The following is a 50,768-nucleotide window of genomic DNA, read 5'->3' as shown; positions in this document are numbered from 1 at the left end:
TCTTGTCAATCGTCCGAACGTAACGCATCATTTGGTGTAGTTACAAGCTGCATCCGCTTGTCGGTGCAGTAATTGACGCTTCCTATACCACTTCCTTTGTTCCTAGTTCTCCTGAAGTTTCCAGCCCAACCTTCGATCCTGAAACAGGAAGACAGTTTGAAGTTGGGGTGAAGGCAGATGTAGCCAAGCAACTTAGTGCTACTTTTGCTGCTTTCGATCTACGTAAACAAAATGTCTTGACAGAAGATCCAGACAATCCTCTTCTCTCAGTACAAACAGGAGAATTAGCCAGTCGTGGAATTGAATTGAATTTAGACGGGGAAATCTTACCTGGTTGGAATATTACTGCTGGCTATACCTATCTCGATGCTTTTGTCAGTGAAGATAATACCATTCCTGTTGGCAACGATCTAGCGAATGTACCCGATAACCAGTTTACTCTCTGGACGACTTATGAACTGCAACAAGGAAATCTAGAAGGCTTGGGATTTGGTTTGGGATTTTTGTATTTAAGCGATCGCTCTGGAGATTTAGATAATACTTATACTTTACCTGGTTATTTCCGTACCGATGCTGCTCTGTTTTACGAACGTAACAATTGGCGCACTCAATTAAACATTGAAAACCTGTTTAATATTGACTATTTCTCCTCATCACCGTTTAGTAATTCTGGTTCTCGGTTGAGTGTAGATCCAGGTGCGCCTTTTACTATTTCAGGAACAATTGCAGTGGAGTTTTAAATTAGAAATTTACTGAAATATTACCCAGTAACGTAAACGGATCACCTGGTGTAATTTCTTCGCGACCAGATCCTTCAAAATAGCTGACATCAAAAAGGTTTTTAAAGTTGAGTGTTGCTTTAAAGTTAGCTCTTTCGTAGTAAAGCGCAGCATCCACGCGAGTATATTCATCAAGAAAGAAAGAATTGTCTAAATCTCCTGGGCTTTCGCTGAGATAAAAAATGCCTGCGCCAAATCCCAACCCCGCTAAACTACCTTTTGGGATGGTGTAGGCTGTCCATAAATTAAAATCATGCTCTGGCGCACTTTCTAAACGATTTCCTACAGGAACAGTATTGTCTTCAGTAACTTTGGCATCAGTATAGGCGTAACCTGCAAAAATACTCCAGCCAGGCAAAATTTCCCCAGCAATATCTAATTCGATTCCTTGGCTGTTTTGCTCTCCTGTTTGTATTTCAAATAAATTATTTCCCGGATCGGTAGTCAGAACATTAGTCAGGGTTGTATCGTAGAAAGCTAAGGTGGAAGATAGACGATTTTTGATAATTTCCGTTTTAACCCCAATCTCGTAACCCGTACCTCGCTGAGGATCGAAAGGTTCGTTATTAGCACTCCTACCACTTGCAGGAGTAAACGATCGCGTATAACTAGCATAAAGAGAAATTGGTTCAATGGGTTGGTAAACTAAACCAACGCGAGGCGAAAAGGCATCGGCTTCCGTTTCGGTAATTTCGCCGTCAACACTACTTTCTAAGTTATAAGTATCAAACCGTCCACCGACAACCAGTTTAAGATTTTTTAGGAGGCTAATTTGATCTTGTAAATAAACGCCAAAAGAATTTTCGCGATCTTCAAACAATCCAAAAGATTCAAATGGAGCGGGAAAGTTAAAATCAGTTGAAGGATTGAAAATATCAATCGTATCTCCCCCTCTAAATCCTCCTTCAAAGGTGTTGAAACCACGATAGTATTCCAAACCAAACAAAACTTGATGCTCTACTGAACCAGTCTTAAACTTACCAATTAAATCATTTTGGAAAGTAAAGGTTTCATAGAATTGATAACCGCTATTAGTTGAGACGGGAAAATTGCGATCGTCTTGTGATGGCCCATCAATCTGTACTGTAGCACCTGGCCCATCTTCTGTAGAGACAGCATAACGTAAGGCAGAACGCAGAGATAAATTCCGATTAAAACGATGATCGAGATAGAGTTCGGTTCTGGTTTCGTCATAGAATCATATTATGAGCGATCGCGCTAATGGTAAATTCCCCGATGACAAATAACTTACAGTATTGATTTACGCAAACGGGTAGTGGTATTTGTTCGACCAGATGGTTCTAAAGCAGAAGCGTCAAGAAAATACGAGGTAAGTATTAAGTATATGTGTGTAAATGATTGGTGTAACAGAAGTGATTTGACTCCCAAAATTGTCAAATCAATTTTTTAGGAGCAGACAAAAATCTATTTAAAAGGAGGAGAATATATTAAGCCACCATCAGTCCAAAGGGCATTTTGACCCCTTTCTAAATCAAAAGGTAGTCCAATATTACGCTCATAAACCTCGTCATAATTGCCCACGTGCTTGATAATTCTCTGGACAAAATCATTCGATAATCCCATATCTTCGCCAAAAGTTCCTTCGAGGCCCAAGAAACGCCTAATTTGAGGATCTTTGGTACGTGCAAAGCTGGTTACGTTTTGTGAATTGATCTCCAACTCTTCCGCTTCAATCATGGCATAAATTACCCATTTGACGACATCAAACCACTGGGAATCGCCATCTAATACTACAGGTCCTAAAGGTTCTTTTGACAATACCACCTCTAACACTTGATGATCATCAGGTTTATTTAATCCCGCACGACCAACAGTTAATTGAGAGCGATCGCTGGTGGCAGCTTCACAACGTCCCTCTTGGTAAGCTGTAAATAACATATTAGCATCTTGTAGCACTACAGGCGCATAATTCAACCCTAATTGGCGCATATTATCGGCTAGATTCTGCTGGTTGGTTGTTCCTGCTAGTACACAGACTGATTTTCCGTCTAAGTCCTCTAGTTCTTCAATTTCGCTGTCGGTTGTGACTAATATTCCTTGACCATCATAAAAAGTTGTCGGTGCAAATTCCATCCCCCCTGAAGTATCGCGACTTAATGTCCAGGTAGTATTGCGACTCAACAAATCTATTTCTCCTGACTGCACCGCTAGAAAACGCGCCTCTGTATCAAGTTCTTTATACTCTACCTTGCTAGGGTAATCAAAAATGGCTGCTGCTACTGCACGACATAGATCTACGTCCATGCCTGAATATTCACCCTTTTCATTAACAGAACTAAATCCAGGTAGCTGTCCATTAACGCCACAAATTAGTTTCCCCCTACTTTTGACTATATTTAAGCGGCTTTTAATCATGCCAGTTTCTTGGGGAGGCTCTATTGTTTCTTCTGTCTGTGCCGTATTATCTTGAGCCTGGCTATTTTCAGCTGTCTTGTTGCTACAACTACCAATTAGTAAAAGTACAATGATGGCTATAGAAATTAGCTTTAAATTTATTTGCGTCAACATAACTACTTTATTACTTTTTTCCACAAAACTCTTAATAAGACTCAGAACCAGGTTAGCGGAAAGGGGAAGAATACATCAAGCCACCATTTTGCCACAGGACATTTATACCTCGTTTTAAATCAAAAAAGAAACCTATTTGACTAAGTCAAAGATAGTTGCATAAAATAGCATTTTGGGGGAGGTGATCGCTGCCAGTCAGTCTTTAAAAAAGATAAGATAGACAGGTATATACAACTCATTTATAAAAATTTTAATTATTAAACTTCTTCTCTAAAACTAGAAATATATAAATATATATGCGGATAACTGTAACCAAAACCAAGCTACTTTTGGGAATATCCTTAAGCATATTGCTACCTACTCAGGTTTTGGCATCTGAACAGCCAACATCAAGCAAACCTAGGCAACAATTTGAGTTTTTAACAAATAAACACCTGAACGCTAAGGTTCATTCCCCTTGGCACTCTGTTACTACCAATAATAACTTTGAGCAAAATCCTCTATTATTGGACAGCCTACTCCCCATAACTATCCAACTACAGGACAGCAATTCTAGATTACCAGACTTTGATAACTATGATTCTGCTCAAGATTCGTCTTTTAAAGCAGGAGTTGCTTCATGGCAAAGTCAAACCAAATTAGGTTTAATGAAGCTAGACGGTAATTTTAATTCCTCGGCGCACTTGACTAAAGGAAAAGCCTCTGTGTCAACTACTACTGCTCTTGGTTTAGTTGATTTATCAATCAATCTAGATCATCAGATTAAACCAATTCAAGCTACTACTACTTGGCAAGCCAATACTCCTTTAGGCTCTCTAGCTGTTAAGGGAAATTTTAATGACAAGATAGCTTTTAATGGTGGAAATGCAACATGGAATGCTCAAACGAGTTTGGGTGCTATGACTGTCCGAGGAAATTTTGATCGCGAGACTAACTTTACGGGGGGAAATGCAGCGTGGAATGCTCATACATCAGTTGCTTCATTAGCAGTAAAAGGTAACTTTGATCGCGAGACTAACTTTACGGGTGGTAACGTCAAAATTAATTCCCAAGCCTTAATTGGTTCTTTTCAAGCCAATATCAAACTCGATCGCGAAACCAAATTTAATGGCGTTGATGCCTCCTGGGATGCCAATCTTTTGTTTGGCTCAAATATTGGAGTGAGCGGTCAGTTCGATCAAACCAATACCTTTACAGGAGGTAGTATTAAGCTAGGCGCAAAATCATCTTTAGGTCTGATGGGAGTCAAAGCAAATCTTGATGAGGATACTCAATTTACCAGTGGGAGTGCCTTTTGGAAAGCTAAAACTAGACTGGGTTCAATTGGTTTAGATGCCGATCTTAACAAAGACGGTAATTTTTCCTCTAAGCTGGGTTGGGAATTGCCACTATAAATGGTATTGGATTACGTGCGAACGTTAAGACATTTCTTAAAACTCGTTACTTGTCACTTGTTTAGACGATTCCTTTATTTATAACTGCGTTGAGTTAATTCAACATTGTCAAATGTCAGCTTTTCTTGGTGTAATACAGGAGTTTGCTCATCTCCTTGATATTGCCATGCTGCAACATAAGCATAATGCTCATCATTACGCAGGGCTTCTCCTTCTGAGGTTTGACATTCTTCGCGAAAATGTGCGCCACAGGATTCATCTCGATCCAAAGCATCCCGCGCCATTAGTTCTCCCAATTCTAAGAAATCAGCAACCCTCCCCGCAAATTCTAGGTGTTTATTAAAAGTATGCTGATCTTGAGGAATCGTGACATTTTGCCAGTATTCCTGTCTTAATTCGCTTATTTGGGCGATCGCATTTTCTAACCCTGCTCGATCCCTTGACATTCCTACATAATTCCAAAGAATATGACCTAATTGACGATGAAACTCTGTTACCGTCTTGTTTCCCTTAATACTTAACAGTTTATTAACTTTAGTATTAACCGTCGCTTCTGCCTCTTCAAAAGCAGGATGAGTTAACTCTACAGGAGGAAGATCCGTCGTCGCGATGTAGTTACCTAAAGTGTAGGGAATCACAAAATAGCCATCAGATAATCCTTGCATTAAGGCACTTGCACCAAGACGATTTGCTCCGTGATCGGAAAAATTTGCCTCGCCTAAAACGTGCAAACCAGGGATAGTACTCATTAGGTTATAATCTACCCACAACCCACCCATAATGTAGTGAACGGCGGGATAGATGCGCATCGGGACTTCGTAAGGATTTTCTCCCGTGATACGTTGGTACATATCAAAGAGATTGCCATAACGTTCGGCAATTAACTCCTTGCCTAATTTAGCGATCGCATCTCGAAAGTCTAAATATACTGCCAATCCAGTTTCGCCAACGCCTCTGCCTTCATCTGTAACTTGTTTGGCGTTGCGGGAAGCTACATCACGGGGGACAAGATTACCAAAGCTAGGATAACGAGTTTCTAGATAATAATCTCTTTCTGCTTCAGGAATTTGACTGGGATTGCGCCGATCTCCTGGCTGTTTTGGCACCCATACCCGCCCATCATTGCGTAACCCTTCACTCATTAAAGTGAGCTTAGATTGATAAGAACCCGATACAGGAATACAGGTAGGATGAATCTGGGTATAGCAAGGATTAGCAAATAAAGCCCCTCGTTTGTAGCATCGCCAAGCAGCAGTTACGTTTGAGTTACGGGCATTAGTCGAAAGATAATAGACATTACTGTAACCTCCAGTACATAGCAGTACCGCATCTCCTGCGTAGCGTTCTATTGCTCCTGTAACCAGGTTGCGAACAATAATGCCCCTGGCTTTGCCCTCAACTAAGACCAAATCAAGCATTTCTCGACGAGGAAACATTTCGATCTTCTCTTCAGAAATTTGGCGTGACATGGCGCTATATGCCCCTAATAAAAGTTGTTGTCCCGTTTGTCCTTGAGCATAAAAAGTACGGGATACCTGCGCCCCACCAAAAGAGCGATTGGCTAACAGTCCACCATATTCTCTCGCAAAAGGAACACCCTGCGCCACACACTGATCGATGATCTGATTACTAATCTGTGCCAAGCGATATACATTCGCCTCGCGGGAACGATAGTCACCCCCTTTAATGGTGTCGTAAAACAATCGCCAGACGGTATCCCCATCATTAGGATAGTTTTTCGCGCCGTTAATGCCCCCTTGGGCTGCAATACTATGGGCGCGACGGGGAGAATCTTGAATACAAAAGCTTTTGACGTTGTAACCCAGTTCCGCCAGGGTGGCAGCAGCAGAAGCTCCAGCCAAACCAGTTCCTACAATTAAGATGGTATGCTTTTTCTTGTTAGCAGGACTAACTAACTTGCAATGATCTTTATAGTAGTCCCATTTGTCTTGTAGTCTACCAGTAGGAATTTTCGGATCGAGCATTTTTAATAAAGATGAGGGATGAAGAATGAGGAATAGAGAGGTCTGCAAAAATCCTTATAAAAGGATACTAGTTGGAGATCAACAGCTAAAGCTAAATTTCAAGTTTGTCAAATAATCATCAATATAACATCAGCTTTTTTTATATTTCTAGGCGATCGCCAAATATGCTGAAGATACTTGAAGAAATACGAGCTATTGCTCAACTTTATCTTCTTGGGACGTATTTAGTACTTTTTACTACATACCATCAGTCTAATGGTGAGATTAGATAAATAACAGTTCACTCTTGTTCTATAGCCAATATAGTCAAGACTTTTCAAGACAGCAAATAGAGTAAAGTATGCACGATTCGTTTAAGCGTATTCTGACGGGAACAATTATTTTTGTTCTCACCCTGATCACGGCAGTAATTGGCTACACACTTTTTGGCTGGACGCTATTAGACTCTATTTACATGGTAGTGATTACCATTTTTGGTGTGGGCTATGGAGAAGTGCATCCTTTAGAAACCCCGCCAGAAAAGATTTTTACCATGATGGTAATTATCGCTGGCACAACATCAGCAGTGTATATCGTAGGAGGTTTTGTACAGATGGTTGCAGAAGGAGAAATCAATAAGGCTTTGGATACTCATCGTCTGGATAGAGAGATCAAAGGTTTAGAAAATCACGCCATTATCTGTGGTTTTGGGCGGATGGGGCAAATTATGGTGCAACAACTGGTCAAAGATCGCCAAAAGTTTGTGATTATTGATCGAGAAAGCGATCGCGTTGCTAAAGCTGAACAGTTGGGTTACCTAGCTACAATGGGCAATGCTACTGACGAAAACTTGTTAATATCTGTTGGAATTAAAAAAGCTAGAGTTTTAGCTACAGTCTTGCCAGATGATGCTGCCAATGTCTTTATTACCTTAACAGCCCGTGGCTTGAATCAAAACTTAATCATTCTCTCACGAGGAGAGTTACCCAGCACAGAAAAGAAATTGAAGCTAGCAGGAGCAGATCGAGTAGTTTTACCCGCTATTATTGGCGGTATGCGGATGGCAAATTTAATTACTCGTCCCACCTCGACGGATTTTCTCAAAAGTAAAAGCGATCGCCATTATCTGGATGAACTATTGAGTCAAATTAATATTCAAATTGATGAATTAGTGATTCAGAAAAGTTCGGCTTTAGCTAATAAAAGCGTTGGTCATATAGAGGTTCGAGGCAAAGGTACTTTTATTATTGTTGCTATTCGTCGCGAGGATAAAACCGTAATTAAAAATCCCGATCGCAGCGTTATGCTAAGACCAGGAGATACCGTTATTGTTATGGGACATCATGGTGATATTCCTCAATTCGCTCAATTTAATGAGCTGAAAAGCAAAATGCGCTATCGAGGTTCGAGCATTGGCTAATTTTGCGAAAATTATAGCTTTTGGTAGATTAGCTGCAAATAAGAGTTGTTTACGATCACAAGAGTAAATATTAAGTTTTTCCAGGAATACTAATTATGAGTACTGAAGACAAATCAAAAAAAATGGCTGACGAATATGGCAAAAAAGCTAAGGAAGCTATGGATCGAGTTACCGACGATCAACCTCCTGAAGTCAAAGAAAGAGTAGATAAAGTGCAAAATGCCGTAGAAAAAACCATAGATTCAACAAAAGACGCTGTTAGCTAACAGACAATGTTAGCTTAGTAAGCAGGATGCAACAACTTCAAAACTGCTTACTTACTTTGCATACATTTAAGCTAGTGTTTTAACTACTGTTATTGCCTTAACTATAGTCATTTCAAATAGAAAACACAGGTTGATTAGTACTAGTTTTCATCATTCATTATTCATCTCTCATCGTTTTGTTCTTGAGGATGAAAGAAACCCACTCTAGGTTATTACTTAAATCAGCAACGCCTTTTTCTGGCTTGGATTAAAAATTTCTTGGTGGCTGCTTCTAGACAAAAAGGTAAAACCATAATATTTATCTATATGACATCCAGATTGATGTGAAGTTAAGATGAAGCTTGATATTTGAACTTTATTATTAATTATTGGTAGTGTTAGAAGTGCTATGAGTAAAAAGAATATTAGCGGACGAAGAGCTTTTCTATTTGCTTTAGGGAGTTTAGGTGGCTTGGGCGCAGCCAACTTACTACATAAATTTAACTGTGACTTAGTATCTGCCCAACAGGACAGTAAGTATTTGAATAATAAAGCTAGCAATAAAGATAATGGTGCAGAAAGCTTACGTAAAATAGCTGCTAGTAAAGGTATCTTGTATGGCGGATTTCATCAAAGATCTCATACTGATTTCCCTCTGGATCTAAAATTTCAGCGTACATTTCTTGAAGATTATGGTTTGATCGTAGGGGGTTTTTTTGGCGTTACAGTAGGGCCATTTGGTTCAAATAATTACAATTTTAGTCAAATAGATCCTTTCTTTAATTTTGCTCAACAAAATGGTCTGGCTTTTCGCGGTCATCCCATGATTTGGAATCAGTATAATTCCCCTTGGTTAGTAGAAAAGTTTAAGTCTCCTAATACTACTAATGCAGAGATTGAGCAAATTTTTACTAATCACATTACTACTTTAGGCAAAAAATATGCAGGTAAAGTCAATTCATGGGATGTGGTGAATGAAGTAATTAATGTTGAAGACGGGAGAGCAGATGGTCTAAGAGATACGATGGTGAGCGGTTTTAATGGTGAAAACTATCCTACTTGGCTAAAGTTTTTAGGAGCAGACTATATTCAACGAGCTTTTGAACTTGCCCATGCAGCAGATCCTGGTGCCAAGCTGGTTTTAAATGAAACTAGTCTAGATTATAGCGATGCTTCGGGCAATAGCTATTGGGAAAAGCGTCGGCGTGCTTTACTAACTTTACTAACTAACTTAAAAGCTAAAGGTACGCCAATTCATGCCCTGGGCATTCAAAGCCATTTATTAGCTCGATTTAACAAGGATTTTGATGGTAATAAGTTCCGTAAGTTTTTGAGTGAAGTTGCCAGCCTAGGGTTAAAAATTATTGTTTCTGAGTTGGATGTAAGCGATACAGAATTGCCAAAAAGTATTGAGGTGCGCGATCGCATTGTGGCAGAATCATACTATGAATACCTTTCTGTAGTGTTAGATGAGCCAGCAGTTACCACTGTGATTAATTGGGGGTTAACAGATCGCTATACTTGGTTGAGCGATTTTGCTCCTCGAAGTGATGGTGCAGAAGTACGTCCCCTGCTACGCGATCGCCAATACAACCGCAAGCCAGCCTGGCAAGCAGTGGCCAGAGCATTAAAAGAAGCTCCTGTGAGGTAAAACTGAACTTCTTAATTAGTTACACAGTTATTGTCATCACACACATAAGTAGTTAAATAAGTTAAGTAAAGGGTTTGATTAGCTTACGCAAGATAGCCAAATCCAAAATCAAACGAGCGATCGCAAAACAGACAATACTTTGCAAAACTAAACCACCTAAAGATAATAGCTCAGATAAAACTAAGTTTGTTTCCACCAAAGCCAATCCTCTAACCAAACCAAAAGCTAATACTGCACCATCTTTTAAATGAGAATTGCGATCGCTCCGAATCACATAACGATAGGTTACGCCAAATAAAAAACCGCTAACTACACCAATTGCTATTTCAATCGCTAATTCAATTCTCCAGATCCCGTTCATAACTCCAGCATTAAAATGCAATGCTGGGATAAAACTTGCGCTCAAGTCTTGAGCTGCTAAAAACAACAACTTAGCCAGGGTAAATGCTCCCGCGCCGATGAGTCCCGCTTTAACAGATTCGATTCTTTCCGTAACTAAACTAGGCACAATTTCCTCTAATAATTTACTCGAACCATGAATACTAGTATCTCTTGTGGTTAATGATTAAATTTCATGGGCTAACTCTTGGAAAAGTAATTTAACAGTTTTAGTAGCAACGTCGCAACTATTATCCTTACTAGTTTTACAGGTTTTCGGCTTGCCTTTTGGCGATCAAAATAATCGGCGTGGTCTAAATTAATTATCAATTGCTTAAATAAGTAAATAAATTTAACACCTAGCTTAATTTCTGATTAATTTATCAGTGTAATTACGTAAATTATTTATTATCAAGGTATGCTCAAGATAGTAGATATCTCAGTGCCATGTCCGTTAATCTTCATCAGCTAGATCAAATCAAAGAATACTCTCAGGCGATCGCTGTCCTAGGAGAATTTGTCAAAGAATTGGTGATTGAATTTAGCGACTCCATTGAAGGTACAACCTATTTGCAGACTTATCTCTCGATGACAGAGTATGTAGGTAGTTGGATCGATCATTTGCTTTATTTTGGTTATGTTTATGAATCAGTAACTTTACCTCAGATGGGGATGAGTAATGTGGAGGTGATTGTTACTCAGATTTTTCCTCAGAAGATTTCTTTGCTCGATCCCGCAGAAGCTAATATGGCAATTCCTGAATTGATTGCTTTCTGGCAGTTTCTCAAACGAGAATATCAACATCCCCAGGCACACAAAATTATTAAGCTTCTAAAACAGGTTAAGTCTAAGTTCCCCAGCATCATGAACGATCAGCGTAATTTTGACCTAGCTAAATTGTCCTTGACGAGGACAGCAAAATTTGAATTGACTAACGAAGCAAAGTTAAATAAGTTACAACACTATCAAAAATCAACCCCAATCAACTTCAGTGCTACCTCACCCAAAACCAATACTTCATTTAATGACTTTGCCGTCGATCAAGAATTACTCCCAGGCTGGACAGAATTAGAACAGGTATTGCAGGAGTTAGGCAAGGAACTATTAACAGAATTTCCCCAAGAAGTGCCTTCCGCTCAAGAATTTCAGCAGCATCTAGCAAATATGACCCGAAAGCAAGTTCAGCCAATACCCGATATGTCTCAACCAGCGATCCCGCAGGGTAGGCCGAGCCTAATCGCTATTCTGCAACAGCAAGAAATTACTCAAACCACTCCAGGAAGTATATTACAAGACTTCCAAACACTCCTGGATTTTATTGGTCAAGAGGGAATAACTGTGGGAGGTAAACGTAATTTGATTCCCCAAAAATCCCTGGCTCAAATTAATCAGCAGTTAGTTGAACCAATTCAAACCGATCTCCAGCGTCCCCAACAAAAGTCTTATCCGACCATTAACGGGCTATATTTATTGCTAAGGGCGACAGGGATGGGCAAGTTGCAACAGGGTAAAAAAACGCAGCTGGTTTTAGACCCCGTACTGCTTAATGATTGGCAACAGATGAATTTGACCGAGCGCTATTTTAATTTACTCGTAGCCTGGTTAATCATCGCCAATGAGGAGATGCTGGGGGAACGAGGATATATGACCGAGGGGACAAGATGTCTACAATATTGGTCAAAAATGCCCGCTCAAGGGGAAAAATTTCCAGATTATCAAACACAACAAAACCTAAAATATTATCCAGGGTTTCATAATCTCGCTTTGATGAAGCTTTTTGGGCTAGTGCAGGCTGGCTATGGTAAACCAGAACCAGGCAAAGGTTGGCGAGTTAAAAGCGTCAAGCAAACAGCTTGGGGCAAAGCATTACTTCAGACTGCATTTGAGGGTTGGACTTATCCTGAAATGATTTGGGACGATGAACAACCTATAGATATTCAGTTTGACAAACTCCAGGCAATTTTGCAGCCCTACTTTCCTCAGTGGCAGAAAATTATTGAACTACCTCAAGTTGAGTCTATCAATGGAATCTATGTTTTCAAAGTTAGTTGGCAGCAGATTTGGCGACGCATTGCTATCGCTAGCGACATGACTCTCTGGGATTTGAGCCAATTGATTTTGCTGTCTGTTGATTTTGACTGCGATCATCTAGATATGTTTAGCTACAAAAACCGACTAGGACGTACTGTGCAGATAGTTCATCCCTATATGAATGAATCACCCTCTACGGATGAAGTAAAAATAGCTGATTTACCTCTAGAGGTAGGATCGGTGATGGAATACCTGTTTGATTTTGGCGATAACTGGGAGTTTCAGCTACAGCTTGAAGAAATTAAATCAGATCTTCGTCCAGGATATGGTGAGATTATCGCTAGTGAAGGAAAAGCTCCCGAACAATATCCTGATTGGGAAGATTATTAAATACGTCTGATGTGAATTACTTCGCTCTAGTTTATTTGTTTTTAGCTTTTAGCTTTTAAAAATCACAATAATTATGAGAATTTTGATTACGATTGTTGTCTAGAAACGTTGCGAGGGAATTTTACCCAGCTAGGATAAGAACTGTACTTACTTAACTTTATGGTCGTGGAATCTAATCACAATAATTCTTTAGAACATCAAAACGTACCCATCGCCCATCAAGGGTTACATAGTTTTTTGTATAGCTCTGAGGGTGAACATAGTGCAGAAGATGCTTCTGCCATCATTGATTTTGATGAAACAGAGATGGTAGAGATTTCCGTTTGGGAACAGCAGATAGAAAATAGTAAAGTAGCAGGAGTCTACGCTGTTCTAGATAGCGATCGCCTTTATCAATATATTGGTTATTCTAGAGATGTTCGGCGCTCTCTCAAAGGACACATTACTCAAAACGGAACTCAAGTCTGTAGTTATATCCGAGTTAAAACCTTTAAGTTTCCCAAACGTCAGTCAATGGAAGCATTAAGAGATGAATGGCTGGCTGAATTAAATTATCTTCCTGCTGGTAATACAGGAGACAACACTTGGGCGAGTACTATTGGCGAAGCTGCCAAAGCAACCATGAGCGAAAGTGAAAGAAACGCCTATGAAGAGAAAAAGCTGAAGTTACGCAAAGCAATGGCAGATACAACTTTAATTGACGAATTAAAAACGCAAACTAGCCAAAGCGAAACAGAAATACAGCGTCGGCAAAAACTAGAAGCCGCGGTTAAAAATGATGACTGGAGTTCAGTTATTGAATCTCAATAATTAGGTAAACATAATTTAGAAATTTTAAAAGGATCTGGTTAATAACCAAATCCCTTGAACAGCTAGCATTGTAAATTTAAACTGTAGTTTGAGCGATCGGCAACAAACTTCTATTGAGATATACGATATGCTTCGATACTTTGGTAATTGTTTTCCTCTTCATAAAGATGACAAAATTTAGTCACCTTCTGCACTAATTCCCAATTAAAGGTACAGTCTGGATAAAGATATTCACCCCAATTATCAACCAAACTTTGATGAGCCTGACGCAAATTGTACCAAGGAATAGCAGTACTCAGGTGATGGGGAATATGCACGTTAATATCGTGACAAAGAAATTCTACCCACCCAGGATACTTACAGTTTACTGTTCCTGATAACTGAGCGATCGCCTCATTCCATTCACTTTCTGGTTTAAAAGGAATTTCAGGCATAGTGTGATGGAACATAGTAAAGGTACTCATCCAGAAATGGTATACCAGCCAAGGCATCAGCCAAAATTTAATCAAGCCTGTAATGCCGAAAGTAAGTAACACGGCTGAATAAGCTAAACCACCACCAATCACGACTAGCAACACGGAAAAACGTACCTGTTCCCTTTGCTTGCCTTCAAACTTACTCCAGGTAAAGTGCAGTTTTGCCCAATGAGCGATCGAACCCATCCACCAAAACCAACCACGCATACGGCGATATAGCCACTGTAGGAGAGGAGAAGCGTTGTCATAAGTTTTGGGGGTAAAAGGCGACCAAGCATTATCTATATCTAGCTTATTTGTATGCTTATGATGATGATTGTGTAAAATGCGCCAAGCATGATAGGGATAAATAATTGGCAAGGTCATAATATGCCCAACCAGATCATTCACCCAAATACGATTGGAGAAAGAGCGATGACCACAATCATGAGCAATCACAAAAAAACCTTGTAAACTAGTACCTAAAAATATCCAAGCAATAGGTAATAAATACCAAGGCGATACTGCAACTAACCAATAGCCCAAAATTACGCAAATAACATTGATGACTACCTTTGTCCAAGCCTTGCGGGAGTTTTTAACAAAAACTTCTTTAGGTAAGGTATTGATGATGTCTCTAAGCTTTATGTCTTCAGACAAATTTGGGGATTGAGGAGATTCTGGACTTTGACGAAATACTGCTGTCATAAAACTTGTTGGACGATTTAAATATTATCTAGAGGGGCTTGTGCAAAATACTGCCCAATAAAATGTTGTTAAAGAGCGTTTTACTTATAGGCATGAAGATCAGATTCCTCACGAAATTCATCATGGGAATGAGCAATTAGCCGATTTTTGACAGTAACAGCTAACTTGTCCGCAACTGAACCAAAAATTTTAAGAATATTGCTTTTTTTACAATCCTTAATACTTATATCACAGTTGGGTCAACTATTAAGTTTTGGATTAGGGAAAATTACTCTGTCTAACACTTAAAACCAATAAAATATTAAATTTAAATATCCAGCCGAACTATTTCGCTGCTTTAGCCTAACCTACAAGCAAATTTTCTTCTGGATAATGCAAGCCACTGGGGCTAGGATCGCCAATCAAAGCAGCAATTAGAAGCAGAATATTAACTCGACCGATATACATTGCCAAAACAATGAGAAGTTTAGAGGCAACGCTTAAACTACTAGTGATGCCTGTAGATAATCCTACGGTGCCAAAAGCAGAAACTACTTCAAACAACACAGGTAGTAGCTGAGAATTAGCCTCTAGAGAAGAAATTAAGATAGTAATTAAGACAATTGAGGCTGCTGTGCCAAAAACTACGGCGATCGCTTTAAGAATCAAAGTGCTGGGAACTTCTCGCTGATAGATAATCACCTGATTTTTGCCCTGTAAAACCGATTTAGTGGTGTTGTACATAATCCTAAAGGTGGTGGTTTTGATGCCGCCTCCTGTCCCGCTAGGGCTAGCACCAATAAACATTAAACCCATAGTAATAAATAAGCCCGCAGTAGTCATTTTGCCAACATCAATGGTATTAAATCCAGCAGTTCTTGTCGTCACAGACTGAAACCAGGCTGCCAAGAATTTGTCCTTAAAACTAAAGGCTGCCAAAGTTTGAGGATTATTCAATTCGGTCAAGAAAAACGCCACTGTTCCTGTTAAGAGCAGTAAGATAGTCGTAGTTACTACTACTTTAAAATTAAGGGAAAAACAAAATCTTTCAGCCTTGCCTTTAATCCTGCTAACAGTCCACAGATACATCTCGATAATGACCTGATAGCCAATACCGCCGAAGATAATCAAACCAGAAATAACTGAGTTAACTATCCAGCTGGAATGATAACTAATTAAGTTATCGGAGAACAAACTAAACCCAGCATTGTTCCAGGCGCTGATGCTGTGGAAAGTGGCATACCATAGTCCTTTTGACCAACCTTGTTGAGGAACAAAGGCGAGCAATAATAAAAAGATGCCAGTAATCTCAAAGAGCATTGTAGTCGCAATGATCGATTTCATCAAATTGCTGCTGCCCTGTAAAAATGGACGATCAAAAGATTCTTGAATGGCAAATTTTTGTCTTAAATCAAACTTTCTCCCCAAAAGTAAAATTAAAAACGTGGTGCTAGTCATATAGCCAAAACCACCAACTTGGGCTAAGAGGGCAATAACCAACTGTCCCCAAAAAGAAAAATAAGTTCCCGTATCCACTACCGCTAAACCAGTTACGCAGACGGCGGAAGTAGAGGTGAACAAAGCCACGACTAAACCTTGCCAATTCAAAGTGTCTGAATTTGTGGTAAATGGCATCATCAGCAGTATGGTGCCAATTGTAATCACAGCCAAAAACCCGATACAGATTGTACGAGCAATAGTCATAGCAAAATATACAGTTTTTGATTATCGATTTGAATTAAAATTATAAAACTTAGCTGCATCAACACAATGATTGGAGAAAAGTCATCCTGAAGTCACAATAGTTTTCATCATATAGCAAATATTGTCTAAAACTGTTGGACAGTTGATAGTGACCGTCAACGTTAATTTAACTTAGAGTTGTTTTTCTGGAGTTGGGAGCAACGACTTAGTAAGTTCCTGCCATTCTGGCGAACTAGTTAAGCTGATGGCATCAAACTCAACTCCCCAGTTATGAGCAAAATCAGCAAAACTTTCGATCCAGGTAATTAAAGTTTCAGCACCCGAATTAAACCGATAATTCCAGGCTTGTCGAAGATATTCCATAGTTTCTACTTGATGTCCTGTGTAATGAAGATACCAAGCAATCCAGACTAAGGTACCGTGACGCACAGAATGTTCCATTAATCTAACTTCTGGTGGTAAATTAGGCTGACTAAAAAAATCATTGGTCACCGCTACTAGGGAGCGAGCTTGAGGTAAACCTTTGTGCATAGCGCTAGATTCGTGCTGACGATAGCAAACGGTTATTTGTTTTAGCCAAGCAGTTTTACAGCCTTTTAAAGCAAGCTTGAGAACTAAATTGGTATCTTCTGCGGGAGGAAACCGAGCATCAAATCCCCCCACATACTGCAACCATTCTCGACGAAACATCATGGCGCTAGGCAATACAGGCTTCCAGCGTAACCAGTTGGCAAGATTTAATTCTGGAATTTGTACCCAAGGGCGTACATTTAGTAGTTTATTGCCTTGATGATCGACTCGCTGCCAGCCACTATGAATTATGCCTAAATCTGGTCGTTTAAGCAGCATTTCTGCCTGAAGAGCTAGCTTTCCTGGTAAAAAATAATCATCCGCATCTAAAAAGGCAATAAAATTAGCTTTGGCGATCGCAATTCCGTGATTACGAGCTGCTGCTACTCCCTGATTTTTTTGTTTTACATAGCGTAAGCGATCGCGATAAGGTTTTAATACTGCCTCGGTGGCATCTGTAGAACCATCGTCAATAATAATAATTTCATAACTACAGTCTTCTTGTTGGAAGACGCTTTCAACCGCCTGAACAATATATTGAGCGCAATTATAAGCAGGAATAATTACGCTGACGGCAGGTTCGGCATTGATCATGGCTATATTTATCTTTGATTTTATAATTCCCTTGGTGCTGCTACTCCTAATTTTTCTACCAGGATCTTCTCTAACCAAAATTGAACTAGAACAATTAACCCCAGACGAGCGATCGCTTTTTGGGGATATTTTTGTTTAACCTCTCCCAGAAAGCGGCAATCCGCTAGAAAAATTGCTGTGTTTTGGCTTAAGTTTAAAGCTAGTTTTGACCAACGGCAATCACTGTTGTCTACCCACGAGTCGGATATAGTCATTAACTGTTGGAGTAAATTATATTCGGCTATCTCAGAAAGCCATAAGTTATGTTCTCGATCTAACCAGGGAATTGATTCTGGTTGTGTAATTTGTGCTTGGTTATCTGCTAAGGTAATCAGGTTTTCTCTTGCTCCCAAACGTAGCAAGCTACAGCAACGAGCATGAATATATTGAGCAGGAAATAATTTAGTTGGGGTAGTATCTAGAGTATAAATTGCTCTAGCAGTTAATTGTGGTTGATTAATTCCGTTATTTTGACTCCAGCAAAGCGATCGCCCTAACCAATCAGCAATAAACCTAGCATCTAGATAAAAGTTAATCCAACCAGAGGAAACTATTTCTGTTAATAGCTGCCTGCGCTCTAAATCAGGATCGTCTTTTGAAGTTAGTAAACAGGCTAGTTGTTCCATAATTGTTTGAGGCGACTGCTGTAAATTTGCTGCCAAAGACATACCAAGAGGACAACTATAAATAATTGGCAGATACTGCACTTTCGCTAAATCACTACTGTTGGTTCTCAAGCAGTAATTTCTCCAAGATGTTGGGCTACTTTTTCCAGGAAAAACCTCAACTTTAACTTCTAGTAGATTTGTCAGTAACTTTGGTTCAATTTTTACATTCAGCTTTTGTTGATATAAATCTAAAATTAACAGTAGTTCTTGTTTTAATAGATTCTTGACAGAAATACCTAGTTTTTTCTGATTAAATCGTAGTTTAAAAAAGTTATGTGAATTTGTTTTTTTTGATACATTGCTGTCCATGTAAAATCAAATATGCATTAAGTTTATTTTGCCTTTCACTATGCAACCTGCCGAAAACTCGTCCGAGGAATCTAAAACCAGCTTTACCTGGCAAAATATCATTGACTGGGCGCAAACTCATTATCGCGATCGCATTTTTCACAAGGATGAACAAATACCTGCTCGCCCTCAGCTAATTTACCTAGTTAATCAAGGTGCTGTGCGTTTGGTAAGTCAAACTAAAAATGTAACCCCAGAAATGCTTGAGATAAATTTGGCCCAAGCAGAATTAGATCTTTTGGAAGAATCATTTTTGGGTTTTGTAGGGGCAGAAAAACCCTTTGAAATTGTGACTCAATCTAGTTTTCAGATTCAGGCTTATGCTCATGTGGATGAAACTCACATTGCTTGGCTATATTGGCAGGATCTCAAAAACTGGCCTGGTTTTCGGCAACAGCTATACGAAGTTTTTCGTTATCAACACCAGCGTAAATTACTTTGGCTGAGTGCTTTGGGGCAGAGAAAAACAATCGATCGCCTCACCAGTTTCCTCACTCTTCTACTCGAAGAATATGGCGTAGAACAACAAGAATATTGCTGTCTGCCCTATAGCTTAACCCATGCTCAAATCGGCAGTGCGATCGGCTCAACTAGAGTTACGGTAACTAGGCTGATGGGAAAATTGCGCCGTCAAGGAATTATCAAAGTTCAAAGCGATAATTCTATTTGCATCAATAGCCTCAAGCTTTTAGAAGCAAACCAAGAATAACTATTACCACATAAATTTCTCTGCCAAATTCTCAGTGGAAAACTAGCTATAACCAAAAGTTATTTTGAGGTCATTAGCAAATTATATTAGTCTAGATGTAAAAAATATCTTAAGATTGACAAGTAAGAAGTTTAAATTTCTTAAAAACTTATCTATTTGACAAGAATATAAATTAGGGAGAATATATATGGCGCTCGTCCCAATGCGTTTGCTTTTAGAACACGCTGCTGAAAATAACTACGGTATTCCTGCTTACAACGTCAACAACATGGAGCAAATTATCTCCATTATGGAAGCTGCAAATGAAGCTGACAGTCCTGTCATTTTGCAAGCTTCTCGTGGTGCGCGTCAGTATGCTGGCGAAAATTTCCTGCGTCACTTAGTTATGGCAGCAGCAGAAAGCTATCCCCATCTTCCCATAGCTATGCACCAAGATCATGGTAATAGTCCAGCAACTTGCTATTCGGCAATTCGCAACGGCTTTACTAGCGTTATGATGGATGGTTCTTTAGAAGCAGATGCCAAAACTCCTGCTAGCTTTGAGTACAACGTTAATGTTACCGCAGAAGTTGTTAAAGTAGCTCACTCCGTTGGTGCTTCTGTTGAAGGTGAACTAGGTTGTTTAGGTTCATTAGAAACTGGTAAAGGTGAAGCTGAAGATGGACACGGTTTTGAAGGTGCTTTAAGCAAAGACCAACTATTGACCGATCCTGATGAAGCAGTAGAATTCGTAGAACGCACTCAGGTAGACGCTTTAGCAGTGGCGATCGGTACTAGCCATGGTGCGTACAAGTTTACTCGCAAACCTACTGGCGAAATCCTCGCGATCAGCAGAATTGAAGAAATTCACCGTCGTTTACCTAACGTTCACTTGGTAATGCACGGTTCATCTTCCGTACCTCAAGAGTGGATCGACATTATTAATGCCAATGGTGGTAAAATCCCCGAAACTTATGGTGTACCTGTAGAAGAGATTCAAAAAGGAATCAAGAGTGGTGTACGTAAAGTTAACATCGATACTGACAACCGTTTGGCTATTACTGCTGCTATTCGTGAAGCAGCTTTCAAAGATCCTTCCAATTTTGACCCCCGCCACTTCCTCAAGCCTTCCATTGCATACATGAAAACTGTCTGTCTCAGACGTTATGAAGCGTTTGGTACTGCTGGAAATGCTGGCAAAATCAAGCAAGTTTCCTTGGATGACTATGCTGCTAAATATGCTAAAGGCGAACTGTCTACTAGCAACAAAACAACTGTCTCTGTATAGGTTTAAAAATACCTAACAAGATCAGACCAGATAAATATAACTGGATTTAATATGTATAAGAGTGGTCAACTATAGCCACTCTTTTCTTTTTTTTATCTAGACTGGATTGTCAATTCTTTGAGAGGTTTTAATCATGCTGAAATTTTACTATTCGCGTCTTTCAATCAATGCTCGTCGAGTTTGGGTAACTCTTTTAGAAAAAAATCTAGAGTTTGAACCAGTATTATTGAAACTCAACGGCGATCAATTTAAACCAGATTTTTTGCAGCTTAATCCTTTTCATCATATTCCCGTATTAATAGATCGAGACTTTAAAATTTTCGAGTCTTTGGCAATTTTAGATTATCTCGAAGCTAAATATTCTGATCCTTCTTTCATGCCTACCAATGCTGAGGATATAGCTAAGGTACGTATGATTGAATTAGTAACCGTTAATGAACTGCCTCCTGCTTCTATTGTGTTGATGAAACAAATGCTCGATTTAACAGTTGAAGAGCAGAAAATCAAACAAGCTGAACAAAGTATGGCAACAGTATTGCAATATTTTGAAGACAGTCTCATCGAAGATCAACTTTATTTGATTCAAGAACAATTAACTTATGCCGATATCGTGGCAGGAACAGCAGTTGCCGCAATTCCTAATCTCGGAATTAGTTTAAAAACATATCCTAAAGTAACCAAATGGATTGAAAATTTAAATCAGCGCTCTAGTTGGCAGCAAACAGCACCCTCTTCGGCAGAAATTGAACAGTCAAAAGCAGTTATGAAAGCAATTTTACAAAAACGCTAACTGTTGCTTTTGGGCAAACATAACAAACATAAAATAAGAGCAGATTAAACAGATTTAGTATAAACTCTATTGGCTGAAGACGACTCATGGAACTTACGCTCTATATAACTGGCTTACATATTCTCCATAACCGTTGTAGGGCAATGTTTCCTTAATTTCCCAAGATAATCCAGGCCCTGTGCTAATAAACTTCTCTGTTGCCTGTGACCATCGAGGATGAGGTACATCAGGATTGACGTTAGCCTCAAACTTATATTCGTTAGGGTCTAGGGTATTCCAGTATGTGGCAGGTTGTTCTGCTAAAAATTCAATTTGAACAATCGATTTTGCTCCTTTAAAACCATATTTCCAAGGTGTTACCATGCGTAACGGTGCGCCGTGTTGTTTAGGTAAATCGTGACCAAAAATACCCGTGGCAAAGAAAGCTAAATCGTTAGCCATTTCTTCAATGCGTAATCCTTCCGTATAGGGCCAAGGTAATGAGCCAAGATGGAAACCAGGACCTTTAGTGATCTCTGGATCGTAGAATGAGGTAAAACTAACAAACTTTGCCTTAGCAGTGGGTTCAACGTCTGCTAATAAAGCCTTCATTGGGAATCCAATCCAAGGTAAGACCATTGACCAAGCTTCCACACAGCGGAAACGGTAGACTCTTTCTTCTTGAGGAAATTTTCGTTTTAAATCATCCAGATCATAAGTTTGAGGATTCTTAATTAACCCCGCCACCTCTACTTTCCAGTTTTCTGTAGGCAGCTTTTGGGCATCTAGCCAAATTTTCTTGGTTCCACCAAATTCATAGAAATTGTTGTATTGTGCGGCGACCTTTTCTGCGACAATCGGTCTATCTACCTGCTGAAAATCAGGATTTTTAGTAAATGAGTCGATCTTTGGCAAGTTAATACTTTTTTCCAACTCTACCGCCGAGGCAGATTTGCCAATTCCTGATGTGCTACCCTGACATCCAGTCAGAGGTAACAGACTAGCACCGATACCAGCACCAATTAGAGTTTTAATAAAGCTACGGCGATTGTAGTAAAGTCTTGGGGGAGTAATTTGATTTTCTGATATTGACCACGATTGAGGGATACGAATCAAAGTCATTAGAGATCGATAAAATATTTTTTAAAGGAGTAGCTAACTTTACTAATTGTAAACAGATCTTGTGCCGATCTTTTGCTCAAGTTTTTTCAAGTTCAAAAACATCAAATATTTTAATTTAATCCTGAGTAATTGCTTCATACCCTGGTAAACCCCAGTCTTGCGGGTCAAACTTAGTCATCGATCCAAGTATCTGATCTGCTGCTTCAAACAACCGAAAATCAAAGACAGCATCGGGAATTACCACTACAGACATGCCTGCGGCGATCGCTGCCTGCATTCCCGCCACCGAGTCTTCAAACACTAAACACTGTTCTGGATTAGCTTTTAATCTTTTGGCTGCTAGTAAAAATATATCTGGTGCTGGTTTTCCCAACTCAATCTCAGGATCATCCCCTAAAGTAGTAATTTCAAATAGCTTCAACCATTGCTGATGATTGATAGTTTTCATCTCAAAATGATGGCGAGAAGAACTAGAAGCGATCGCCTGGGGAATATGATGATTAGCTAGATGCTGGATTAGTTCAACTGTTCCTGGTAAAACTTTGGCACTGCTATATAGGGGATAAAGCAGCTTGTTACGTTCTACTAAATACTCCGTTGCCGTCAGGGGAAGCTGAAGTAGATCGACTAAAATCCTTGCTGAATCTAAAGTCGGTCTTCCAGCGATCGCCATTTTGGCTGACCGATCAAAAGTCTTGCCATAACGATTAACCACTTCGCTATTGACTTGTTCATGTAATGATTCTGTGTCTAACAGCAATCCATCCATGTCATAGATCACGTGAGTAATAGACTTAAACATAAACTTTATCAGTAGTGGCAGATGGATACTCAAATATACCTGAGTATGATTAACACAACGATAAAAGTCAAAAGTTAAGAGTTAAATTGATGAAAAACCTCAACCTTGATCAAGACCTAACTTTGGTTAGATAGAAAATGCGATCGCGTCTCTGTTATGTTGGAAGATAGCCTTTGATTTAGAAATACTTAAATATTGTGAGCGCTCAATCTATGGGGAGAATGTTACTCTCGCACAATTTCAATCTACACAATCATGAACTGCCTACGTTAAACAGAGAAGAGTTTACCCAAATATTTATTGATGGACTACAAGGCAAAGAGAATATTAACTGTAGCTTAATTGAAAATCCTCATTGGGTCGTGGAAATACTATTCCCTGTAGATAAATTTGAACCGCAAGAGATTGGTCAGATGTGCGGGGAGATCCTCACCAACAAACGAAAAAGTCAACAGCTTGACTCGACCGTGGCGATCGATACTTTAATTTTAGGAGGCAAAAAAGCTACTCCCGTTGCTAGCACATCCCCCACTTCTTTACAAACTGGTGAATGGGGGGTTGATGTGGTGGAAACTTTGGCAGCAGAAGCATTCCTGGCTGAGATTAATTGGCATAATCTGACCGCTGGTAAATCTGGCGAGCGCATTTTTAAAATTGAATTTCTCAAGGCTTAGTCTTTTTTAACTAACTAACTAATGAACACCATCGTATTTGAACAATTTTTTGCTGACTGCATTGGTAATTGGCAGTCCGATCGCACTTATCATTATCTAGCTTATCAAGAAATTGAGCGATCGCAAACTACTTTTGAAGTGCAGCCGTTAACCAGTGAACAAAAAAGTAAGGTACTTCTTGATAATGCTTACGACCAGCTAGATAATCTAGAGAGTTTACCAGGGTTTAACTTGGGTTTCTATACGATTTCGGAAAAAGGGGAAGAGAAAAAACAGAATCTTAATCTGATGTTTGTCCCCAAGTCGGAGACAAATATGTTGCTAGAAGGAGATTATTTGCGCGATCGCGCTTACGAAGAAGATCGACCAATCGTTTCTCATTTCAGCTTCGATCCAAAAACCAGAGAATTATTAATGACCACCAACTATACCCGTGTGGTTTCCGTTGACTCTATTACTCTTACTAACCCTACTTTACGTATTCGACAAATTCTTAATTATGCCAAGCCTAGTGAAGGACAACCGCTTGAAAACGTCCTTTTGGCTGGCTTTGGCGTAGAACAAAAGATTCTCAACTAATTTAAAGCTGAAATTTGTTAAATACTCTGCTTATTGCTTAACAATTGTTTATCAAGTTCTCATTAAGTTTTACAAAACTTGATAGGATCGGTTCTAGCAGCATTGTATAAATAGACTGTAAACCTCACTCCCGATTCATATTAATTGAATTAGGCTGAGATTTACACATGCTAGGTGTGAAAAAAGGTCGATTTATACTTTGTCTTGAAAATTTGTCTTGAAGACTTATGTTTAAGATTTGAGATTTAGGTCGAACACCTTTTAAAATTACGCTGTATTATACGGTGTCTTAATATTATGGTGCTAGAACTCTTGAGAAAAAGACTCTATCCCAAGATATTTGTAATTAAATAAATTGGCGTACAACGACTTGAGTACCTGTTGAGTAATGAAATATTAAAGATTAAGTTGTTTGATATTTTCCTACTTTGCTTTTGCTCAGTTAGCCAAAAAAGTTTATTTCCCATATTCAGGAAATGAAGCTGTGATGAGCATTGAACGAGCAGTAGATAAAAATATCTGAGCTTAGATCTGCTTGTCGAGTTTGTGTATCTACATAAAACTCACCCTTAAGCGTTTGTATTAAACTATTACAGCCTAATGTTTAGCTAGATCTAAATCTAGCAATACTTAGGGCATACTAAAACAATACATCGTGTAAAAAAAATTAATTCCTAAATCAAGGAGATTTATTAAATGACATTTGGACCAGCATCTGAATTAGGTGTCGGCTTATTTGAAGATACCCCTCCTTTTGAATACATACCTGGTCGTTCAGAAGAAGAAGTAGAGAGCATCATCCGCGCTGTCTACAGACAGGTACTCGGCAACGCTTACATTATGGAAAGCGAAAGAGCGACTGTTCCTGAGTCTCAGTTTAGACTAGGACAACTAAGCGTCAGAGAATTTGTTAGAGAAATCGGCAAGTCTAATGCTTACATTTCTCGTTTCTTTGAAACTTGCCCTCGCTATCGCTTTATAGAACTAAACTTTAAGCATTTCCTTGGTCGTGCGCCCAATGGCTATGATGAAATGAAAGCTCATAGCGCCATTTTGGATGAAGGTGGTTGGGAAGCCGAAATTGATTCTTATCTTGATAGTGACGAATATCAAGAAGCCTATGGCGAAAACTTTGTGCCATTTTATCGTGGCTATAAGAGTCGTCCTGGTCAAACTATGGTGGAATTCACTCATATGTTTGCTTTGGCGCGTGGTGCTTCTTCCAGCGATTTCAAAGGCAGTTTATCAGGCAAGACTCCTGTATTAAACAAAAATATAATTCAAGGTACTCCTCTGGCAGTAATTCCTCCTTCTGGTGGTGCTGTTGGTGATGGTTGGTCTTTCCAAGAACCTGCTTTGGGTGCGCGCACTCGTCAGGGTTCTGGTGCAGGAGAAAACGGCAAAGTATACCGTATCGAAGTAACTGGTTATTCTTCCCGTGCCGTTAACCGCGTATCTAAGTTCCGTCGTAGTAACAAGGTATATTTAGTGCCTTACGAGCAGCTGTCCCAAGAATACCAACGTATTCATAAACAAGGTGGCAAAATCGCTAGTATTACACCTGTAAACTAGCTGCTTGAAGCCTATTAACCATCACTGCCCTTAAAGGCTAAAGCTTTTGAGTAGTTTTAGTTTTTTTAGGGTGGGGCAATTTGATAAATCAATATTTATTCAGGAGAAATTTAACATGGTAGCAGTAATTGATGCTCCCTTTGAAGTCCAAAGCAATAGCAACGCTGATGACAAGGCGATCGCTATTCGCGCAGTCTATAAACAAGTGTTGGGTAACCCTCACGTCATGGAAAGTGAGCGCTTAGTCAATGCTGAGTCACAGTTTTGTAATGGCAGCATCAGTCTGAGGGAATTTGTACGGGCTGTAGCAAAATCAAATTTTTATCGCGCTCGTTATTTTGAAAGCTGTGCGCCCTATCGTTTTGTGGAGTTAAACTTCAAGCACTTGTTGGGACGTGCTCCAGCGGATCAAGCAGAACTTTCAGAACATATTCAACGCTGTGTGAACGAAGGTTATGATGCGGAAATCGATTCTTATATTGATAGTGTCGAATATAGTGAAAAATTCGGTGAAAACATTATTCCTTTCTATACTGGTGCTACTAGCACAGTAGGTCAAAAGCAGGTAAACTACAATCGTACTCTTTCTTTGCTTCAAGGGATTGCAGGAGTTGATAGTGCCAAGAAAAATTCTCGTTTAGTAGATAGCGTAGCTACCAATAGTGCTATTGCTGCCAAGAGTGTAACCGCTAATGGACGGATGTCTCCTTCTCCAGATGCTACGGCTAAAAGATTTAAAATCGTCGTCAGAGGCGCTAAATTTGATAGTCCTCGCCGTCTTAGTAACACAGAGTATATCGTACCAGGCGATCGCATGACTCCCCAGATTCAGCGCATTAACCGCACTGGAGCAAAAATCGTCAGTATTACTGAGATTTAAACGTCTTTTAGCTAGTAGATAATCATATTCAGGAGTACAATCATGTCATTTTGGGTAACGGATTTAGATCCAGTTGAACTACGAGAACGTCAACCAAACCAAGATTTTAATATCATTATTCGTCAAGCTTACAAACAAGTATTGGGCAACGCCTATTTGCTAGAGGGAGAAACTTTAGAAACAGCCGAGTCTCTATTTAGGAATGGCGATCTGACTGTACGCGGTTTTGTTAGAGCGATTGGACAATCTGAGCTATATCGCTCTTTATTTTTTGAAACCTGTTCACAGTATCGTTTTATTGAAATGAACTGTAAGCACTTTTTAGGGCGTGCACCTTTAGATCAAGCAGAAATTTCTAAGCACGTACAGATTTATAACAATTTGGGTTACGAAGCAGAAATTGATTCATACATCGATAGTGATGAATACTTAAATGCTTATGGCGAAAACACTATTCCTTGCCCTCGTACAGAGAGCAATCAGCGCACTATCTTGAATGTTGGTTTTAATCGCACCTACGCTTTATATAATGGCTACGCTAGTAGTGATAGTGTTACCAATAAAGCAACGTTAATCTCTGATTTAGCTGCCAATAAGCCGACTGCAATTGTCTTTCCTAAAAAGAGTTCTGGTGGTACTCCTGGTAGCAACAACAAACGCTTCCGCATTAAGGCGACTAAAGCTAGTATTGGCTCGATTAACCGCCTTAGTAACCAAACCTATGAGGTTAATTACGAGCAGTTAAACGCCAAAATCAAAAACTTACATCGGACTGGGGCAAAAATTCTCAGTATTAATGAAGTTTAGGATAGCCATCGGCTATTAGTCCAGCACAGTGAATACATTGGGGGAGGAGCTAAATTTTTCCCCAGCAAAAAGGAGGAAATTTAGAATATGTCAGGAATGATTACTACTGGAGATACTAACATTAGTACCTATGGCAATCGCACGATCTCTATAGATGTCACTGGGGTTTGTCGTCAAGATGTAATGCGGACTAGTAACTATACGGTGAAAGTGCCTTATAGTCGAATGTCTCAGACTATTCAAAGTATTAACCGCATGGGAGGTAAAGTAGCAGGTATCTCTTTGGGCAATAGTAAAATTGAAGCTGCACCTGCTACGCCTGCTGAGGCAGAAACAGAACATCAGGAAAAACCTGAAAAAAGTTCTGGCGGGAGAAAGAACCGCAACCGCAAGTAAGTTTAAAATTTGATGGTTGAAGTCAATCTTTAACTATCAATTAGTCATCACTTAATTTTCTAGCGGTATCCAAGGATGCTGCTAGGAATTAGTCAAACTGAACCATAACAGTTCCCATAAAATAAAAATTAATTAAAACTTTTTTAGCTAAATACTTCTAAAGCGAAAAATCCATGAACATTGATGAATTTGTCGAACGTTCTTTGGGCAAGTGGCGATCGCAACGTAGCGCACATCATCTAGCATTTCACCACTTTGAAGAAGTTACTTCCCAAATTGAAATTTTGCCTCTAGAAAACGACGACGAGAGAGTAATTGCTTTGTGTAAAGCAAACCAAATAGATCCCCATCTAGTTACTAGTCCTTTTTACATGACTTGGGAGGGAGAATCTGATTGGGATGAAGACGAAATCTTGGCTGGCTCGACGGTGTTAGTTCCTGTTCCAGATCTAGACAACCCAACTCAGGGAAGACTATTGAGAGAACAAGGATATGCGGAAACCGTGGCGGCGATCGGAGAATATCAACTGATCGAAGATGGTTCTTTTGTGCTACATACTCAATACGAGCGAGCAACTGCTGAAGAAAAAATTTGGTTTGCCACGCCAAACTTGCGGTTTCGAGTATCTTTGATTAAAACAGGAGACGGCAAAGGAGTTACCACAGCTTCTTTCTCTTCTGAGATTCGTGTTTTAAATTTGGCTGATGAGTAATTCAATCTGGCTGAGAATAAATGCTAGGTGGCAATATTAAACACAGCTTAAAAGTATTAGTACGAACGACTAAAACTGCTTTGATTGATCTGCGAATCTCTAAGAAAGATCTTTTTTAAATAATTTTTTGCTTTAAAAACTTTATAACCAGTAAATTAAATACAAGAAAATGTTGACCAGAGAAAATCATTCAGCACAAGACAATAACTTGCTTCATGAGCTAGCTCGTCTCATGTCGGGAGATTTTTCTAACCGTCAACAGTCTGATGCCGATCCTCAGAATTATGCTCATATTCGGATTTTTTTCCGTCCCCTGCCCTGGGATTTTTTTTCAGGCATTGGCTTTTATTCTGAGCAGGTATACGATTACAATCTCTGGAATCCTTACCGTCAAGGAGTTCATCGCCTCATAGATCGGGGAGATGATATTTATATTGAAAACTATAGTATTCAAGATGCAGAAAATTATGCAGGTTCGGGTCATAATCGCGATATTTTGCTAACTATTCCCCCAAACTCCATTGAACGTCGCTATAACTGTTCGATGGTGTTTCGCAAGGAGGGAGGAATCTTTCGCGGTAGTGTAGAACCTGGAAATAAATGTCTGATTCACCGCAAAGGCGTAAATACTTATCTCATTAGTAGCGTTGAACTGACGGAAACTACTTGGATCAGTTGGGATCGAGGTATGGATCTAAACAGTCACGAGCAGATTTGGGGTTCGGCAATAGGACCATTAAAGTTTACCAAGAAAGAAAGTTTTGCTCATGAATTACCTGAAATAGGCGAGAACAGGTAAATATTCAATTAAAAATGCCAATAAGTTAATCAATAAAAATGATTATTACATCGGAGCTAACAGTAAGAGGTATGCTACCACCAGTAGCTCGCAAAAAAATGCAAGCTTGGATTAGAAGTCGTCATTTAATTTGTTCGGGTAATTTTTTCATTCTTGAAACTTTAGAGTATTCCACAATTGAGAGGTTTGAAGAATGCGTCCAAGGCTTAGGTGGAACTTTTATTTCCGTTGAACCTGTCCGTAAAGTTTGGATTGGAAATCATCGTCAAGTAATCTTATATCAGGCGAAGGCTAGTTTACATACTCCTCACCACGAATTAAAACAGTATTGGATTAAATACGGTGGCTTTTATACCAGATTTGACGATAAATCTTGCTAGTGGCGATCGCGAAGCCTGGGCAAAGCCCAATCGCCAAAAATCATTTGATGATAATTATTTCTCTCTCAAATAAAAGCCGTTTAAGTAATACTTAAGATTACTAATAGTGACTATTTAAGCAACTTAAGCAACTGTGTAATACTAAATCCTGTTAGACGTACAATAAGTCAAAATAACTGTATAAGTTCATTTGTTCATGTGTGTGCAGTTGAAATAAGTTTAAAGTTTAAATTAGACCTCGGAGACTAGATAAATATGCCACGTAAAAAAACCAAGTCGACAAAATCTCAATCTACTAACAGACCTCGTAAAACAGTAAGTTTTCTAGAAAAGTCGCAAGTAGGAATTTCTCTAACTCCCCAGGCGGTAAAAAATCTCAGTGAAATTGTCGAATCTACTGGTCTATCTAAATCAGAGGTTGTAGAAAGCTTGGTTACAGGAAATTTAGCGATCGCCAGTCAGATAGCAGCCAAAACAATTTCTATTGAATCAGATAATAATGATGATCCTGAAAATATCGCTACCAAAATTCAGGTATTAGACACTAATGCAGCTAGCGATAATCAGCCACAAATAGAAAAATCATCTGAGAGCGAGCAAGGTAAATCTCCTGCTTTGCTTGAGTTAAAGGAAAAAATTAAAGAACACAAGGCAAACTATCAAGCATTAAAAAAATACGCCGAAGAGCAAGAAGCATTAGTCAAAAAATTGATCGCCCAGATAGAATCACAAAAAGGTCAAGAATCAAACGAAGATAGACAAAATATTGAGCAGTTAGAAGCGCAATTTAATCAAGAATTAAATCAACTCAAGCAGCAGTTAGCAGAGCGAGAAGCAGGACAAAAAACTACAGCAGAAAGTTTGATAACTAGTGAAGCCAAAATTAGAGAGCTTGAGCAGCAGTTATCTACACAGCAAGATAGTGATAGTGCTATACAAACCCAGCTAGCCGAAAAAGAATCAGCCTTAACTCAACTACAGCAACAGTTAGATGACAAGCAGGGACAGATTGACAGTCTCAATAGCGATCGCGATCAGGCACAAACCCAGCTAGCCGAAAAAGAATCAGCTTTAACTCAACTACAAAATCAGTTAGCCGAAAAGCAAGGCGAAATAGACAATCTCAGCCAAATTCAAACCCAGTTAGCCGAAAAAGAATCAGCACTAGCTCAACTACAGCAACAGTTAGATGACAAGCAGGGACAGATTGACAGTCTCAATAGCGATCGCGAGCAAGCACAAACCCAGCTAGCCGAAAAAGAATCAGCTTTAACTCAACTACAAAATCAGTTAACCGAAAAGCAAGGCGAAATAGACAATCTCAGCCAAATTCAAACCCAGTTAGCCGAAAAAGAATCAGCACTAGCTCAACTACAGCAACAGTTAGATGACAAACAGGGACAGATTGATAGTCTCAATAGCGATCGCGAGCAAGTTCAAAGTCAACTATCTAAAGCATCTGATAGTAGTCAAAATCTGCAAATTCAATTGACCGATGCTCAACAACAGCTAGGAACATTTGGGGAGCAAATCCAACAGCAGCAAGGAGAACTAGATCGTCTTCGTGCAGATCATCAAAATAGCCAGAAACAACTCAATGATAAGCAAGGGCAAATTGTTGATTTAGAACAGCAGATGAATCAGCAAAAAGTTCAGATTAACGAACAAAATAGAGTTAATCAGGACTTACAACATAAAGTTATACAGCAAGAGCAGCAGGTAACAGAATTGTCGCAGCAGATTGCAGCCACAGAACAGGCAATTAACCAAACAAAAGAACAGCTTAAGCAAGAAATAGCACAAAAAGAACAGCAGGTTGCTAGTTTGAGACAAGAGACGACTAAACGTAGCGAATTAGAAATACAAATAAGCGATCGCATTAAACTAATTGAACAGCTTAATCAACAACTAGAAGAACAGGAGAAAAATAATGGCTTGTTAGATTTAAAAGGCAATGAACAACAGGGGTTGATCGAAAGCTTGCGATCGCAATTAGCAGAACAATCATCCTTAACCGAGAAAATCAGTACTTCTAGTACTTACAAAACTTGGGCAATAATTCTACTGGGAATTTTATTGACTCTAGCTTCAGTAATTTCCGCTCAGTCTTATCTGTCCTAGGTTGCTCATTGCTCACTGTTCATTGTCAAATGATAGCGATATAAAGCAACAGGGCGATCGCCTGCGGTAAAATAATCAGGATCTTGAGGCGAAAGATAAATTGCCGTCATTTGTTCGGCGCTAATATTACCAGCATCTAATAACCGATAGCTAGAGGTTGTTTCTACTTCGTTAAGATAGAGTCTTTCAGGAGATCTAAATAGCTGCTGGGTAACTTCTGTGGCGATAAATTGACGATCTTCAGGAATTTCTCGACCTCTACCTGTTATTTTAGAAATTAGCTTACGTTCGCCTTTGAGAAAAGTTATTTGCTGATTCGGGTTATTAGGATCAATTTTTACTTTATAGACATTATCATTCCCCAAATATGCTTCAGCAATCTTAGTACCATTAAACGCCCGATCTGCCACTACTATAGGTTGCTTTGATTTAAAAAAGGATAGCAATTCTTGGTGGGGAGTGTAATATTCTGTACCAAATCTAACTTGAAAAGCGATCGCCCGATCCAGATACTGCTGATTATCTTCAAATCCAGGCGTGACAATATTTGGCGCGAGGGGAGCAATTTGTTCAATTAGGGTACTAGTCACATTCCAAGTTCCCGCCATCCACTCAGGATATTCTAAGTCGCCTTTAGCAAGTTTGATTGGGGGTTTATTTGTCCACTGGGGAAATTGCTCAATGCGCTCTGATAAAGAAGCAGCAACAGCAATTGAGTTAAACCCAAACAAAATTAGGCAAACTAAGATAATCTCGCTTAAATGCTTGAAGATTTGACCGAATCTATGTTTTAAAGTAGTATTGTCCCTCATTAAATATGGCTCAATATATTATTAGCATTATTATCCCAGTTCTTGACGAAGGGGCGATCATTGGACAAACTTTGGCACAGTTAACGCAGTATTCAAAAATAGAAATTATTGTTGTCGATGGTGGAAGTCAAGATAAAACAGTTGAGATCGCTTCCTTCGCAGCTAAAGTCATTACTGTGACTGGCAAAGGTAGGGCTGGACAAATGAATGCAGGCGCTAATTTAGCTCAGTCAGATATTCTCTTATTTCTTCATTCAGATACTCAACTACCACCAAACTTTGTCGAACTAGTAATCCACACTTTAAACCAAAACCAGGTCATTGCAGGGGCGTTTGAATTAGCGATTGATGGTTCAGATATATCTTTACGTTGGCTGGAAATGCTGGTAAAAGTGCGATCGCATCTATTATCTCTACCCTATGGCGATCAGGCACTTTTTATCTTTAAACAAACTTTCCAAGAGGCTGGTGGATTTGCTGATTTACCGATTATGGAAGACTTTGAATTTATTCAACGAATAAAAAATAGAGGTAAAATTGCGATCGCCCCTGCTGCGGTCACAACTTCGGCAAGACGGTGGCAAAAGCTAGGAGTGTGGCAAACTACCGCGATTAATCAACTGATGATTGCTGGTTATTACTTGGGTATTTCTCCTGCCCAACTAAGTAAGTTTTATCGTTATAGAAGAAAACGTAAATCATGAACTTTGTTCAAAAAATCGACTACGTTAGGCAACTTAAACAGAAATTATGGGTATGTTCAAGATGTTAAACATTAATTCAGCTCTATTTAACAGTGGCATAATTTTTAACTAATTCGCGAAACTTTTGCCGCTGCTGAGGAGTCAATATTTCTCTAATAGCCAGCATACTATCAAAGTGTAATGATTCCATTTTTGAACGTAAAGCACTTAGCTGACGATTTTTAGCTTTGAGTGACTCTATTGGTTCTGTCCCTACCATCATGTCTGATAGCTGCTGTTGTAATTTGGTAATGCTCTGCTTTTGATTAATTATTTTTTGTTGATATTGAAGATGAATCTGTTTAATCTGCTGCTGCTGTTGTGTGGTCAGATCTAACTGCTGAAACAAACTCAATGCTCGATTTTTGGGTGTTACAGAAGCAGGGCGTTCGGCAATGATGGTTTCAGTTGGAAACCGATAACTTTGAAACAATGACCAAGAATAATCAGCAAAGACAGGTAGGCTGTAAAAAATTGACAGAGCGATCGCTAATAGAGTCAATAAGTATCGCTGTCGTCGGACTAAAGCTTGAAAAATCATTAATAAATTTAAAAAAATAAAATGTATTTTATTTAAAAATTAAAGTGTTTAATGTGCCAAAACAGATAAAGCTGGCTGTGATTTAGATGCAGTGGGCAGTAACCAGTAAGCTTCTGTTTTTTCGTTGGCTGTATATTTGTCACTATCGACAGTCCCATACCAATTGCTAACTAAAAAGTTTTCTAGATCTTTCGGCTCAAGGGCAGTTCGAGGAGTTTTCACACCGAGGCTAACGGAAGTAACTAAAAATCCCGTAGCGATTAGCTTTACTGGTACGCGTAACGTAATGGTCACTGGAATAGTCCAGATTACCTTGAAACTAAGTCTTCTATGTTGAGGATGTGGTTCGAGAGAATCAATTAGATCCTGTTCGAGATCGGCGCGAGGATTAGAGGGAACGGGCTGATTATGTCGCAGAAAGCTAACGAGGTTATTTTGCTGATCTTTGTGTAAGTTAGTCATGATGCTGCTAATTAAACTAATACTAAGTAAATCTTAAAAATCTTAAAAAGATATTCCCTGTTGTTCGAGAAATTTCTTTAAAGAATTGCGGGCATGAAATAACCGAGATTTAACTGTTCCTACAGGCACATTTAAAATTTCGGCAACTTGCTTTTGCGGTAAATCCTTTAAGTCGTGCAAGACTAATACTGCTCGATGCTCAAAACTAAGATGATCCAAACCTCTTTGGACTACGTCCTGATAGTGTAACTGCATCAAATCTATTGCTGGTTCGGTATTAGTTAGCTTTGTATTGTCTAATTCTTTCTCCCAAACTTTTTCATTGAAGCTAGTTTTTTCCTGACCTTTGGCTAATTTACGCCGTTGGTCTGTCGCTACATTCCAGCTAATGCGATAAAGCCAAGTAGAAAAATATTTGGCAGTTTTTAGTTTTGGCAGTCCTTTCCAGACCTTAAAAAACACCTCTTGTACCAAATCATCTAGTGAAGCTGAACCGCAAAGTTGATATAAAGTTGAGCGTACTCGCTGTTGATAGCGTTGATATAGCAAACGAAAACATTCGCGATCGCCTTGCTGACAAAGGAAGATTAATTCTTGTTCCGTTGCCAACCCTGTTTCTGATTCTGCATCTATCGCACTAGCCTGTTCGCAAGCTAACATTTTGCTCATATTATCTAGAATATAGACGTTCTTTATATTTAGACTAAACATTGTTAGTATTGGTTCAATTACTATTGCTGAAACTTTTGAATTTGGTGATCGCCATGGTTAGTTTTGTTATGCTCAAAAAGCTTGCCTAATTTTTTAAACAGTACGTATTAATTTCTCGAATCAACTTTTGCTGTATTATTCCTGCTTTAATAGCATTCTGGCGAGAAAATTTTAAGGCAGATAAATTTTTATTTTCTCTAGCTCTTACTGCATCATAAGTAGCCTGAGAGTAGATACGATAGATAGTGACAAGCTGGTTTTGATATTTAATTAATTCGCTTTGATTAAATTCCAGTAGCGCCAGACGATCCGCTGCTTGGTTAAATTCATTGGCAGCTTCAAGCCAGCTCTTCATTTCACCTAACTGCTGATTGACATTGCCAACATCTCGATTATTGTCTTTGACTTCTTGAGCAACTTGAAAAATCTCTTGGCATTGAACAAACTTGTTGTCTTCACAACCCACAGTAACCAAGCTTAGTAAAATTACCAAAATTGACCAAGAGTTGCTTTTTAAAGGAGCTTTGACTTTACTCTGTCTACAGACCAACATCTTACAATTACTACTTTTGACTAGATGCGCTTATTTGTCTTAATAATTTAAGACTTGACTTAATATAAACGACTCACGGCATAATCGGTCAACTCGTGAAGAGCATCTTTAGAACTGGAAGGAGCAAGACAGCTAAGACTCTGTGAGGCTTTATAAGCTAGATCCTTGGCTAATTGACGAGCTTGTTCAATACCATTGCTTTTTCTGATTAATTCTAAAGCTTTATTGAGGTCTTCTGCTTCCGCAAATTTCCGCTCAATTAAAATCTCTAAGTAAGGTTCTTGTTGAAGAGCATAAAATACAGGAGAAGTTAATTTACCGCTAGCTAAATCTAATCCTGCTGGCTTGCCTAACACTTCAGTTGAACCAGTAAAATCGAGGATATCATCAACAATTTGAAAAGCCAAACCTAAATTGCGACCATAGCTATAAAGGTTTTCTTCAATGTCAGAACCAGCATCACTCAATACAGCAGCAGCTTTGGCACTGTTCGCCATTAACGACGCAGTTTTATAATAGGTTTTGTCTAGGTAGCAGTCGATGGAAGCATCTATATCAAAGCGATTAATGCTTTGCATAATTTCTCCTTCGGCAAAATCTCTAATTACCTCAGATAAAAGTTTGACTACCTGTAAATTATCTAAATTAGCTAACAGCCAAGATGATTGAGCAAATAGAAAATCCCCTGCCAATACAGCAATGCGATCGCCAAACAAACTATTAACCGTTTCCACATTGCGACGCAAATCTGCTTCGTCTACCACATCATCATGTACTAAACTTGCAGTATGAATCATCTCTGTGATTTCTGCTAAACGACGATGACGTTCTGTCAGATCATGGTCAGACATTGTCGCCCGCGAAGCCAACAAAACGATCGCTGGTCTAATCCTTTTCCCCCCAGCCTCAAACAAGTGTTCGGCAGCCGCCCCTAAAATTGGATGACGCGCCCCAATCAGTTTTTTGAGATTATCTGTCAAAATATTCAGATCATTTTCAACGGGTGTCAATAACGAGGTAGTAGAAGATGTCATTGTTAAGCCAGGTATGGCAAATACTTATTTAAGAAACTTTACATATATTGTACTTATTTTAAGGGAAGCTCACCTAATAACCAACTACCAACTTAAAAACGATCAAAAATTCAAGTCTTAAATCTAGACTCAGCAAGTATTTAATCTAAAATATTTGTGTTATTCTCAATAATGAGAGTATTAGCAAAATGAAAGTTTTGTCCTGAAAAGTGCGATCGCGCTAATAACGTATTGGCAGATTTAGTGGACACAACTATTCCAAAACTAATCACCTACTGGAAAGTTTGGCATTATCTTGCCGAACTAAAAATCGATCAATAATTTAGAGTAGCTCTAGTCTAAGTACAGACAATCTTTTGGATGTTTTAGCTCAGACTAAGGTATCTCGAAGTAAAGATCGTCATGGGTCTATTCATTTCTCCCTGAGATTTGACTGTTTACTGCCTAAGTTAATTAGGCGATCGTGAGATAAGCAGTTCAATCACAGGTACAAAGAAATTGTTTGTCTGACATTTCACCCAAATTACCTAATAAAAAAAAAGCTGATTTAAATAAGCCCACACTAACGATGAACTTGAGCAATTTACCTGTTTTCATCTTATTTTTTGCTATTGTCTATCTCTCAATTGTTTATGGCTTACTGAAAGTAGCGGAAGCTCAGAACCACAACGCCACCACAATTTCTCGCAGCGGAGTAAATTCTAAACAGCGGATCAAAACCCATTAAACTGAAGATCTGAAGATTGAGTCGCGACGAGAGTCCTAAAGGATATATCGAAGTGTACCATTTGCGAAGCTACATGCGGCTTAAGCCTTTGTCCTTGAGGACAAGGGCATAACATATCCCTTTAGGGACACCTTCGGATATAGAATAAGCTGAATTCGTTTCAGCATTTCCTCTCGTCAAACTACTCTAGAGGATTTAATACCATTACTTCTGAAACGAGTTGTTGAACCTCAATCTTCTGTACGCGTGGATAGTAGCCTAACCATTGCTGAGATAGATCCGCAAACTGCTGAGGAGATCCAGTAACACAAAAACGAGTTGGCAAGGAAAAATGATTGTTCCGTAATCCTAACAACGATAGTTCTTTATCCGCTGCTACTACGATATGTTCGGCTGGGTCAACTACTTTCACGGAAGCTGGTAATAAAGTGCGAATAATCGGCTCTAAATGGCGATAATGGGTGCAGCCATAAACCAAAGTATCGATATCTTGTTCTAGCAAAGGAGCCAAATATTCCTGAGCGACTAGTCTAGTTTGCTCTGTATAGAGTTTATTTTGTTCAATTAAACTGACAAACATAGGACAGGCAACTTCCCACACATGAGCTTGAGGCTTAATTTCATGAATTGCCTGACGATAAGCATGACTTTTAGCGGTAGCAGCAGTAGCCATTACTCCAATTCTTTCTCCTTGCATCACAGCAGCTTTTGCTCCTGAGAGAATTACGCCGAGGATGGGAATATCATATTCCTTTCTGACAACTTCTAAAGCCAAAGCCGAGCTGGTATTGCAGGCCATAATAATCATTTTAAGATCTTGACGGCACATCCAATCGAGAATTTCGCGCGCAAAAAGTAAAATTTCTTCCGGAGATCTCGTTCCGTAGGGTAAACGAGCCGAATCAGCGACATAAAGAAGAGATTCAGTAGGCATTTGACGATACATTTCTCTTAATACCGTCAATCCTCCGACTCCGCTATCAAATAACCCGATCCGCTGATGTGAATTTTTCATATTAAATGGTTAGTTTGGTCTTAGGCAAGATTAACTACTAGAGTAAAAATACTTAACTTAAAGATTATTTTGTTTAATATACTCTACAATCCCTCTGGCGATCGCTTCCGCCATCTGACGACGATGATCGGGATCTTTAAGACGAGAAGCATCAACTTCTCCCGTGACAAATCCTACCTCTACTAACACAGCCGGCATAGCAGAATGTCTTAGGACATAAAATCTAGCTCTTCTAATGCTGCGATCATCAATATCAACTCCATTTAGAACACTCCAATGAATGAGTTCTGCTAGACGACGACCACTATCATAATAGTAAGTCTCTAATCCACTAACATCAGGGCGACTGAGGCTGATCGCGTTGGCGTGAATACTAACAAACAGATCAGCATCAACACGATTGGCGAGGTCGGTTCGACCCTCAAGGCTAATAAAAATATCCTTGTCCCTAGTCATCACGACATCAATGTCCTGTTTTCTTAAAATTTCTTCCACATCTAAGGCAATGGGCAGAATTACATCTTTCTCACGAAGACCATTGATACCGATCGCACCAGAATCATAACCACCATGACCAGCATCAATAATGACTCTAGGGCGATCTGTCGTCAGCAGGGGCGTTTCCCCAATAGTGCTTTCCTTGGGAACTTTGGCAAATCCTGGAGGCAATAAAGGCGCATCACTCTCAGGTAGAGGATCGACCCCCACCTCAATCGGCAAAGCAACCTCATTATCGTTAGTATTAAGCTGACCTAAACGATATCTCAAGCGAGTAGTAATTTCCAAGACAACTTGAGTATTCTCTTGGCGCACCTTTAATTCTGAGATTGGACTCCCTGCCCGTAGCTCTGGTCCTTGAAAATCTTCTGCTAGTTCGGTATTGTCAAGGATAACTTGATAAATACCGTTGCTTTTACGAGATACTACTGCCGATAGCTCGCGATCGCCATTGATCATGAGTTGAGTATCATCCACCAACTCGATTTCTTCAATCAAGTTAAGCTCTTTTGCTTCAGGTGCTTGAGATTCGGCTGTTACCAAGGGAGCATCAGCAACACCAGCGGTAGAATTAGGAAGTTCACCCTTCGGCACTAACAATAAGCCTTTAATACGGCTAAAAGTGGCTATCCAATCAGGGCTTTCGTCCGTCAACTCCATACTCATAACTGCCTGGTCATCTTGCTGTTCAAAATCAATTGTGGCGACACCATATTGATTAACAGCTACCGACTGATCGGCTAAATCGACCGGCAGAGTAATACCTTCGAGGGAAAAATCAAGGCGATCGCCATCTCGTTCTGAATCGATCTTTATTTTGCGATTACCATCAATGTCAATAAAAAAGCCATTACTGGTGGCTTTAACATAAGGAGAACTAGAAGGAGTGTCAGAAGAAGTATCAGCACTTACAGGCTCAACAGGATCGACGGGATTGACCGCAGCAGTTTCTAATCCTGGTAATTGTGTAGGAAGATCTACTTCTGGTAATTCTAATATTTCAGGATCTTGATTGGTAGCAGCGACGCGAGATACCTCTGGCTCTGGTATTTCCACTTGCCAATGAGTCGGCGAAATATCATCAAACTCAATTTGGTCGGCATCGAGAGTATAGCCAGGAGCTAATTCCACTACAATCCGCGAAGTATCAGATTCTGGTTGTCCAATGCGAAATCCCTTAACTGGACCTTGATAACTTTCCTTGACCGTTTCTTGACCCAAGACTGTTCCTGGCAAATCAATCACCAGTCGGGTAGGGTTGCTCAGTAATTCAGCTTTGGGCTGTACCCCTTCGTCGGTTTCAAAAACTAAATTATTGTCCTGTGGTTCAAACTCCCACGAAACAATTTTTCCTGCCTTAGCGGGGGAACATAACAGAAAAACACCTATAAAACCAGATAGTAGCCAGTGAAATCTCACAATTATTGCTCCTCACACAGATTAGGTAACTGATTTTTAGATACGGTTAGCCAGTGTTCTTGACGATTTCCCCCAAAGAAGGAGCTTGATCCCATTTGACGGTGGTAAAGCTTTACATCCCAGCAAAGCTGCTCGTCAAATGAGGCACAATTAAAATCTATGATTACGCCAAACTGCCTCAGACAAATTATTGATGCCAACCTTACAGTATCCTCAGTCAATTCCATTAGAACTTTATAGTACCCATTCTTGAAGTTTGATTGATCAAGACGTGAGAAGAAGCAATTTGGTTTCATTGATTACTTGAGACTAATTACACAGGAAGTCATAGATGTTTATACGATGATGAACTTCGACTAATTATGTGGTCATTCCTGAACTTTGTCCACAGATTCAGCTATGGTGTCTGTCTCTTTAAACACCAGGCGTAATAGCGGAGGGGCAACAAAGGTAGTTGCAATTACCATCACGATAATGGCAGCCTCAGTAGCTTCAGATAAAGCTCCACTAGCAGAGCCGACACCAGCAAACACCAAACCAACTTCTCCTCGGGGAATCATGCCAACACCGATCGCTAATTTGTTAAGATCGGGATTGCCAAATACGGTGAATCCCGTAATGACTTTCCCTAGAATAGCAACCAAAATTAAAAATGTGGCAATAATTAATCCTTCTCGGTTACTCGGTACAGTGGGATTGAGAACACTTAAGTCGGTTTTCGCCCCCACACAGACAAAAAATATGGGTACAAAGAAGTCGGCAACAGGGATAATCTGTTGTTCCAACTCTTTCCGTTTCTCGGTTTCTGCCAGAATCAATCCCGCAGCAAATGCGCCCAAAATTCCCTCCAAATTGATTACCGTAGCAATATAAGACAAGATAAAGGCAAATACTAAGCCAGTTAACAATACTTGACCACGAGTTTTCATTTCGTTAACTAATCCAACGATTAATGGACTAATTAGACGACCTAGTAGGATTGAACCGATTAAAAAAACCGCAGCACTAATAACCAGGTAAATAATATTATTCACCTGAATTTCTCCTGTTTTGACCAGACTTGCCACTACCGCCAAAACAACGATCCCTAAAATATCATCTAGTACCGCAGCGCCAATAATTATTTGCCCCTCCTCTGAACTAAGTTGTCCTAATTCTGCCAGAACTTTAGCCGTAATTCCGATACTGGTCGCTGTTAGTGCTGCTCCTGCAAATACTGCTGGGATAGCTGGAGTATGAAAAATGTAGATTAAACCTAAAGTCCCCATGACAAAAGGCATAACTACCCCTACTGTCGCCACTATAGCAGCCATAGGCCCTACGCGAATTAATTCTTTGAGGTCTGACTCCAAGCCAATTTCAAAGAGGAGAATAATTACCCCCAATTCCGACAGGACGCTGATTATTTCGCTTTGGGTCGCAAAAACAGACGGCACAGCTTCGGTTGGCAATCCTGCGGTACTTTGTAAAATTGACATAATCAAGGATTTTTCGGCAGCGCTACTTTCAGGAAAAACCAACAGGTGGAAAGCCGAAATTCCCACTAGCACTCCGCCAACTAATTCTCCTAACACTGGCGGTAAATTGATGCGGGAACAAACCTCCCCTCCTAATTTACTAGCAAAGTAAATTACAACTAAGCTAAGTAACACTCCAGCCAGGATAAAAGTTCCTTGCTCAGATTCATTAGCACTTTCGTTAGCCGTAGCTATCAAAGAACTATTCCACCATCCCGTCAGTATGTAAAAGTTATCGCTCATATTCTCGGCTAAAAATTTTCTTTAATCTATCAGCTTATCGTTATCTTCCTCCAATCTGATGTTCATCAAGCTAATTAGGGTACTTATCATATCTATTAAATAGTGAATTATTCGAAAGATGTTCAAGGCAAGATTTTATGGAGAGACAAATTAATTTCAGATGTTGGGATACAACTAATCAGTAGAATGAAAAAGAAATTGCCGACTAGCTGGTTATTTCATTATTTGGCTCTAATTACCAGCATTTCATTCGCTCCTGGCTGCAATTCGTAGGGTACTTTAGCGATCACCACTGAATACCCCAAATTACTAAACTTATCAATTACAAAATCCAGGTAAGGCGAAGTTTCCTGCATTAGGGTTAGCAGCGGAAATATCCTAACTTCTTGACTTACTCGTAACATTTCGGCGATCGCATTAACATGAAAATCGCGATCGCATTGTTCAGAATACAAAAACAAAAAGTGAGAACATAACGCCAGATCGTAGCTTTGATCGGCAAAATCCAAATGTGGCAATTCTTGCGCTTGATATCTACCTGCTTCTTTCCCTAGTTGATAATCTTGTAAAAAAGTTTCTAGGGTTTTGATCCGACTCGCCTTCAACTCTTGGGGATTTTTATGATAGCTCCAGACCCAATTATTCGGCGTGGCAATAATCTGATCGATAATATTGTCTACCACCTTATCAAATCTTTGCTTGATCTCTGCACCATCAAATTGATAAATCGGATCGATAGAGGTGATGTCATATCCCTTAGTTGTCCCTTCAGCATTGAAGCTAGCAGGGCCATCCCCCATCCCCAAGATCCGCTGTTGCAGATCTTCAGTAGATAAATCGAACATCTTGATATATTCATCAAGCGATCGCCCGAAGGGAACTACCTTGTCTAATTTCATCACCATAATGTATTACTTCTTAATGCCTGATAAATTTCTATACTAGTGATCAAAGCCATAATGATCAAATTAACAGTTATTATGCTGATCTGGCCGAATTTACCGATTAATCGCGATAAATTTGCTCAAAATGACCAACTATTAACAATTACTGCAGCTAACTGGCTCGACTATCAGCACTTCGATTCAGCAGAATATCCAGGTTATCGGGTTTCTTATTTCAAGGGAGAAATAACTATTGTGTCCCCTGGACGAAATCACGAAAGAATTGCTGCCTATTGTGAGAAATATGGACTTCCAGATTTTCCTTTTGGACAGACGAGATTAAATGCTTGGGGACAAGCGGGGAGAGAACCAGACCTTGCTTATGCTTTTGACAGGGACAAAGATTTGCCAGACTTGGTAGTAGAAGTCATCATTAGTAGTGGCGATCTGGAAACCCTAAAATCTAGCTACAAAAATATCGGCATCGGTGAACTCTGGATCTGGAAAGACAATGCAATGACATTTTATGCTTTAGCAGATGACAACTATGCTGTAGTAGCAACTAGCGAAATATTGACCAGGATAAAATCAGAATTATTGGTGCAATACGTCAATCGAGGCCTGACTGAGAGTCCTTTGGTAATTAAACAAGATTTTTTAAAAGTTATTTAGATTTTCTTGGCTTTGGCGATCGCCCGAAGAAGATTTTCTCAAGAAAGTTGTTTGATATGTTCTCACTACCAATATTATCAACAGAAAGATTAATATTACGCCCATTATCTATTGCTGATGCTGTTTCAATTCCTTATCCTTATCCTGATGGCGAAGCTAAAAGATATGTCTTAAAGCACACATCCGAACAGCAAACTGGTTACTTCGCTTTTGCTATTGAGCGTCAATTAGAATCTGACTTGATTGGAATTGTAGAACTTCACAACCTAGAAACAGAACATTCTGTAGCAGATCACATGGTGAGAAACTCAGCGTCAGGAAAAGTGCTGCAAAAGAATGGATTCAAGTTAGAAGGACTATTAAGACAAAGAGTCAGAAAGTGGGATAAGTATGAAGATGTGAAATTATTCTCTCTTTTGCAATCTGATTGGCAAAATAATACAGTTTTAGATTAACGATCAAAAATAGTTTTTAAATTCAGATAGGGAATAGTTGGTAACATAAACACTAAGTGTAAACTAGCCCTAGTCGTTTTATCCCCATCTTGACCGAGTATGACTACTGATTTTCTCAGCCATCTTAATCCTTCCCAACGCCTCGCTGTAGAGCATTACTGTGGTCCAATGTTGGTGGTTGCAGGTGCAGGATCGGGTAAAACCAGGGCCTTGACTTACCGCATTGCTAATCTAATTCGCAACCAAAAGGCTGATCCAGAGCATATTCTGGCGGTTACTTTCACCAATAAAGCAGCTAGGGAGATGCGAGAACGGATTGAGTATATTTTTGCGACGGAGTTGGCGTTAGAACAGCATGGTCAAAGACTGGAATTTTTGACAGAGTATGAACAGAAAACTCTCAAGTCGAGGGTGTATCAAAGGACGACCAAAAAGCTGTGGATTGGTACTTTTCATAGTCTGTTTGCCAAGTTATTGCGCTTTGATATTAATAAGTATCAGGATGAACGAGGACGCACTTGGAAACGTAATTTTTCGATCTTTGATGAGTCGGATGTTCAAAGTCTATTTAAAAATATTGTTACTAAAGAGCTAAATCTCGATAACAAGAAATTTGACCCGCGCAAGATTCGTTACGCTGTTAGTAACGCCAAAAACCAAGGTTTGACTCCCGATGATTTAGCCAAACAAGATCCTGGTTATCGTGGTCGAGTTATTTCCGAAATTTACAATGAGTATCAATCTCGACTAGCTGCTAATAATGCTCTGGATTTTGATGATTTGATTTGGGTTCCTGTAAAGCTGTTTCAGCAGAATGAATCTATTTTGGGCTATTGGCACACTCAGTTTCAGCATATTTTAGTGGATGAATATCAGGATACAAACCGCATTCAGTATGACTTAATCCGTTTATTGGCGACTAATGGTGAAACAAATAAAAGTGAATGGAATTGGAACAGGCGATTGGGCTCTGCCCACGCTGCGCGATCGCTTTTTGTGGTAGGAGATGCGGATCAATCTATTTATTCTTTCCGTTTAGCCGACTTCACTATCCTGTTAGATTTCCAAAAAGATTTTGGTGATGGTTTAGCCGACGAAGATACCCGCACCATGATCAAGTTAGAAGAAAACTATCGTTCCCGTGAGAATATTCTGCAAGCAGCCAATCATTTAATTGCTCACAACAGCCAACGGATTGATAAGGTTCTCAAACCCACTAGGGGAGTAGGAGAACAGATATATCTATATAAAGCCGATGACGAACAGGAAGAGGCGCGCTTTGTCGTGCAGCAGATGCAGCAGATTAAGGAGAACAACCCTGAAATAGGCTGGGGTGACTTTGCTATTTTATATCGCACTAATGCTCAGTCTCGCCCTTTTGAGGATTTACTGCTACACCATAATATTCCCTACAATATTGTCGGTGGTTTAAAGTTCTACGATCGCAAAGAAGTCAAAGATGCGATCGCCTATTTACGCATTATTGTTAATCCTGAAGATACCGTAAGCCTGTTACGAATTATCAATACTCCCCGTCGTGGCATTGGTAAGACAACCATGGACAGACTCATGGATGCCTCACAACAAATGGGTATTCCTCTTTGGGAAATAGTTAATGATGAAACTTCGGTAAATACCATGGGAGGACGTGCTGCCAAAGCTTTAAATCAGTTTGCTCAGATGATTCAAGAGACTAAAGATCAGCTAGATAATTTGACAGCAGCAGAAGTCTTGAGCCACATCATTGAACAATCGGGTTACGTTAAAGAATTACAGCAGCAGGGAACAGATGAAGCAGATAACCGTATTGCTAACATTTACGAACTATACAACGCGGTGCAGCAGTTCCAGGAAGATAACGAGGAAAACAGCTTAGAAGCATTTCTCGCCAGCGCCTCTCTTTCTTCAGATTTAGATGATTTAAATGAAGAACAGCAAAAAGTCTCAATGATGACGCTTCATGCTGCTAAAGGATTAGAATTTCCAGTGGTTTATCTGGTGGGGATGGAACAGGGTTTATTACCCCACAACAGAACTTTAAACGATCCTCTAGAAATCGAAGAAGAACGTCGTTTATGTTATGTTGGCATCACCCGCGCTCAAGAACAGCTATTTTTAACCTACACCAGAGAACGTCGTTTGTGGGGTAACAGAGAACCTGCGGTATCTTCCCAGTTTTTACAGGAACTTCCAGGGGAGTTAATTGGTAGCAATATCAATGTAACTAGTGCTTACCGTAGTCGTATTCGTGCTGAAAGAACCTCCCAAGCGATTAATATTGACTGGAATGTTGGCGATCGCGTCTTACATCATGAATTTGGTGCAGGAGAAGTTACCCATGTTCTAGGTAGCGGGAAGAAAGCTACTTTAGCGGTGAAGTTTTTGAGTATGAATGTGACTAAGATTATTCCCAAAATTGCCCCGATGGAAAAAGTGGAGTAAAAGTTGGTAACTGGAATCATCACATTAGCAATTGATATAAGTTGAGATATTGTTGGGCAATGGTGTACTTGTCAAAGCGTTTGCCTGCATCTTGAACGGGGAAATTATGCTGATCGAGTGCTTGAATTAGTGCCTGACTCAAATTGTCTAGAGCATTACCAGATAAGGAAAAATAGACGCAGTTAGCAGAAGCAATTTCTCGAAAGATAGGAATATCAGAACAAACTATGCGATCGCTAAAATGCAAAGCTTCTGCTAGTGGTAAGCAGAAACCTTCTGTAGAAGACGGAATTGCAAAAAGTTGGCAGTTTTGATAGAGCCAACTTAATTCACTATCATTAATAGCGGATAAAAACTTAACGCTGGTAGATAAATTCAAGTTAGCAATTAAATTTTTCAGCTTTTCCGTTTCTGGTCCTTTAGTACCAACGATGATCAATTGATAATCTAGTTCAATTTGCCCATTTAATCTTAGTTGAGCATAAGCTTCAATTAGTAGATCTAAGTTTTTATTTTGCCGATGTTGAGCAACAGATAACAAAAATTTGCTGTTTTCCTTGATTGCTTTAGGGTTTGTTGTTTCAAGATTTTCAAAGTCAACATAATTGTAGATTACTTTAACGAGCTGATCGGGTCTAAGGTTCGGAAAATATTCCCTTAGCTTGTCAGCAGTAACCTGTGAGACACAGGGTAAACCCTGACTATTGCTAATCGCCTGGTTCAGAAATAGCTGATTAAACCAAACCTGGGGAAAGCCAAAGTTTTTTGGACATTCGTAAGGATAGAGATCGTGAATTGTCGTAACTACTGGCGCTTTGAATTGTGTTCGCAGAAATGGAAATGGAAACGATAGATGAACTAGATCACAATTGAGCTGATTAGCTAACTTTGGTAAACCGCTAAGAAACCAAATATTTCTGACCAGCGAACTGTTTTTAATATTAACGACAACCAATTTAATTTTGTCCGAATCTAAACTAAAAGCAGTCTCAAAATAATGTTGCTGCCAAGAACCGATTATCAGGCTAACTTTAGTGACTTCAGACTGCTCTGCCAGAGCGCGAGCCAAATTAGCTGCGTGTCGGCAGACCCCTGTAGGTTTTACTGGTCGATGCAGTGCTGCAATAAAAACATGCATATTAATTAATAGTTATTCTCGGTATATTTCAAGCTCGATCCAGCCTTCCAGGCAGGGCTATTATATTCATAGGCACCAAGATCTGGAGATTTACCCTTAAAATCAACCGTAATTTCAGGGATTTCAATGCCAACATCGATCGCAGGAGAATCTTTTTGCAATGTGAAATCAGGAGTAGTAGCAGACTTAGTTTCTGCTTGAGGTAAGCGTGTAAATTTAGCGTCGGTATCAATAAATAGATTATGAGAGGCACTTTTAGCACCAATACTTGCAGCGGTGGCAAAAATATTGTTGCGGGCTTCGATATTCTCTCCATCTAATAAGACCTTGCCCAAAAAAGTATTATTAAACACTCGGTCATCTCCTCTGGGACTGCCAGCGACAATACCGAGGTTATGATCGCTACCATTTAAGTTCCAAACAACGTTGTGGTGAACGGTGCTGTTAAAAGTTTCCAAATCTAAATAAATACCGCGAGTACCCCAAAATGGACTAAAAGATTGAGCATCATGAATCCAATTATGATGGATCGACCCTCCTGCCAAATTGACATGACAGCAGGCATAGATTGCCCCTAAATCCGTACTCAACATACCAAACTCAGAAATATCATTATAAGAAATTTCTAGGTTGCGACCATCGGTACCAGCGGTGTGCCAATCAAAGTTAATTCCATCTCGACCTGTGCGCTTAATCGTATTGTGGCTAATCTGATGACCATTACCATTAACTCTTACAGGAGCTGCGTAAGTCACCTGATAGTTAGTATTAACAATAATGTTATTAGTTACCTGATGATTGTTTCCTTCTAACAAGACTCCGTTACCAGAACTCCAGTCAATGACAGAGTTCTTTAAAACATTATCATTACCCCGTAGTTGAATTCCTGTATCGTGAGCATGAGCTGCTAAAAACATTGCATCATCTGCTTCATAGGGTTTTTCTGACTCAGGAACAGGGGGTAAAGTCATATGATGAGAAACATATTTAGCACGAACTCCGTCGATGATTACCCCACTACTGCGATCGCTAGTAGTAATCGTATTGGCAAACAAATTAAGATTGCGAACAGTAATATAAGAGCGATCGCTCAAATCAAAGGCTAGGTTACGCTGCTTAACTTCTACATTTTTTGGGGCTTGATTATCAGGAGACCAGAGATAAACTTCCTGTTTGTCCCCGTTGTAAAACCATTCACCGCGATCATCTAATAACTCCTGCTTCCCAAAAAGATAGAACCAATATGCACCACGATCCCAGGCAGCGGTCATTGTTGCCAAAAGTTGCTTTGCCGTTCCTCCCGTGATCTCTCCAGTACGGGTGGTGTACCATTCATTTGCCCAAACTCTTCCGCCTTTCCAACCTTCCGTCAGTTCGGGAACTGCTTCATTCTCGATTGTTGCTGCTGTTCCCCCCAGACTTTTTATGCCACCACCCAGGAGATTGGGACGTAAAAAATCCTGTTCAGGATTGAGATTGGGGAAACGAGCTTCAGGCATCATTTTGCCCCCGACAAATATTTGATTGGCAAAAAATCCCGTATCGCTGTAGCCATCAACGGGCAATTCGATCCTAGCTCGATAGATAGCATCACGATCTTTAGACCAGTCAGTAACCAGTTCTGTACCCGAAATTGTTACCTGTTCTTCTTTGTAGGCAGCAAAAGTAATCGGCTCACTCTCAGTCCCAGAAGTCTGAGGTCGAACTTTTTCCCGATAAGTTCCCTTTCTAATCCAGCAGGTAGATCCTGGCTCAACTACATCCGCACATTTTTGAATTGTTTTAAAAGGTTGCTTAATAGTACCTGGATTATCATCTGAACCTTGGGATGAAACAAAATATCCTTCTAGTTCATATCCCCCTGCTTCACATCCAGACATTCCTAAACTAACAATAGCACCTACGAAAATAATTACAGCTTTTAGTTTTTCGATTGACATAACGCAAAATTAGTAGTGAAGTAAATAGCTAGAGCTTATTTCTGTCTCTAGAGTTAGTAATAAGTAAATAAATAATTAGCTCTGATGAAACTCATCAACGCATTCTTGATAAACTTCCGACAACCATTTACCTTTAGCCGACCAGGTATGAAGTTCTTGAATGCGTTGTTGTCCTATTTTGCCCATCTGCACACATAAATCTGGGTTCTCAGCTAGTTTCACCATGGCTTTTGCCAAATCCCTAACTGCCTGTTCAGGACTATGAGCAGGAACTTTGATGCCAATATCAGGGGTTACAGTTTCTCCAGGACCTCCTAAATCCAAACAAAGAATTGGTCTTCCTGATGCCATAGCTTCTAAAGTCACCCAGCCACCTGAATCGTGTAGGCTCGGATGTACCAGCGCAGAACACTGTCCCAGCTTGACCAAGACTTCTTGGCGATCTAACAAACCAAAAAATGTTACTCGCTCGGTAATATTTAATTCTTGTGCCAAACGCTCAAGCTTTTCTTGTTCAGGACCTTCACCCACAATCCAATACTCGGCATTAGTTATATTAGCTTCAGCAAAAGCTCGTAGCCCTAAATAAATTCCCTTCCAGTGCAGCAGACGGGCGACGTTAATAAACCTGACAGGATTTCCCGTAGGAGGAGGACATTGACGCAGCTGGTCAATTTCTGCCCAATCAATCCCAGTCGCTGAAGCCTGCTTAATCT

The 50,768-nt window shown here is 39.6% G+C and carries 48 protein-coding genes and 2 pseudogenes; 26 read left to right on the top strand and 24 right to left on the bottom strand.

Annotation, left to right across the window (positions count from 1 at the left end):
• Nucleotides 1–77: 77 nt before the first annotated feature.
• Nucleotides 78–740: pseudogene (locus C7B62_RS08520) on the top strand (TonB-dependent siderophore receptor); the annotation flags it as partial.
• Nucleotide 741: 1 nt separating this feature from the next.
• On the opposite strand, the pseudogene C7B62_RS08515 reads toward C7B62_RS08520, so the two are convergent.
• Nucleotides 742–1,959 (bottom strand): annotated as a pseudogene (locus C7B62_RS08515) (TonB-dependent siderophore receptor); the annotation flags it as partial.
• A 63-nt stretch (nucleotides 1,960–2,022) separates the two neighbouring features.
• Between C7B62_RS08515 and C7B62_RS27105 the strand changes: the two are divergent.
• A complete protein-coding gene (locus tag C7B62_RS27105) occupies nucleotides 2,023–2,190 on the top strand; it encodes an IS630 transposase-related protein (protein WP_106234749.1) in 168 nt (55 codons plus the stop codon).
• A gap of 14 nt (nucleotides 2,191–2,204) precedes the next feature.
• Here C7B62_RS27105 and C7B62_RS08505 read toward each other — a convergent pair whose 3' ends face one another.
• Nucleotides 2,205–3,308 (bottom strand): amino acid ABC transporter substrate-binding protein, encoded by a 1,104-nt coding sequence (locus C7B62_RS08505; RefSeq protein WP_233219872.1) that lies wholly within the window; start codon nucleotides 3,306–3,308, stop codon nucleotides 2,205–2,207.
• Nucleotides 3,309–3,604: 296 nt separating this feature from the next.
• On the opposite strand from C7B62_RS08505, the gene C7B62_RS08500 reads away from it, so the two are divergent.
• A complete protein-coding gene (locus tag C7B62_RS08500; RefSeq protein ID WP_106234747.1) occupies nucleotides 3,605–4,702 on the top strand; it encodes a hypothetical protein in 1,098 nt (365 codons plus the stop codon).
• A 74-nt stretch (nucleotides 4,703–4,776) separates the two neighbouring features.
• Here the strand turns inward: C7B62_RS08500 and C7B62_RS08495 are convergent, their stop codons facing one another.
• Nucleotides 4,777–6,687, bottom strand: a complete 1,911-nt coding sequence (locus tag C7B62_RS08495) for a fumarate reductase/succinate dehydrogenase flavoprotein subunit (RefSeq protein ID WP_106234745.1) — start codon at nucleotides 6,685–6,687, stop codon at nucleotides 4,777–4,779.
• A 340-nt stretch (nucleotides 6,688–7,027) separates the two neighbouring features.
• On the opposite strand from C7B62_RS08495, the gene C7B62_RS08490 reads away from it, so the two are divergent.
• The 3 genes from C7B62_RS08490 (at nucleotide 7,028) to C7B62_RS08480 (ending at nucleotide 9,982) form a co-directional block, all read left to right on the top strand.
• Nucleotides 7,028–8,086, top strand: a complete 1,059-nt coding sequence (locus C7B62_RS08490) for a TrkA family potassium uptake protein (RefSeq protein ID WP_106234742.1) — start codon at nucleotides 7,028–7,030, stop codon at nucleotides 8,084–8,086.
• Nucleotides 8,087–8,181: 95 nt separating this feature from the next.
• Nucleotides 8,182–8,352 (top strand): CsbD family protein, encoded by a 171-nt coding sequence (locus C7B62_RS08485; protein ID WP_106234739.1) that lies wholly within the window; start codon nucleotides 8,182–8,184, stop codon nucleotides 8,350–8,352.
• 388 nt (nucleotides 8,353–8,740) lie between these two features.
• Entirely contained in the window at nucleotides 8,741–9,982 is a 1,242-nt protein-coding gene (locus C7B62_RS08480; RefSeq protein ID WP_106234736.1) for an endo-1,4-beta-xylanase, read from the top strand.
• A 61-nt stretch (nucleotides 9,983–10,043) separates the two neighbouring features.
• On the opposite strand, the gene C7B62_RS08475 is transcribed toward C7B62_RS08480, so the two are convergent.
• A complete protein-coding gene (locus C7B62_RS08475) occupies nucleotides 10,044–10,490 on the bottom strand; it encodes a hypothetical protein (RefSeq protein WP_199194111.1) in 447 nt (148 codons plus the stop codon).
• A 317-nt stretch (nucleotides 10,491–10,807) separates the two neighbouring features.
• On the opposite strand from C7B62_RS08475, the gene C7B62_RS08470 reads away from it, so the two are divergent.
• Both C7B62_RS08470 and C7B62_RS08465 read left to right on the top strand, forming a co-directional pair.
• Entirely contained in the window at nucleotides 10,808–12,781 is a 1,974-nt protein-coding gene (locus C7B62_RS08470) for a plasmid pRiA4b ORF-3 family protein (RefSeq protein ID WP_106234731.1), read from the top strand.
• 165 nt (nucleotides 12,782–12,946) lie between these two features.
• Nucleotides 12,947–13,591 carry a GIY-YIG nuclease family protein gene (locus C7B62_RS08465; protein WP_106234762.1) on the top strand — a complete coding sequence of 215 codons (645 nt, stop codon included), beginning with the start codon at nucleotides 12,947–12,949 and terminating at the stop codon, nucleotides 13,589–13,591.
• 110 nt (nucleotides 13,592–13,701) lie between these two features.
• Here C7B62_RS08465 and C7B62_RS08460 read toward each other — a convergent pair whose 3' ends face one another.
• From C7B62_RS08460 to C7B62_RS08445, 4 genes are all read right to left on the bottom strand, one after another.
• Entirely contained in the window at nucleotides 13,702–14,754 is a 1,053-nt protein-coding gene (locus C7B62_RS08460; RefSeq protein ID WP_106234728.1) for a fatty acid desaturase, read from the bottom strand.
• A 342-nt stretch (nucleotides 14,755–15,096) separates the two neighbouring features.
• Entirely contained in the window at nucleotides 15,097–16,437 is a 1,341-nt protein-coding gene (locus C7B62_RS08455; RefSeq protein ID WP_106234725.1) for a TrkH family potassium uptake protein, read from the bottom strand.
• A gap of 171 nt (nucleotides 16,438–16,608) precedes the next feature.
• Entirely contained in the window at nucleotides 16,609–17,601 is a 993-nt protein-coding gene (locus C7B62_RS08450; RefSeq protein ID WP_106234722.1) for a glycosyltransferase, read from the bottom strand.
• Nucleotides 17,602–17,621: 20 nt separating this feature from the next.
• A complete protein-coding gene (locus tag C7B62_RS08445) occupies nucleotides 17,622–18,617 on the bottom strand; it encodes a DALR anticodon-binding domain-containing protein (RefSeq protein WP_106234719.1) in 996 nt (331 codons plus the stop codon).
• A 40-nt stretch (nucleotides 18,618–18,657) separates the two neighbouring features.
• Here C7B62_RS08445 and C7B62_RS08440 point away from each other — a divergent pair, with 40 nt between their 5' ends.
• The 3 genes from C7B62_RS08440 (at nucleotide 18,658) to C7B62_RS08430 (ending at nucleotide 21,422) form a co-directional block, all read left to right on the top strand.
• Complete coding sequence (locus C7B62_RS08440; protein WP_106234716.1) at nucleotides 18,658–19,365, top strand: Crp/Fnr family transcriptional regulator; 708 nt, start codon at nucleotides 18,658–18,660, stop codon at nucleotides 19,363–19,365.
• A gap of 187 nt (nucleotides 19,366–19,552) precedes the next feature.
• Nucleotides 19,553–20,632: a class II fructose-bisphosphate aldolase gene (gene fba / locus C7B62_RS08435; RefSeq protein WP_106234714.1), complete on the top strand. Its 1,080-nt coding sequence runs from the start codon at nucleotides 19,553–19,555 to the stop codon at nucleotides 20,630–20,632.
• A gap of 133 nt (nucleotides 20,633–20,765) precedes the next feature.
• Complete coding sequence (locus C7B62_RS08430; protein ID WP_106234711.1) at nucleotides 20,766–21,422, top strand: glutathione S-transferase family protein; 657 nt, start codon at nucleotides 20,766–20,768, stop codon at nucleotides 21,420–21,422.
• 93 nt (nucleotides 21,423–21,515) lie between these two features.
• Here the strand turns inward: C7B62_RS08430 and msrP are convergent, their stop codons facing one another.
• On the bottom strand, nucleotides 21,516–22,523 hold the full coding sequence (gene msrP, locus C7B62_RS08425; RefSeq protein ID WP_106234708.1) for a protein-methionine-sulfoxide reductase catalytic subunit MsrP: 1,008 nt from the start codon (nucleotides 22,521–22,523) through the stop codon (nucleotides 21,516–21,518).
• Nucleotides 22,524–22,638: 115 nt separating this feature from the next.
• The gene (locus C7B62_RS08420; protein WP_106234705.1) at nucleotides 22,639–23,325 is read right to left on the bottom strand and encodes an HAD-IA family hydrolase; all 687 of its coding nucleotides are present in this window, start codon (nucleotides 23,323–23,325) and stop codon (nucleotides 22,639–22,641) included.
• 197 nt (nucleotides 23,326–23,522) lie between these two features.
• On the opposite strand from C7B62_RS08420, the gene C7B62_RS08415 reads away from it, so the two are divergent.
• The 10 genes from C7B62_RS08415 to C7B62_RS08370 all read left to right on the top strand — a co-directional run bounded on the left by C7B62_RS08415 (nucleotide 23,523) and on the right by C7B62_RS08370 (nucleotide 32,246).
• Nucleotides 23,523–23,999: a DUF2656 domain-containing protein gene (locus C7B62_RS08415; protein WP_233219870.1), complete on the top strand. Its 477-nt coding sequence runs from the start codon at nucleotides 23,523–23,525 to the stop codon at nucleotides 23,997–23,999.
• Nucleotides 24,000–24,020: 21 nt separating this feature from the next.
• Nucleotides 24,021–24,578: a phycobiliprotein lyase gene (locus tag C7B62_RS08410; protein WP_106234698.1), complete on the top strand. Its 558-nt coding sequence runs from the start codon at nucleotides 24,021–24,023 to the stop codon at nucleotides 24,576–24,578.
• A gap of 696 nt (nucleotides 24,579–25,274) precedes the next feature.
• Nucleotides 25,275–26,150: a phycobilisome linker polypeptide gene (locus tag C7B62_RS08405; RefSeq protein ID WP_106234696.1), complete on the top strand. Its 876-nt coding sequence runs from the start codon at nucleotides 25,275–25,277 to the stop codon at nucleotides 26,148–26,150.
• A 115-nt stretch (nucleotides 26,151–26,265) separates the two neighbouring features.
• Complete coding sequence (locus tag C7B62_RS08400) at nucleotides 26,266–27,030, top strand: phycobilisome rod-core linker polypeptide (protein ID WP_106234694.1); 765 nt, start codon at nucleotides 26,266–26,268, stop codon at nucleotides 27,028–27,030.
• Nucleotides 27,031–27,072: 42 nt separating this feature from the next.
• Nucleotides 27,073–27,837 carry a phycobilisome rod-core linker polypeptide gene (locus C7B62_RS08395; RefSeq protein ID WP_106234692.1) on the top strand — a complete coding sequence of 255 codons (765 nt, stop codon included), beginning with the start codon at nucleotides 27,073–27,075 and terminating at the stop codon, nucleotides 27,835–27,837.
• A gap of 87 nt (nucleotides 27,838–27,924) precedes the next feature.
• Complete coding sequence (locus C7B62_RS08390) at nucleotides 27,925–28,233, top strand: phycobilisome linker polypeptide (RefSeq protein WP_106234689.1); 309 nt, start codon at nucleotides 27,925–27,927, stop codon at nucleotides 28,231–28,233.
• Nucleotides 28,234–28,406: 173 nt separating this feature from the next.
• Nucleotides 28,407–28,946 carry a phycobiliprotein lyase gene (locus C7B62_RS08385; protein ID WP_106234687.1) on the top strand — a complete coding sequence of 180 codons (540 nt, stop codon included), beginning with the start codon at nucleotides 28,407–28,409 and terminating at the stop codon, nucleotides 28,944–28,946.
• Nucleotides 28,947–29,115: 169 nt separating this feature from the next.
• The gene (locus C7B62_RS08380) at nucleotides 29,116–29,745 is read left to right on the top strand and encodes a chromophore lyase CpcT/CpeT (RefSeq protein ID WP_106234685.1); all 630 of its coding nucleotides are present in this window, start codon (nucleotides 29,116–29,118) and stop codon (nucleotides 29,743–29,745) included.
• 38 nt (nucleotides 29,746–29,783) lie between these two features.
• A complete protein-coding gene (locus C7B62_RS08375; protein ID WP_233219869.1) occupies nucleotides 29,784–30,125 on the top strand; it encodes a CpeR family transcriptional regulator in 342 nt (113 codons plus the stop codon).
• A 255-nt stretch (nucleotides 30,126–30,380) separates the two neighbouring features.
• Nucleotides 30,381–32,246, top strand: coding sequence for a hypothetical protein (locus tag C7B62_RS08370; protein WP_106234682.1), 1,866 nt, complete (start codon nucleotides 30,381–30,383; stop codon nucleotides 32,244–32,246).
• Between the two features lie 5 nt (nucleotides 32,247–32,251).
• Here C7B62_RS08370 and C7B62_RS08365 read toward each other — a convergent pair whose 3' ends face one another.
• Nucleotides 32,252–33,058 (bottom strand): DUF6816 family protein, encoded by an 807-nt coding sequence (locus C7B62_RS08365; protein ID WP_106234680.1) that lies wholly within the window; start codon nucleotides 33,056–33,058, stop codon nucleotides 32,252–32,254.
• Nucleotides 33,059–33,063: 5 nt separating this feature from the next.
• Between C7B62_RS08365 and C7B62_RS08360 the strand changes: the two genes are divergently transcribed.
• Nucleotides 33,064–33,762, top strand: coding sequence for a TIGR04283 family arsenosugar biosynthesis glycosyltransferase (locus C7B62_RS08360; RefSeq protein ID WP_106234677.1), 699 nt, complete (start codon nucleotides 33,064–33,066; stop codon nucleotides 33,760–33,762).
• Between the two features lie 82 nt (nucleotides 33,763–33,844).
• Here C7B62_RS08360 and C7B62_RS08355 read toward each other — a convergent pair whose 3' ends face one another.
• The 5 genes from C7B62_RS08355 to sds form a co-directional block, all read right to left on the bottom strand.
• Entirely contained in the window at nucleotides 33,845–34,342 is a 498-nt protein-coding gene (locus C7B62_RS08355) for a Spy/CpxP family protein refolding chaperone (protein WP_106234674.1), read from the bottom strand.
• A gap of 48 nt (nucleotides 34,343–34,390) precedes the next feature.
• Nucleotides 34,391–34,804, bottom strand: coding sequence for a hypothetical protein (locus tag C7B62_RS08350; RefSeq protein WP_106234671.1), 414 nt, complete (start codon nucleotides 34,802–34,804; stop codon nucleotides 34,391–34,393).
• 42 nt (nucleotides 34,805–34,846) lie between these two features.
• Entirely contained in the window at nucleotides 34,847–35,473 is a 627-nt protein-coding gene (locus tag C7B62_RS08345) for a sigma-70 family RNA polymerase sigma factor (protein WP_106234668.1), read from the bottom strand.
• A gap of 127 nt (nucleotides 35,474–35,600) precedes the next feature.
• Nucleotides 35,601–36,068, bottom strand: coding sequence for a hypothetical protein (locus tag C7B62_RS08340; protein ID WP_106234665.1), 468 nt, complete (start codon nucleotides 36,066–36,068; stop codon nucleotides 35,601–35,603).
• A gap of 59 nt (nucleotides 36,069–36,127) precedes the next feature.
• The gene (gene sds / locus C7B62_RS08335) at nucleotides 36,128–37,102 is read right to left on the bottom strand and encodes a solanesyl diphosphate synthase (RefSeq protein ID WP_106234663.1); all 975 of its coding nucleotides are present in this window, start codon (nucleotides 37,100–37,102) and stop codon (nucleotides 36,128–36,130) included.
• Nucleotides 37,103–37,670: 568 nt separating this feature from the next.
• On the opposite strand from sds, the gene C7B62_RS25635 reads away from it, so the two are divergent.
• Nucleotides 37,671–37,829, top strand: coding sequence for a hypothetical protein (locus C7B62_RS25635; protein WP_158260646.1), 159 nt, complete (start codon nucleotides 37,671–37,673; stop codon nucleotides 37,827–37,829).
• A gap of 181 nt (nucleotides 37,830–38,010) precedes the next feature.
• Here C7B62_RS25635 and murI read toward each other — a convergent pair whose 3' ends face one another.
• The 5 genes from murI to C7B62_RS08305 all read right to left on the bottom strand — a co-directional run bounded on the left by murI (nucleotide 38,011) and on the right by C7B62_RS08305 (nucleotide 43,426).
• Nucleotides 38,011–38,844, bottom strand: coding sequence for a glutamate racemase (gene murI / locus C7B62_RS08325; RefSeq protein ID WP_106234658.1), 834 nt, complete (start codon nucleotides 38,842–38,844; stop codon nucleotides 38,011–38,013).
• A gap of 57 nt (nucleotides 38,845–38,901) precedes the next feature.
• The gene (locus C7B62_RS08320; protein WP_106234655.1) at nucleotides 38,902–40,761 is read right to left on the bottom strand and encodes an N-acetylmuramoyl-L-alanine amidase; all 1,860 of its coding nucleotides are present in this window, start codon (nucleotides 40,759–40,761) and stop codon (nucleotides 38,902–38,904) included.
• Between the two features lie 2 nt (nucleotides 40,762–40,763).
• Nucleotides 40,764–40,961 carry a hypothetical protein gene (locus tag C7B62_RS08315; protein ID WP_158260645.1) on the bottom strand — a complete coding sequence of 66 codons (198 nt, stop codon included), beginning with the start codon at nucleotides 40,959–40,961 and terminating at the stop codon, nucleotides 40,764–40,766.
• A gap of 168 nt (nucleotides 40,962–41,129) precedes the next feature.
• Entirely contained in the window at nucleotides 41,130–42,521 is a 1,392-nt protein-coding gene (locus C7B62_RS08310) for a cation:proton antiporter (RefSeq protein WP_106234649.1), read from the bottom strand.
• Between the two features lie 221 nt (nucleotides 42,522–42,742).
• The gene (locus C7B62_RS08305) at nucleotides 42,743–43,426 is read right to left on the bottom strand and encodes an SAM-dependent methyltransferase (protein ID WP_233219868.1); all 684 of its coding nucleotides are present in this window, start codon (nucleotides 43,424–43,426) and stop codon (nucleotides 42,743–42,745) included.
• A gap of 75 nt (nucleotides 43,427–43,501) precedes the next feature.
• On the opposite strand from C7B62_RS08305, the gene C7B62_RS08300 reads away from it, so the two are divergent.
• From C7B62_RS08300 to pcrA, 3 genes are all read left to right on the top strand, one after another.
• Nucleotides 43,502–44,077 (top strand): Uma2 family endonuclease, encoded by a 576-nt coding sequence (locus C7B62_RS08300; protein ID WP_106234757.1) that lies wholly within the window; start codon nucleotides 43,502–43,504, stop codon nucleotides 44,075–44,077.
• 56 nt (nucleotides 44,078–44,133) lie between these two features.
• Nucleotides 44,134–44,532: a GNAT family N-acetyltransferase gene (locus tag C7B62_RS08295; RefSeq protein WP_106234644.1), complete on the top strand. Its 399-nt coding sequence runs from the start codon at nucleotides 44,134–44,136 to the stop codon at nucleotides 44,530–44,532.
• A 99-nt stretch (nucleotides 44,533–44,631) separates the two neighbouring features.
• Nucleotides 44,632–46,974 carry a DNA helicase PcrA gene (gene pcrA, locus C7B62_RS08290; RefSeq protein WP_106234642.1) on the top strand — a complete coding sequence of 781 codons (2,343 nt, stop codon included), beginning with the start codon at nucleotides 44,632–44,634 and terminating at the stop codon, nucleotides 46,972–46,974.
• Nucleotides 46,975–46,993: 19 nt separating this feature from the next.
• Here the strand turns inward: pcrA and C7B62_RS08285 are convergent, their stop codons facing one another.
• From C7B62_RS08285 to C7B62_RS08275, 3 genes are all read right to left on the bottom strand, one after another.
• Nucleotides 46,994–48,112, bottom strand: a complete 1,119-nt coding sequence (locus C7B62_RS08285) for a glycosyltransferase family 1 protein (RefSeq protein WP_106234640.1) — start codon at nucleotides 48,110–48,112, stop codon at nucleotides 46,994–46,996.
• 5 nt (nucleotides 48,113–48,117) lie between these two features.
• Nucleotides 48,118–50,052 carry a right-handed parallel beta-helix repeat-containing protein gene (locus C7B62_RS08280; protein WP_106234637.1) on the bottom strand — a complete coding sequence of 645 codons (1,935 nt, stop codon included), beginning with the start codon at nucleotides 50,050–50,052 and terminating at the stop codon, nucleotides 48,118–48,120.
• 75 nt (nucleotides 50,053–50,127) lie between these two features.
• The coding region (locus C7B62_RS08275) for a glycosyltransferase family 4 protein (RefSeq protein WP_158260644.1) at nucleotides 50,128–50,768 on the bottom strand (641 nt) is incomplete at its 5' end.

Origin of the sequence: Pleurocapsa sp. CCALA 161 (assembly GCF_003003995.1) — a bacterium.
Lineage (GTDB): Bacteria > Cyanobacteriota > Cyanobacteriia > Cyanobacteriales > Xenococcaceae > Waterburya.
Note: the sequence above shows the minus strand (reverse complement) of the source record. Positions and strands in the feature narration are given on the sequence as shown.

Coding starts and splice junctions, on each gene's coding strand:
- C7B62_RS08480 (WP_106234736.1), top strand. CDS start 8,741: ATGAGTAAAAAGAATATTAGCGGACGAAGAGCTTTTCTATTTGCTTTA.
- C7B62_RS08350 (WP_106234671.1), bottom strand. CDS start 34,804: ATGACTAACTTACACAAAGATCAGCAAAATAACCTCGTTAGCTTTCTG.
- sds (WP_106234663.1), bottom strand. CDS start 37,102: ATGACATCTTCTACTACCTCGTTATTGACACCCGTTGAAAATGATCTG.
- C7B62_RS08445 (WP_106234719.1), bottom strand. CDS start 18,617: ATGGACAGCAATGTATCAAAAAAAACAAATTCACATAACTTTTTTAAA.
- fba (WP_106234714.1), top strand. CDS start 19,553: ATGGCGCTCGTCCCAATGCGTTTGCTTTTAGAACACGCTGCTGAAAAT.
- C7B62_RS08305 (WP_233219868.1), bottom strand. CDS start 43,426: ATGGTGATGAAATTAGACAAGGTAGTTCCCTTCGGGCGATCGCTTGAT.
- C7B62_RS08405 (WP_106234696.1), top strand. CDS start 25,275: ATGACATTTGGACCAGCATCTGAATTAGGTGTCGGCTTATTTGAAGAT.
- C7B62_RS08430 (WP_106234711.1), top strand. CDS start 20,766: ATGCTGAAATTTTACTATTCGCGTCTTTCAATCAATGCTCGTCGAGTT.
- C7B62_RS08410 (WP_106234698.1), top strand. CDS start 24,021: ATGAACACCATCGTATTTGAACAATTTTTTGCTGACTGCATTGGTAAT.
- C7B62_RS08455 (WP_106234725.1), bottom strand. CDS start 16,437: ATGACTATTGCTCGTACAATCTGTATCGGGTTTTTGGCTGTGATTACA.
- C7B62_RS08380 (WP_106234685.1), top strand. CDS start 29,116: ATGTTGACCAGAGAAAATCATTCAGCACAAGACAATAACTTGCTTCAT.
- C7B62_RS08500 (WP_106234747.1), top strand. CDS start 3,605: ATGCGGATAACTGTAACCAAAACCAAGCTACTTTTGGGAATATCCTTA.
- C7B62_RS08390 (WP_106234689.1), top strand. CDS start 27,925: ATGTCAGGAATGATTACTACTGGAGATACTAACATTAGTACCTATGGC.
- C7B62_RS08385 (WP_106234687.1), top strand. CDS start 28,407: ATGAACATTGATGAATTTGTCGAACGTTCTTTGGGCAAGTGGCGATCG.
- C7B62_RS08340 (WP_106234665.1), bottom strand. CDS start 36,068: ATGTTGGTCTGTAGACAGAGTAAAGTCAAAGCTCCTTTAAAAAGCAAC.
- C7B62_RS08300 (WP_106234757.1), top strand. CDS start 43,502: ATGCTGATCTGGCCGAATTTACCGATTAATCGCGATAAATTTGCTCAA.
- C7B62_RS08280 (WP_106234637.1), bottom strand. CDS start 50,052: ATGTCAATCGAAAAACTAAAAGCTGTAATTATTTTCGTAGGTGCTATT.
- C7B62_RS08295 (WP_106234644.1), top strand. CDS start 44,134: ATGTTCTCACTACCAATATTATCAACAGAAAGATTAATATTACGCCCA.
- C7B62_RS25635 (WP_158260646.1), top strand. CDS start 37,671: ATGAACTTGAGCAATTTACCTGTTTTCATCTTATTTTTTGCTATTGTC.
- C7B62_RS08370 (WP_106234682.1), top strand. CDS start 30,381: ATGCCACGTAAAAAAACCAAGTCGACAAAATCTCAATCTACTAACAGA.
- msrP (WP_106234708.1), bottom strand. CDS start 22,523: ATGACTTTGATTCGTATCCCTCAATCGTGGTCAATATCAGAAAATCAA.
- pcrA (WP_106234642.1), top strand. CDS start 44,632: ATGACTACTGATTTTCTCAGCCATCTTAATCCTTCCCAACGCCTCGCT.
- C7B62_RS08450 (WP_106234722.1), bottom strand. CDS start 17,601: ATGATCAATGCCGAACCTGCCGTCAGCGTAATTATTCCTGCTTATAAT.
- C7B62_RS08400 (WP_106234694.1), top strand. CDS start 26,266: ATGGTAGCAGTAATTGATGCTCCCTTTGAAGTCCAAAGCAATAGCAAC.
- C7B62_RS08395 (WP_106234692.1), top strand. CDS start 27,073: ATGTCATTTTGGGTAACGGATTTAGATCCAGTTGAACTACGAGAACGT.
- C7B62_RS08460 (WP_106234728.1), bottom strand. CDS start 14,754: ATGACAGCAGTATTTCGTCAAAGTCCAGAATCTCCTCAATCCCCAAAT.
- C7B62_RS08310 (WP_106234649.1), bottom strand. CDS start 42,521: ATGAGCGATAACTTTTACATACTGACGGGATGGTGGAATAGTTCTTTG.
- C7B62_RS08420 (WP_106234705.1), bottom strand. CDS start 23,325: ATGTTTAAGTCTATTACTCACGTGATCTATGACATGGATGGATTGCTG.
- C7B62_RS08440 (WP_106234716.1), top strand. CDS start 18,658: ATGCAACCTGCCGAAAACTCGTCCGAGGAATCTAAAACCAGCTTTACC.
- C7B62_RS08345 (WP_106234668.1), bottom strand. CDS start 35,473: ATGAGCAAAATGTTAGCTTGCGAACAGGCTAGTGCGATAGATGCAGAA.
- C7B62_RS08375 (WP_233219869.1), top strand. CDS start 29,784: ATGATTATTACATCGGAGCTAACAGTAAGAGGTATGCTACCACCAGTA.
- C7B62_RS08285 (WP_106234640.1), bottom strand. CDS start 48,112: ATGCATGTTTTTATTGCAGCACTGCATCGACCAGTAAAACCTACAGGG.
- C7B62_RS08365 (WP_106234680.1), bottom strand. CDS start 33,058: ATGAGGGACAATACTACTTTAAAACATAGATTCGGTCAAATCTTCAAG.
- C7B62_RS08470 (WP_106234731.1), top strand. CDS start 10,808: ATGTCCGTTAATCTTCATCAGCTAGATCAAATCAAAGAATACTCTCAG.
- C7B62_RS08360 (WP_106234677.1), top strand. CDS start 33,064: ATGGCTCAATATATTATTAGCATTATTATCCCAGTTCTTGACGAAGGG.
- C7B62_RS08485 (WP_106234739.1), top strand. CDS start 8,182: ATGAGTACTGAAGACAAATCAAAAAAAATGGCTGACGAATATGGCAAA.
- C7B62_RS08505 (WP_233219872.1), bottom strand. CDS start 3,308: ATGTTGACGCAAATAAATTTAAAGCTAATTTCTATAGCCATCATTGTA.
- C7B62_RS08355 (WP_106234674.1), bottom strand. CDS start 34,342: ATGATTTTTCAAGCTTTAGTCCGACGACAGCGATACTTATTGACTCTA.
- murI (WP_106234658.1), bottom strand. CDS start 38,844: ATGAAAAATTCACATCAGCGGATCGGGTTATTTGATAGCGGAGTCGGA.
- C7B62_RS08490 (WP_106234742.1), top strand. CDS start 7,028: ATGCACGATTCGTTTAAGCGTATTCTGACGGGAACAATTATTTTTGTT.
- C7B62_RS08495 (WP_106234745.1), bottom strand. CDS start 6,687: ATGCTCGATCCGAAAATTCCTACTGGTAGACTACAAGACAAATGGGAC.